The following is a 54,671-nucleotide window of genomic DNA, read 5'->3' as shown; positions in this document are numbered from 1 at the left end:
TCGATATCCACCTCGGTAAGGTAGAGCCGGCTGGCGAAGGGCAGCGCCTGGGCGTAGATCTCGGCGCCGCCCATCACCATGATCTCCTCGACGCCGTCGATGGTGGCCTGCTGGTCGGCAAGCGTCAGCGCGGCGGCGAGATCGTGGCAGATCCGAACGCCCTCGGCGTGGAAGTCGGGATCGCGAGTGACCACGATATTGAGGCGCCCCGGCAGCGGCCGGCCGATGGACTGGTAGGTCTTGCGCCCCATCACCAGCGGCTTGGCCTGGGTCATCCGCTTGAAGAACTTGAGGTCCTCGGGCAGGTACCAAGGCAGCTGGTTGTCCACGCCGATCACGCCATTTCGGTCCATGGCGGCGATCATCGCGATGGGGATCAGGGTCTCGTCGGTCATGGCGCTGGCCTCACTCATACGGCCACCTGGGCCTTGATATGCGGATGGGGGTCGTAGTCCTCGATGGCGATGTGCTCGAAGCGAAACGCGAAGAGATCGTCCACCGCGGGGTCGAGCACCAGGCGCGGCGCCGCGCGCGGAGTGCGCGCGAGCTGCTGCTCGGCCTGCTCGAGGTGGTTCAGGTAGAGGTGTGCATCGCCCAGGGTATGCACGAAGTCGCCCGGCTCGAGGCCCGCGACCTGGGCGATCATCTGCGTCAGCAGCGCGTAGCTGGCGATGTTGAACGGCACGCCGAGGAAGATATCGGCGCTGCGCTGGTAGAGCTGGCAGGAGAGTCGCCCGTCGGCCACGTAGAACTGGAAGAGGCAGTGGCACGGTGGCAGCGCCATCTCGTCGACCAGTGCCGGGTTCCAGGCCGAGACGATCAGCCGACGCGAGCGCGGGTTGATGCGAATCTGCTCGAGCAGCGTCTCGATCTGGTCGACGTGCCCGCCTCGCGGGTCGGGCCAACTGCGCCACTGGTAGCCGTAGACCGGGCCCAGGTCGCCGTTCTCGTCGGCCCACTCGTCCCAGATGCGCACCCCGTTCTCCCGGAGGTAGGCGATATTGGTATCGCCGGCCAGGAACCACAGCAGCTCGTGGATGATCGAGCGCAGGTGCAGCTTCTTGGTAGTGACCAGCGGAAAGCCACGCGCGAGATCGAAGCGCATCTGGTGGCCAAACACCGAGCGGGTGCCGACGCCGGTGCGATCGTCACGCTGCGTGCCGTGGTCGAGCACCTGGCGCATCAGGTCGAGGTAGGGCTGTTCGAGGGCGGGAGGAGCGTTGGCGGTCACGGGCATCGTCGACGGCTGAGAAATGGACCCATATTCTACATGGCCGGACCAAGGGCGCCCATCCCGGCGGGCGCCCTCCCCCCTCCACTCAGGGTTTCGCATCCACCGGCTGGCGGCGCGACCAGGCGATCAGCGCGAGGCCGGCGGCGATCATCGGCAGGGTCAACAGCATGCCCATGGTCACCCAGCCCAGGGCGATGAAGCCGAGCTGGGGGTCGGGCAGGCGCACGAACTCCACCAGGAAGCGGAACACGCCGTAGAGCAGCAGGAAAAGCCCGGAGACCAGCCCGCGGCGACGCGGCAGCGCCGAGACCCACCACAGCACCGCGAACAGCACCGCCCCTTCGAGCAGCGCCTCGTAGAGCGACGAGGGATGACGCGGCTCGGGCCCCATGCGGGGAAAGGGCATGCCCCAGGGCAGATCCGTGAGGCGCCCGGGCAGCTCATGGTTGATGAAGTTGCCGATGCGCCCGGCGCCCAGGCCGATGGGCACCAGGGGGGCCACGAAATCGGTCAGGGTGAAGAAGGCCAGGCGCTTCTTGCGGGCGAACCAGAGGGCCGCGAGGAGCACGCCGATCAGGCCGCCGTGGAAGCTCATCCCGCCGTCCCAGACGCGGAAGATCCACAGCGGGTCCGAAAGCCACTGGGACAGGCCGTAGAAGAGCGCATAGCCCAGGCGCCCGCCCACCACCACGCCGATGGCGGCGTAGAACAACAGATCGCCGACGTCGTCCCGGGTCAGGCCGATACACTCGGCCCGACGACGCCCGAGGAACCAGGCGGCCACGAAGCCGACCACGTACATCAGGCCGTACCAGTGGACCTGAAAGGGCCCGAAGGCGATGGCCACGGGATCGATGTCGGGATAGCGCAACATGGGATGTCCTTGAAACGAGACTTTCAAAAGATGGCGTGAAGCGATCAGAGCAGAAACTTGATCCCCACCACCGCCAGCAGGGCGGCGAAGGAGAGGCGCAGCAGCCGAGCCGGCAGACGATGGGCCAGCCACACCCCGAGGCGCGCGAAGGGCACGCTGGCCAGCACGATGCCAAACAGCGCAGGCAGCATCACGAAGCCGACGGCTCCCGAGGGCAAGAGCGGGTTGCCCCACCCAACCACCACGAAGGTGGCAGCGCCGAACAGCGCGATGGGCAGGCCGCAGGCCGACGAGGTCCCCGCGGCCTGGGTCATGGTGGCGCCGCAGCGAGACAGCCAGGGCACGCTGAGGGTGCCCCCGCCGATGCCGAACAGCGCCGAGATGCCGCCGATCACCGCGCCCGCCAGCCCCATGGTGATGCGCCCCGGCTGGGCGTCGCCGGCCGTCGGGCCGCGCCCCAGCGCCATCTTCAGGGCGACCAGGATCACGAAGACGCCGAACAGGGTGCCCAGGCGGCCGCCGGAGAGGCTGCCGGCCACGAAGACCCCGGCGATGGCACCCAGCACCAGCCCTGGCAACAGCGCCAGGAACCAGTCGCGACGGATGCTGCCACGACGGTGATGCCCCCAGGCCGATGAGGCGCCGGTCACCACGATGGTGGCGAGCGAGGTGCCCACCGCCAGATGCATCGCCACCTCGGGGGCCACGCCCTGCAGCTCGAAGGCCACGATCAGGGCCGGCACGATGATCAAGCCACCGCCCACGCCGTAGAGGCCGGCCAGTGTGCCGGCCGCGGCGCCCAGCGCCAGGTAGGCCAAGAGAGTCGCGATGAGGCTCATGAGGGGTCGGGCTCCGGCAGGACCAGCCACTGGCGTACCATATCGACCAGCGCCTGGGGGCGGTAGGGCTTGGCGAGGAAGTCATCCATGCCGGCCTCGTGGAAACGGCGACGGTCCTCGTCGCTGGCGTTGGCGGTCAACGCCACCAGCACGCTGCGCCGGCATGAGGCCAGTCCGGCCTCACGCTCGCGCCAGCGTCGGCTGGTCTCCACCCCGTCCATGCCGGGCATGAAGATATCCATCAGCACCAGGTCGAAGGCGTCCTCCTCGAGCCGCGCCAGGGCCTGCTCACCGCTGGTGGCCGTGGCGACCTCGAGCCCCTGACGCTCCAGCACCTGTCGGGCCAGGGTAAGGTTCACCGGGCCGTCATCGACGATCAGCACCCGTCCACTCCCGGAGAGCCCGGGCGTCGAGGGCAGCGCAGGCGTGTCGGAGGACTCGCCGAGGTTCTCGAGCAGCAGCATGGCATCGGCGAGCCGCTCGCGCAGCGCCAGCAGCGCGCCACGGTCATGCTCGCCGCCACGCTGGCGCAGGGTCTCGCTCTCCAGCACCTCGGTGAGCGAGGTCATCAGGGGGCCCAGCGACTGGCGCAAGTGGCAGAGATAACCGGACTTGAGGCGTGACTCTTCCCGGGCGCGGTCGCGGCCGGCCTCCAGGCGCTCGACCTGGCCCTTGAAGACCTCGAGGTCATCGACCAGGCGCCGCTCGGTGGCGTGGCTCTGGCCGAGGTCGGTGCGCCAGCCTTCCACCAGGTCCTCGCAGGCGCTCGACAGGGCCCGGAGGCGCTGCGAGAGCGGCAGGTCCTGGCGCTGGGGCCGGTGATGGCATGCCAGATAGGCCTCGACGCCGGCCAGGGCCTCGTTCACCTCGCGCTGGATCCCGCGCATGCGCTGGCGCAGCAGCGTCAGGAACACCGCCACGTTGAGACAGCTGCCCAGCAGCAGCGCCACCGGCAGCCAGAAGGCGGTATTCCAGGAGGCGTGGGCCGGCACCATCCACCACAGCAGGAGGCCGACCAGCAGGCAGAGCACCACCAGGGCGACCTGGACCAGCAGCAACGGCCAGAAGATCGGCCACACCAGACGCGACCATAAGCGGTCCAAGCGGATATCGTCCTGCATTCTCATCCCTGTGCACGCACGATGAGCGAAAGAGTGTACGCGGCCGGGCCCGACCTGTCATGACGCCGCCTTCCCCCCGCGCCGGCGGCCGGCTAAGCTGGCCCGATGTGCCTGATTGCCTTTGACCATCGCCCCGGCAGCGCCTGCCCGCTGCGCCTGATCGCCAACCGCGACGAGTTCCATGCCCGCCCGACGGCGCCGCTGGGCACCTGGGAAAAGGCCCCCGCGATCGTCGGGGGCCGCGACCTGGAGGCCGGCGGCAGCTGGCTGGCCGTTCACCGCCGCGGTCGCTTCGCCGCCGTGACCAACGTCCGAGACCCTCGCCTCACGGTGCCGCCGGGCTCACCGAGCCGCGGCGCGCTCGTGCGCGAGTCCCTGGAGCGCGACGACCTGACGGCCTGGCTCGAGCGGCTGGCGGGCGGCGAGGCCCGCGCCTATGCCGGCTTCAACCTGCTGGTGGGCGACGGGGAGACGTTGTGGCACCTGCACCGCGGACTCGACGCCTTGTGCCTGCGGCGCGTGCCGCCCGGCCTGCACGGCCTCTCCAACGCCAGCCTGGATACGCCCTGGCCCAAGCTGATCGCCGCCCGTCAGGGGCTCGGCCGCGGCATTCGCCACGGCCGCTTTCCACAGGATGCCCTGGCCGTGCTCGGCGATGACCAGCCCGCCGATGACGACGCGCTGCCGGAGACCGGCGTGGGGCTCGAGCGCGAGCGTCAGCTGTCGTCGTGCTTCATCGTCGGCCGCGATTACGGCACGCGGGCCACCACCTGGCTGAGCTGGCGCGACGACGGGAGCATCGAGATCGGTGAACGGCGCTTCGGGCCGGAGGGAGTCCGGCTGGGCGAGAACGTGGAGCGGCTCTCGACAGACCGGCCGTAGCTTTCCGGCTCGCCGAACCCTCGGGCCGGAGAGCCGTGCGGCCACCCACGAGAATGGCAACGCCCCCGCTCTTCGAGCCGCCCTCGCGCGGCCGGGCGATTCTGGCGCAATGCGCTCGGCCTCTGGGAGTGCGCTCAGTCCTTGGGCGGCAGCAGGTGCGCCAGCTGCCATTCGCCCAGGCGAGCCTCCAGGTGCTGGCGAACGGCACGGGGAGAATCGAGACGCAGGGTGTCATCGACCAGCTCCCTGGCACTCGCGAGGCTCACCCGGCGAATCGCCGCCCTGACCCGGGGCAGGCTCGGCGCGTTCATCGACAGGGTCGTGAACCCCATGCCCATCAACAGCAGCGCCCCGGCGGGATCGCCGGCCATCTCGCCACACACCGAGGTGGGCATGGCCAGGCGCCGGGTATCCTCGCCCAGCCGCGCCATGGCCGCCAGCACGGCGGGATGGCAGGCATCGTAGAGGTCGGCGACGCGCGGATTGTTACGGTCCACGGCCAGCAGGTACTGGGTCAGGTCGTTGCTGCCCACCGAGAAGAAGTCGACGCGGCTGGCCAGGGCATCGAGCTGGTAGAGGGTCGCCGGCACCTCCAGCATCACGCCCACCTTGGGCCGATTCACCGCCACGCCCTCCTCGCCGAGTTCGACGATGGCGCGATCGAGCAGGCGCAGCGCGTCGTCGACCTCGTCGACGTTGGTGACCATGGGCAGCAGCACCTGCAGGTTGTCGAGCCCCTGGGAGGCACGCAGCATGGCCCTCAGCTGCACCATCAGCACCTCGGGATGGTCGAGGGTGACCCGGATGCCGCGCCAGCCGAGGAAGGGATTGGCCTCCTCGATGGGGAAGTAGGGCAGATCCTTGTCGCCGCCGATATCGAGGGTGCGCATCACCACCGGCAGCGGCGCGAAGCTCTCGAGCTGGTCGCGATAGAGACGCGTCTGTTCCTGCTCGCCCGGAAAGCGCTCGGTGATCATGAAGGGCACTTCGGTGCGATAGAGCCCCACCCCGCCGATCCGCGACTTGAGCGACGCCACGGCATCCACCGCCAGGCCGGTGTTGACCATCAGCGGCATGTCGTGGCCGTCCGGGGTGCGACTGGGCAGGTCCTGCTCGTGCTCCAGCACCGCCATCAGCGCCCGTTCCTCGTCGATCAGGCTCTGGTAGTGGCTCTCGAGCTCCGCCGAGGGGTGCACGAAGAGCCGGCCACGATGGCCATCCAGCACCACCCGGTTGCCGCCGAGGCGCGGCAGCGGCAGATCAACCATGCCCAGCACCGTAGGAATGCCCATGGCCCGGGCGACGATGGCCACGTGGGAGGTGCTGGAGCCACGCACCGAAACAAGCCCGGCGAGCTTGTCGCGGGGCACCTCGCCGAGCATCGCCACGCTGATCTCGTCGCCCACCAGGATGGTGCTCTCGGGGTAGACCTCCGGGGTCTGGGGCGTCTCCTCCTGCAGGTGGGCCAGCACGCGACGCCCCAGGTCGCGGACGTCCGCCGCCCGCTCGCGGAGATAGTTGTCGTCCACCCGTTCCAGGTACTGGACGTGGCGACGCACCACGTCGGCCAGCGCGCCGGGGGCCCACTGCCCCTCGCGGATGCGCTTCTCGACCTCCTGGGAGAGCGCCGCCTCGCCGAGCATCTGCTGGTAGACGTCGAACAGCGCGAGTTCCTGGGCGGAGATGCGGCTCGCCAGGCGCTCGCCGGCGGCGCGAATCTCGTCGCGGACCCGGCCGATGGCCTCCTTGAGGCGGGCGATCTCGTACTCGACGTCGGTGGGGATCAGGTCAGGCACGCTGTCGAGGTCGGCCGGCGCGGCGATGACCACCGCCTCGCCGATGGCCATGCCGGGCGAGGCCGCCACACCGGTGAAGCGGGCCTGCCCGCCGGGGATGCTCGGCCGATTGAGCCCGCCGGTCGCCAGGGCATGGGCCAGCACGCCGGCCAGCTGGGCGGCCATGGTGACCAGGAAGGCCTCGTCCTCCTCGTCGAAGCGGCGCTTCTCGGACTGCTGCACCACCAGTACGCCGAGCATGCGGCGCTGATGGATGATCGGCACGCCGAGAAAGCTCGAGTAGCGCTCCTCGCCGGTGGCCTCGAAGTAGCGGAACTGCGGATGGGCCTGGGCATCCTCCAGGTTGAGCGGCTCCTCGCGCTTGGCCACCAGGCCCACCAGGCCCTCTCCCACCTGCAGGCTCACGCGCCCCACCGCCTGGGCGCGCAGGCCGATGGTCTCCATCAGCACCAGGCGATCGATGGCGGGGTCGAAGAGGTAGAAGGAGCAGACGTCGGTGCGCATCGCCTTGCGGATGCGTCGCACCATGGTGGCCAGCGCCGCGTCCAGGTTGCGGGCCCCGTTGACCTCCTGAATGATGCGTCGTAATACCTCGAGCATGGGCGTCTTTTTTTCCATTGTGGTTGTCTCTCGCCTCGCTGAGGGAATGGCCGTCAGGCCATCGGCTCATCCATGACCGAGGGCCAGCCGCTGTGCCCGGGGGGACAGCTCGCGCAGGGCGCGGCGATAGACCTCACGCTTGAAGGGCACCACCTGCCCCAGGGGGTACCAGTAGCTGACCCAGCGCCAGCCATCGAACTCCGGCTTGCCGGACAGGTCCATGCAGATCCGGCTCTCCTGACAGCGAATCCGAAGCAAAAACCACTTCTGTTTCTGGCCGATGCAAACCGGCCTCGAGTGGGTACGCACCATGCGTCGCGGCAGGCGATAGCGTAGCCAGCCCCGGGTGCAGGCAAGGATCTCGACGTCCTCGGCGGTGAGGCCGATCTCCTCGTGGAGCTCACGAAAAAGTGCCTGTTGCGGAGTCTCGTTAGCCTTGATGCCTCCCTGGGGAAACTGCCACGCGTTTTGCCCTACCCGACGCGCCCAAAGCAGCTGCCCCATCTCGTTGGCGATGATGATGCCAACATTGGGGCGAAAGCCGTCAGCGTCGATCACGGACTTCACCTTATAGTTTCAGTATTGGAGCCATTCTTCCACAAGGCCACAAAGCGCATCAATACAAGCCGTCACCAAGCGGCCAACCAGCCCGGGCCCTGTGCTCGAAGCGCGCCATCGCTTCTGCCATAATCGATAGCCTTGCCGTGACCGCACCGCGCGCGTCCATTCATATCAACAACACCCGAGGGGAACGCAGTGAGCCTGGCCATCTTCGACCTGGACAACACGCTGCTGTCGATCGACAGCGACCATGCCTGGGGCGAGTTCCTGCTGGAACAGGGCGCCGTCGACCCGGTCGCCTACCGCGAGGCCAACGACCGCTTCATGGCCGACTACAAGGCGGGCACCTTGGACATGCAGGCCTTCCTCGAGGTGGCCCTGCAGCCGCTGGCGGCGCATAGTCCCGAGCAGCTCGCCGCCTGGCACCAGCAGTTCATGGCGAGCAAGATCGAGCCGCACATCCTCTCCCGGGGCGAGGAGCTGGTGGCCCGCCACCGCTCGCGCGGCGACACCCTGATGATCATCACCGCCACCAACCGTTTCATCACCGGCCCCATCGCCGAGCGCCTGGGCATCGACGAGCTGATCGCCGTGGAACCCGAGGTGGTCGACGGCCGCTATACCGGGCGCGCCCTCGGCATCCCCAGCTACCGCGAGGGCAAGGTCCAGCGGCTCGAGGCCTGGCTCGCCGACCGCGACCTGACGCTGGACGACAGCTGGTTCTACAGCGACTCCCACAACGACCTGGCGCTGCTCGAGGAGGTCGAGCACCCGGTGGCCGTGGACCCCGACCCGAGCCTTCGCGAGGTGGCCGAGGCCCGCGGCTGGAAGATCATCAGTCTGCGCGATTGAGCCGACGACGGGCGGGCGGCCGCCGTGCCCGCCCACTTCTGCCCAGACGCAAAAAACCCCGCCGGCCGGCGGGGTTTTTCGTGTCGCGATCGTGTCGCGATCGTGTCGCGATCGTGTCGCGATAGAGGCGACGTTTAGCCGAGCAGGTGCTCGACGGCGGCGCGCTCTTCGCGCAGCTCGTTCTCGGTCGCCTGCATGCGGCCGCGGCTGAACTCGTCGATTTCCAGGCCCTGAACGATCTCGTACTGACCGTTCTTGCAGACCACCGGGTAGGAGTACATGATGCCCGGCTCGACGCCGTAGCTGCCGTCGGCGGGAATGCCCATGCTGACCACTTCGTCGGTGCCCAGCGCCCAGTCACGCATGTGATCGATGGCGGCGGAGGCGGCGGACGCCGCGGAGGAGGCCCCGCGCGCCTTGATGATGGCGGCGCCGCGCTGCTGCACGGTGGGGATGAAGTCGTTCTCGTACCACTCGCGATCGACCAGCTCGAGGGCCGGCTTGCCGTCGACCTTGCAGTGGGCCAGGTCCGGGTACTGGGTCGCGCTGTGGTTGCCCCACACCACCATGGACTCGACGTCGGTGACGTGCTTGTTGGCCTTCTGGGCCAGCTGGGTCTTGGCGCGGTTGTGGTCCAGGCGCATCATCGCGGTGAACTGACCCGCATCCAGGTCCGGCGCATTGCAGGAGGCGATCAGGGCGTTGGTGTTGGCCGGGTTACCGACCACCAGCACCCGCACGTCGCGGCTGGCGTGATCGTTCAGCGCCTTGCCCTGCACGGAGAAGATCGCAGCGTTGGCCTCGAGCAGGTCCTTGCGCTCCATGCCCGGACCGCGCGGACGCGCGCCGACCAGCAGGGCGAAATCGGCATCCTTGAAGGCAACGTTGGCGTCGTCGGTGGCCACGATCTCCTGCACCAGCGGGAAGGCGCAGTCGTTGAGCTCCATCACCACGCCGTTGAGGGCGTCCATGGCCGGGGTGATCTCCAGCAGCTGCAGGATGACCGGCTGGTCCTTGCCGAGCATGTCGCCGGAGGCGATGCGGAAGGCGAGGGAGTAGCTGATCTGGCCGGCAGCACCGGTGATGGCAATACGGACGGGGTCTTTCATGGTGGCTCCTTGGGTTGTCAACGCGCGGGTTGTCGCCGTGAGGATAAGCCCGGTGGACCGGCTGCCCACCCTGGCCGGAATGCGAACCGCCAAGATGTTATGCCTGCACTGCACAAAACTCAATTCGACCTGCGACTAGGCCCGCCGGGAGAGCCTTCCCGCCGAACACGACGAGACCCCACGGGACACGACATCCCATGGGGTCTCTCGGCGCTACGTGCTGCCGCCACGCACCGACAACGCCGTCGAGGCGTCAGGCCCGGGAGTCGGCCTCGGCGCGGGTGGCATCGGGCGAGTGGGCCGCGTGCAGCCGGGCGATCAGCCGATCCTCGAGCTCGAAGCGCTCGCCGAGCCCCTTGGTGAGGCGATCGATCCAGGCCGGCAGCCGGGCGAGGTGCTGTTCGCAGCGCGCCGAGGAGGCGTAGTCCTCGTCGAAGGCGAGCACCAGCTCGGTGGACATCTCGAGCCGCTCCATCAGCTGGTCGGCCAGCGCCAGGGCGGGCTCGTCGTCGAAGGCGCGGGCCTCCTCGCGCAGCTGCGGATAGATCTCGAAGTGGCCAGCGCTGATATAGTCCATCAAAAGCTCGCTGAAGGCATCGATATGGGCCTTGGAGACGGCCTCCAGCTCGGCATCGCAGGACGCCTTGAGGTCGACGAAGTGGACCAGCAGCGCACGGCGCGCCTCGAGCCAACGATCGATCAGCTGGTGGACACCACCCCAGCGTTCCTGGGCATTCGTGCAATCTTCCAGCATGGGCTCCTCCCTCGCTCGATGGCCGGCCGCGACAGCGCGCTCGACCTGCGAGACAACAGACTCGCGCCTGCCGATGACGGTGTCAATCCTGCCGCGCCGGTCGAGGCGAACCTCATGGCTCGCCCCGACGGCCCGCCGGCGCAGCAGCGCCGTGGTAGAGCGATAGCGGAGCGTGGAGAGGCCGCCGGCACATTCGTAGTACGGTATCGAAACAAGCAACAGCGTAGCGAGATAACGACACCCCGGCGGGATGTTGCCGGCATCGGCGCAGCGAGGTCGCGGTGCTGACTCGTCCGGCATGAACCCATCAGGACACCAGAGGGCATTTCCATGAACAAGCTGACCCGCGCCGGCCTCGGCCTGCTGATGACGACCGCCGTGGCCACGGCCCAGGCCGAGGAAGTCCGGATCGGCATGATCACCACGCTGTCCGGCGGCGGCTCGCATCTCGGCGTCGACGTGCGCGATGGCTTCATGCTCGCCATCGACCAGGCGGCGCGCGACGACATCGAGGTGCTGATCCAGGACGACGCCCGTCGCCCGGACCTCGCCAAGACGCTCTCCAACGAGTTCATGCAGCGCGATGACGTCGACATCATGACCGGCATCATCTGGTCCAACCTGGCCATGGCCGTGGTGCCCTCGGTGGTGCGACAGGGCACCTTCTACCTCTCGCCCAATGCCGGACCCTCGGCGCTGGCCGGTCGCCTGTGCCACGAGAACTACTTCAACGTGGCCTACCAGAACGACAACCTGCATGGCGCCATGGGCGCCTACATGCGCGAGCAGGGCTTCGAACGCCCGCTGCTGATGGCCCCCAACTACCCCGCCGGCACCGATGCCCTGGCCGGCTTCAAGCACCTCTTTGATGACGAGGTGGTCGACGAGCTCTATACCCAGCTCGGCCAGACCGACTACGCCGCCGAGATCGCCCAGATCCGTGCCAGCGATGCCGACAGCCTGTTCTTCTTCCTGCCCGGCGGCATGGGCATCTCCTTCATGAAGCAGTGGCAGAACTCGGGCGTCGAGATGCCGGTGTTCGGCGCGGCCTTCTCCTTCGACGAGATCATCATCCAGGCGGTCGGCCAGGCGGCGATCGGCGCCTTGAACACCTCGGAGTGGGCCTATGACCTGGACAACGCGGCCAACCGGGCCTTCGTCGAGGCCTTCCGGGAGGCCCATGAGCGCACCCCGACCCTTTATGCGGCCCAGGGCTACGACACGGCACGCCTGATCCTGAGCGCCCTGGACGAGGCGCACCCGGACGACTCGGACGCCTTCCGCGAGGCCCTGCGCGCAGCCGACTTCGCCTCGGTGCGGGGCGACTTTCGCTTCGGCCCCAACCAGCACCCGATCCAGGACATCTACGTCCGCGAGGTGGTCGAGGGCGCGGACGGCCAGCCCACCAACCGCCTGGTCGGCCTCGCCATCGAGGACATCCAGGACGTCTACGCCGAGCAGTGCCGGATGTGATCCCGCCCCCGGGCCGTTCGCGGCCCGGCTCCCCCGCTTCCCGACCCCGGACCCCATGACGTGAGCGCGACCCTGCTGATCGAGCAACTCATCAACGGCCTGCAGCTCGGCACCATGCTGTTCCTGATGGCCAGCGGCCTGACGCTGGTGTTCGGCGTCATGGGCCTGATCAACCTGGCCCACGGCTCCTTCTACATGGTCGGGGCCTACGTGACCGCCCTCACCACCGCCTCGACCGGCTCCTTCCTGCTGGGCCTGGCCGCCGGCAGCCTCGCGGCCGCCGCCGCGGGGGCCCTGGTGGAAGTACTGGTGATACGACGCCTCTACCAGCGTTCGCACCTGGACCAGGTGCTCGCCACCTTCGCGCTGATCCTGATCTTCTCCGAGGGCACGCGCTGGCTGTTCGGCTCCTCGCCGCTCTGGCTCAGCCCGCCCGACTGGCTCTCGGGCTCGGTGGCCCTGCCCGGCGGCGCCCGCTATCCGGTCTATCGGCTGATGATCATCGCCGTGGGCGTGCTCATCGCCGCCGGCCTCTACCTGCTGATCTCGCACACGCGGCTGGGCATGCGCATCCGCGCCGGCGAGAGCGATCGCGAGATGATCGGCGCCCTGGGCATCGATATCCGGCGGCTCTACACCCTGGTGTTCGCCCTGGGGGCCGCCCTGGCAGGGCTCGCCGGCTCCCTGGTGGGCGCGCTGCAGTCGGTGCAGGTCGGCATGGGCGAGCCGGTGCTGATCCTCGCCTTCGTGGTGATCGTGATCGGCGGCATCGGCTCGATCAAGGGCGCCCTGCTGGGGGCGATCCTGGTCGGCGTGGTGGATACCCTGGGGCGCATCTTCCTGCCGGCCCTGTTCGGCCACTTCATGAGTCCCTCGGAGGCCGCCGGGGTGGGCACCGCCCTCGCCGCCATGCTGATCTACATCCTCATGGCCGTCATCCTCGCCTTCAAGCCGCAGGGACTCTTCGCCGCCCATGACTGAGCACTCTCACGACACCGCCGCCGGATCCGGAGTTGTCCCGCGGCTCGGTCGCCAGGGCCTGGTCCACCTCGGCCTGCTGGCGCTGACCCTGCTCGCCCCGCTGGTGGCCCACCTGCTGGGCGAGGCCTACTACGTCAACCTGGCCACCCGCATCGTCCTGGTGGCGATGGCGGGCGTGGGGCTGAACCTGGCGCTGGGCCATGGCGGCATGATCAGCTTCGGGCATGCCGCCTACTTCGGCGTGGGCGGCTACGTGGCGGGCATCAGCGCCTATCACGCCTTCGACGGCAGCCTGCTGATGGGCCTGCCCGGCAGCGACGACATGCTGGTGATCTGGCCTGTCGCGCTCACCGCCTGCGGTCTTCTGGCGCTCGCCATCGGCGCCGTCTCGCTGCGCACCTCCGGGGTCTACTTCATCATGATCACCCTGGCCTTCGCCCAGATGGTCTACTACTTCGCCAACTCCTGGCCGAGCTACGGCGGCCAGGACGGCCTGCCGATCTACCTGCGCAACGGCCTGCCGCTGATCGACAGCCAGGATCCGCTGAGCTTCTTCCTGGTCTGCTTCGCCCTGCTGCTCGCCGCCATGGCGATCACCTCGCGGCTGATGGGGGCGCGCTTCGGTGCCGCCCTGACCATGGCGCGGCTCAACGAGACGCGCCTGGCTACCGCCGGCATCTCGCCCTACCCCATCCGCCTCATGGCCTTCGTCATCTCGGCCATGATCACCGGGCTCGCCGGCGCCCTCTATGCCGACCTCAACGGCTTCGTCAGTCCCGCCATGCTCAGCTGGCATTTCTCCGGCGAGCTGATGGTGATCGTCATCCTCGGCGGCGTCGGGCGCCTCTTCGGGCCCCTGGCCGGGGCCATCGTCTACGTGCTGATGGAGACCCTGCTGGGCGGGCTGACCGAATACTGGCTGTTCTTCCTCGGCCTGGTGCTGCTCGGCGTGGTGCTGTTCGCCCGGCAGGGCGTGATCGGCTGGCTCGCCGGGGGGACGCCTCATGGCTGAGGCGGTGCTTGCGATCGAGGGCCTGCACAAGCGATTCGGCGCCCTCGCGGCCACCCAAGACGTCTCGCTGACGCTGCGCGCCGGCGAGATCCATGCCCTGATCGGCCCCAACGGGGCCGGCAAGTCGACGCTGATCGCCCAGATCGCCGGCAGCCTCAAGCCCGACGCGGGGCGCATCCACCTCGCGGGGCGCGACATCACCGGCCTCGGCGTCGCCGCGCGGGCCCGCCTCGGCCTGGGTCGCAGCTTCCAGGTCTCGTCGCTGGCCGAGCCGCTCAGCGCGCTTGGCAACGTGATGATCGGCGCCCAGGCGCGGGCGGGCCACAGCTTCCGCTTCTGGCGGCCGGTCGCCCGCGATGCGCGCCTGCTGGTCCCCGCCCGCAAGGCGCTCGAGCGGGTGCACCTCGGCCACCGCGCCGACACCCCGGTGGCGGCGCTCTCCCACGGCGAGCGCCGCCAGGTAGAGGTGGCCTGCGCGCTGGTGCTCGAGCCCCGCGCGCTGCTGCTCGACGAGCCGATGGCCGGCCTCGGGCCGGAGGGCTCGGCGCGGCTCACCGAGCTGCTCGAGACCCTGAAGCGCGAGGTGCCCATCCTGCTGATCGAGCACGACATGGATGCGGTCTTCCGGCTGGCGGACCGGCTCTCCGTGCTCGTCGACGGCCGCGTCATCGCCCACGGCGACGGTGCGGCCATCCGCCGCGACCCGCGCGTGCAGGCGGCCTACCTGGGAGACTGAGATGCTCACCATCACCGACCTCGAGACCTTCTACGGGCCCTCCCAGGCGCTGTTCGGCGTCAGCCTCCGCGTCGAGGCCGGCGAGATGGTGGCGCTGATGGGCCGCAACGGCATGGGCAAGACCACCACCCTGCGCTCGCTCTTCGGCCTGACCCCGGCGCGACGGGGGCGCATCGAGTTCGACGGGCGGGACCTGAAAAGGCTACCGGCCTTTCGCATCGCCCGGCGCGGCCTGGGGCTGGTGCCCGAGGGGCGCCGCTGCTTTCCCAACCTCTCGGTGCGCGAGAACCTGGTCGCCACCGCCCGGCCGGGGCCCTGGAGCCAGGCACGCGTCGAGGCGCTCTTCCCGCGGCTGGCCGAGCGACGCTCGCAGATGGCCGACACCCTGTCCGGCGGCGAGCAGCAGATGCTTGCCATCGGCCGGGCGCTGATGACCAACCCCCGCCTGCTGGTGCTCGACGAGGCCACCGAGGGCCTGGCCCCGGTCATTCGCCAGGAGATCTGGTCGGCGCTGCGCCGGCTCAAGGCCGAGGGCCAGTCGATCCTGATCGTCGACAAGTCGCTCGGCGAGCTGCTGCCGGTGGCCGACCGCTGCACCATCCTGGAGAAGGGCCACACGGCCTGGACGGGGCGACCCGCGGCGCTGGACGAGGCGCTGCGCGCGCGCTACCTGGGGGTCTAGTTGAAGGTCTAGTGAGGGATCTCACTGGGGGCTAGCCCGGGGGCCGCGCATCGGGCGTGGCCCTCAGCGGTGGAAGGCGACGATCTCGTCGACGAAGCGCCCGCCGGGGCGATAGTGGTCGAGTAGCGAGAAGTGATCGTCACCGGGGAGCAGTTCACTGGTCACCTGACGCCCCTGCTGTCTCAGGTGCTCGGCCTGGGCCTGCATCTGGCCGGCGAACGCCTCGGACTCCTCGCCCCCGGCGACCAGCCGCACCCGGGCCGGCACCCGACAGGGCTGACGCAGGGGGCTATAGTCCTGGACGTCGCGACCGGTGAGCTGGAGCTTGGGCTGCAGCCACGACCAGGGAAAGGGCGCCAGGTCGTATAGGCCACTGATCGAGAGGGCGCCGCGGATCAGCGCATCGGGCAGGCCATACGCTTCCTGCCAGCGGGTGGCGAGCAGCATGGCACAGAGGTGTCCGCCCGCGGAGTGGCCGGAGACGCTGAGCCGGCTCGGGTCCACGCCCAGCGAGGCGCCGTGGCGATGCATCCAGGCCACCGCCGCGCGGCTCTGGCGGACGATCTCGCCGAAGCGCACCTCTGGGCAGAGCGCGTAGTTGACCACCGCCACGGTGATGCCCGCGGCCACCAGGCCATCGGCGACGAAGCCGAACTCGGCGTGGCTCAGTGCGCGCCAGTAGCCGCCATGGAAGAACAGGTGCACCGGGCCGCCCTCGACGCCGCTTTCGAAGACGTCCATCCGCTCGGCCAGCGTCGGCCCGTAGGCCACGTCGGGAATCAGGCGCAGGCGTTCGCGAGAACGGGCGCTGCGCGCCCGCCAGTCGGCGATCAGGGCCGCGCCATCGCGGCCCCGCATGGGGTCATAGGCCCGGTCGATCTCCTCCTGGGTGGCCAGGTGGGAATAGCCCACGGTGCTCGCCTAGCCCGACCAGTGGTAGCCGGAACGGGGCCGGTTGGCCAGCAGCAGCAGGCCCAGCGGGGCCAGCGCCAGGATCAGGAAACCGATCAGGGTCCAGCCGGGCAGCGAGAGGCCGAGCAGGCGAAAGCTGATCTCGGCGCACTCCCCGGAGCCGGAGAGCACCCGGGAGAGCACCTGCTGCCAGGGCAGGATCTCCATCATGTAGTCGAGCCCCGGGCCGCAGCTCGGCACCTGATCCGCCGGCAGCGACTGCAGCCACAGGTGGCGCCCCGCCACGGCGATGCCACCGCCCACGGCGCCAAGCGACAGCAGGCCGTAGAGCGCGGCCCACAGCCGCCCGACGGGGTTATGCACCGCGGCTACCAGGAACACCGCAGCGGCGGCCAGCACCGCCACCCGCTGGAGGATGCACAGCGGACAGGGCTCCAGGCCGACGAGGTGCTCGAGCACCAGGGCCACGCCCATCATCAGCACGCAGAAGGCGAGCCCGGCGAGGCTCCAGGCGCGCACGTCCAGGCCTCGCAGATCGTCGATCATGAACGCTCCTCCGTCGACAGCGGGGTGATGCTCCGGACCTCCCGGGCGCGCTCGAAGTAGCGGGCCAGGAAGGTGTCGAAGGTCTCCTCGTCGGCGGCCTCGAGGTCCGCCTGCTGGTCGCGGGAGCTCGCCACCAGGTCGTCGAACAGCGCCTCCCGGGCCGGGTCCATGGGGGTGTCGCGAAAGCCCTCGGCCTGCTCCCGAGCGAGGCCGAGCATCGCCTCGAGGAAGGACTCGCCGGTCGACTCGAGCCGATCGAGCAGCCGCCCGGAGGGCGTCAGGGCCGGATCCTCCAGACGCGGCGTCAGCGCGGCCAGGGCCTCGCCGTGGGGCGCGCCCTCCTCCAGCCGGTCGAGCAGCTCGGCCACCGGGGCCATCTCGGCGAGGATCTCGCCGCCCCAGTCGGCGATGGAGCGATGCCGGCCATCCTGCAGCAGGCGCAGCGCCGGGTCCCGGCCGCGCTCGACCACCAGGCGACGATTGTCGTCCAGCCGATCGCACTCGTCGTCGGGGATCCACGGGCTCTCGCTGAGCAGGCACCACATCAGGAAGGTGTCGAGGAAGCGTATCTGGGTCTCGTCGACGCCCAGCGGCAAGAAGGGATTGAGATCCAGGCAGCGCACCTCGATGTACTCGACGCCGCGGGCCTCCAGCGCCTGGCTGGGGGTCTCGTCGTGACGCGCCACCCGCTTGGGGCGGATATCGCTGTAGTACTCGTTCTCGATCTGCAGGATGTTGGCGTTGAGCTGGCGCCACTCGCCCGCCTCGTTCACGCCCAGCCGGCGATAGTCCTGCCAGGGGGTGGCGATGGCATGACGCAGGGTGTTGACGTAGTTGGAGAGCGAGTTGAAGCAGATCTTGAGCTGCTCCTGGACCTTGTTCTGATAGCCCAGGTCCGACATGCGCAGGCTGGTGGCATGGCGCGACACCAGGGTGCTGTCGCCATGAGGCGCGAGCTTCTCGGGCACCCGGCTGTCGGGGAGGAAGCTGCGATCGAGCGCCGGCGAGGCGCCGAACAGGTAGAGCAGCAGCCAGCTGTGACGACGGAAGTTGCGGATCAGGCCGAAGTAGCGCGCCGAGCGGTAGTCCTCGAGCGGCGTGTCGGTGTCGCCCTCGAGCTCGCGCAGCAGCTGCCAGAGATCGTCGGGCAGCGAGACGTTGTAGTGCACCCCGGCGATGGACTGCATGATCCGCCCGTAGCGCAGATCCAGCCCCTTGCGATAGACGGTCTTCATCACGCCGATGTTGGAGTCGCCGAAGTCGGCGATGGGCACGCTGTCGTTGCCGTCGAGCCGCGCCGGCATGCTGGCCGGCCAGATCAGCTCACCGCCCAGGTGGCGGTAGCTGAAACGGTGCAGGTCGGCGAGGAAGGCCATGGCATCGCCCGGACGACAGTAGACCGGCGTGATGTACTCCAGCAGCGCCTCGGAGTAGTCGGTGGTGATGTGAGGATGGGTCAGCTTGGACCCCAGGGCGGCCGGATGCGGCGTGGCGGCGATGCGCCCCTCGCCGTCGACGCGCAGCCCCTCCTTCTCGATGCCGCGACGCAGTCGGCCGACGCGACCCTGGTCGGCCAGCCCCTTGAGTCGATCGACGCGGGCGATAAGCGATTCGGACAAGTTGGTCACCATATGGAAAAGGCGGGCGCCCGGGCGCCCGACAAGCATCAGATTAGGGCGCCGCCGGTTGAGGCTTCAAGGGCTTCAAGGGAAGCGGCGCGTCGGGCAAGGCGGCGCGTCACGCTCAGCGACCCTTCTTGGCCTTCAAGAGCGCCGCACCCAGAGCGCCCATCTGGCCGCCCTGCTCCGGCGCCTTGTCGCGCCCCCCCTTGCCGCGCGCCTCGCCGCCGCTGCGGCGGGCCTTGGCGGCGGGCCGGTCATCGCCCTGGGCCTCTTCCGGCTGATCGCTCAGCCGCATGGTCAGGCCGATGCGCGAGCGAGGAAGGTCCACGCTCATCACCTTGACCCGGACAATATCGCCGGCCTTGACCACGCTGCGCGGATCCTCGACGAAGCGCTCGGAAAGCGCCGAGATGTGCACCAGGCCATCCTGGTGCACGCCGATGTCGACGAAGGCGCCGAAGTGGGTGACGTTGGTCACGCTGCCCTCGAGGATCATGCCCGGCTCGAGGTCCTTGAGGGTCTCGACGCCCTCGCGGAACTCGGCCGCCTTGAACTCAGGGCGCGGGTCGCGGCCCGGCTTGTCGAGCTCGGCGAGGATGTCGCTGACGGTGGGCACGCCGAAGCGCTCGTCGGCGAAGTCGGCCAGCTTGAGCGACTTGAGGGTGGCGCTGTCGCCGATCAGCCCGGCCAGCTCGCGACCGCTGCGCTTCGCGATGCGCTCCACCAGCGGATAGGCTTCGGGGTGCACGGCGCTGGCGTCCAGCGGGTTGTCGCCGTTCATGATGCGCAAGAAGCCCGCGCACTGCTCGAAGGTCTTGGGCCCCAGGCGGCTGACATCGAGCAGTGCGCGGCGGCTGGTGAAGGCGCCCTCGGCGTTGCGCCGGGCGACGATGTTGTCGGCCAGCGCCGCGTTGAGGCCGGCGACCCGGGAGAGCAAGGCGCTCGAGGCGGTGTTGAGATCCACCCCCACGGCGTTGACGCAGTCCTCGATCACCGCCTCCAGGCTCTTGGAGAGCTGCAGCTGGGAGACGTCGTGCTGATACTGGCCCACGCCGATGGACTTGGGCTCGATCTTGACCAGCTCGGCCAGCGGGTCCTGCAGGCGCCGGGCGATGGAGACCGCGCCACGGATGCTGACATCGAGGTCCGGGAACTCCCGGGAGGCGTATTCCGAGGCGGAGTAGACCGAGGCGCCCGCCTCGCTGACCATCACCTTGGCGAGCCGGTGCGTCTCGGCCATGGCCTTGACCAGCTCGCCGGCCAGGCGATCGGTCTCGCGGCTGGCGGTGCCGTTGCCCACGGCGATCAGCGCCACGTCGTGCTTCTTGACGAGCCGCGCCAGCTCGGCCAGCGAGGCCGCCCAGGCGTTGCGGGGCGCATGGGGATAGATGGTGGCGTGCTCGAGGAACTGGCCGGTGGCGTCGACCACCGCCACCTTGCAGCCGGTGCGCAGACCGGGATCGATGGCCAGCGTCGCCTTCTGGCCCGCCGGGGCGGCCAGCAGCAGGTCCTTGAGATTGGCGGCGAAGACCTCGATGGCCTCCAGCTCGGCGCGCTCGCGCAGCCGCCCCATCAGCTCGGTCTCGAGGTGGGTGTAGAGCTTGACCCGCCAGGTCCAGCGCACCACCTCGGCGAGCCAGCGATCGGCGGGACGATCCTGGTTGCTGATCTCGAAGTGCTTGGCGATGGCCACCTGGGCCGGATGGATCGGCGCCTCGTCCTCGCCCGGCAGGCGCAGGGTCAGCGCCAGCACGCCCTCGTTGCGGCCGCGGAACATCGCCAGGGCGCGATGCGACGGCACCTTGGCGAGCGTCTCGTCGTGCTCGAAGTAGTCGGAGAACTTGGCGCCCTCCTGCTCCTTGCCGGCGATCAGCCGAGCCGAGAGCTCGCCCTCGCTCCACAGCCGCTCGCGCAGGCGCCCCACCAGTTCGGGGTCCTCGGCGAAGCGCTCCATGAGGATCTGCTTGGCGCCATCCAGGGCCGCCTTGGCGTCCTCCACGGCGGGGATGTCACCCTCCGCGGCACGCAGATAGCGGGCCGCCTCGGCCTCGGGAGCCAGGCTCGGGTCGGCCAGCAGCGCCTCGGCCAGCGGCTCGAGCCCCGCCTCGCGGGCGATCTGCGCCTTGGTGCGCCGCTTCTTCTTGTAGGGAAGGTAGAGGTCTTCCAGGCGCTGCTTGGTGTCGGCGGCGCGGATGCTGGCGGCCAGGGCGTCGGTCAGCTTGCCCTGCTCGTCGATGGCAGCGAGCACCGCACCGCGGCGCTCCTCGAGCTCGCGCAGGTAGGCGAGCCGCTCGTGGAGCTGGCGCAGCTGGATGTCATCCAGCCCGCCGGTGACCTCCTTGCGGTAGCGGGCGATGAAGGGCACGGTGGCCCCGCCATCCAGCAGCTCCACCGTGGCCGAGACCTGCGGCGGACGAACGGCGAGTTCCTCGGCGAGGCGGGCGATGATCTTGTCGTGTGCGTCCATGAAATCCTTGGCAATCAAACGTCCAGACGATCACGACAAGGTATCACACTCGGGGTTCAGACGGGGACGAATCGCAGCGCCAGGCCGTTGTTGCACCAGCGCAGGCCGGTCGGCTCGGGGCCGTCCTCGAAGATGTGCCCCTGGTGACCACCGCAGCGGGCGCAGTGGTATTCGGTGCGCGGGAAGACCAGGAAGTAGTCGACGCTGGTCAGCAGGTGGCCCTCGACGTGCTCGAAGAAGCTCGGCCAGCCAGTGCCGGAGTCGTACTTCATGTCGCTGGTGAAGAGCAGCAGCTCGCAGCCCGCGCAGCGGAACTCGCCTGCGCGGGTCTCCTCGTCCAGCGGGCTCGAGAAGGCCGGCTCGGTGCCCGCCTCGCGCAGGATCTCGAACTGGGCGTCGGTGAGCCGCTCGCGCCACTCGGCCTCGGAGAGCTCCAGCACCTCGATGTCGTCGGCGCGCGCGAGGTCGGGCTTGGGCCGCGCCAGAACCAGGCCCGGGGCCAGGGTCGACAGTCCGCCGAGTCCCAGCAGACCCAGGACGTTGCGTCGTTTCATGGTCACTCTCCCATCAACGGGGTGTGGTCTGTGTCGTGCTCTTCCCCGGTTTCCTTACACCGAAAAAGAGGGGGAAGCCTTGGCTTCCCCCTCTCGGACAGGTCTCGGGCGTTGGGGTTCTCCCCGACCCGCCTCAGATCAGGCGGGGGCCGGCCTTGACGATGGCGTCGTTGACGCCGTCGAACTTCTTGAAGTTGTCGACGAACTTGGCGACCAGCTCGCCCAGGTGGCGATCGTAGGCGGCCTGGTCTTCCCAGGTCTCACGCGGGTCGAGCAGGCTGGAGTCGACGCCCGGCACGGCGGTGGGCACGGCCAGGTTCAGGCCGTCCACCATGCGGGTCTCAACGTCGCGCAGCACGCCGGATTGGATGGCGCTGATGATGGCGCGGGTGGTCGGGATGGAGAAGCGCGAGCCGCCCTCGCCGTAGGCACCGCCGGTCCAGCCGGTGTTGACCAGGTAGACCTGGGCATCCTGCTCGGCCACGCGGCGGATCAGCAGATCGGCGTACTCGCGTGCCGGACGCGGGAAGAACGGCGCGCCGAAGCAGGTGGAGAAGGTCGCCTCGAGGCCGGCCGAGGAGCCGACCTCGGTGGAGCCGACCTTGGCGGTGTAGCCTGAGAGGAAGTGGTAGGCCGCGGCTTCCTTGGAGAGCACGGAGACCGGCGGCAGCACGCCGCTCATGTCGCAGGTCAGGAAGACGATGGCGTTGGGCTCGTCGGCGCGGTTCTCGGCCACGCGCTTCTCGACGTGCTCCAGCGGGTAGGCGGCGCGGGAGTTCTGGGTCAGGCTGTCGTCGGCGTAGTTCGGCTGGCGACGGTCGTCGAGGACCACGTTCTCCAGCACGGTGCCGAACTTGATGGCGTTCCAGATGATCGGCTCGTTCTTCTCGGACAGATCGATGCACTTGGCGTAGCAGCCGCCCTCGAAGTTGAAGACCGTGCCCGGGCCCCAGCCGTGCTCGTCATCGCCGATCAGGAAACGCGCCGGGTCGGCGGACAGGGTGGTCTTGCCGGTGCCGGAGAGGCCGAAGAACAGCGTGGTGTTGCCGTCCTCGCCCACGTTGGCGGAGCAGTGCATCGGCAGCACGTCGGCGGCCGGCAGCAGGAAGTTCAGCACCGAGAACATCGCCTTCTTCATCTCGCCGGCGTAGCGCATGCCGGCGATCAGCACCTTCTTCTGGGCGAAGTTGAGGATCACGCAGCCCTCGGAGTTGGTGCCGTCCCGGGCCGGGTCGCACACGAAGAAGGGCGCGTTGAGGATGGTCCACTCGTCCTTGGCCGAGGGGTTGAAGGCCTCGGGGCGCACGAACATGGTGCGGCCGAACAGGTTATGCCAGGCGGTCTCGGTGGTGACGCGCACCGGCAGGTGGTGGACCGGGTCGCTGCCCACGTGCAGCTCGGAGACATAGGACTCGCCGCTTTCCAGGTACTCCTCGACGCGGGTCCAGAGCGCGTCGAAGCGATCCGCCGGGAAGGGACGGTTGACGCTGCCCCAGTCGATCTGGCCGCTGGTGCTCGGCTCGTCGACGATGTAGCGGTCCTTGGGGGAGCGACCGGTGCGCGCGCCGGTGTTCACCACCAGGGCACCGTTGGCGGCCAGGCGACCTTCCCCACTGGCCACCGCCCGCTCGATCAGCTCGGCGCTGCAGAGGTTGACGTGGGAAGTGGCGGCTTGCTGGGGGGCGGCTTGAGTCGTGGTCATGTCGTTTCCTGGGCCTTGCGGCCGCTTCTCTCTCGTGTGCCGGGCGTCGGTGACGCAACGTGGGTCGTGCCAGATCGCCGCGTGCGGGGTGTGCCCGTCTGTTCGTTGGCGATCGAACCAGAAAATCGGCGCCATTATGGCAAAAAGCCGGCCGCCGGGAAACGCCGTTCTTGGGCGGAGTTCTTGTAGTTTTACTACTACATCGGCGCCGTTCACTACCGCCCACTCCAACTGCATATGCTGCTCTGCAGCACGGAGGGCGCCGACGGGCGCCCGTTCAGTGAAGCGTCGGCGGCGGCCCCTGGGGATCGTCCAGCATCGCCTCGATCTCGGCGGCAGTAAACGGGTAGCGGGTGTGGCAGAAGTGGCACTGGGTCTCGATGCCGCCCTGCTCGGCCAGCACCTCGCGAAGCTCCTGCGCCCCCAGCCCCAGCAGGGCGCCGGCGATGCGCTCGCGAGAGCAGGTGCAGCCGAAGTAGAGCGCCTTGGGATCGAAGACCCGCACCTCCTCCTCATGATAGAGCCGACGCAGCACCTCGAGCGGCTCGAGACCCAGCAGTTCTTCGTCCTTCAGCGTCTCGGCCAGGTGCACGGTGCGCTCCCAGGCGTCGTCGTCCTGGTTGAGCGACTCGTCGGGCAGGCGCTGCAGCAGGAGCCCGCCGGCCCGCTGGCCGTCGGCGCTGAGCCACAGCCGGGTGGGCAGCTGCTCGGACTGGGCGAAGTAGGCGCCCAGGCAGCCCGCCAGGCTGTCGTGCTCCAGGGCCACGATGCCCTGGTAGCGGTGGCCGTCGGTGGGGTCGAGGGTGATCATGATCTGCCCCTCACCCACCAGGTCACGGAAGCCGGCGGCGTCGCCGGGAATCGCGGCCTCCTCATCCAGGCGGGCGATGGCGCGCAGCTCGCCGCCGGGATTGGATTCGGCCATCAGCAGGGAGAGGGCCCCCTGGCCGCGCACCTCGATGCTCAGGGTGCCGTCGAGCTTGACGGTGTCGGTGAGCAGCGCCACCGCACAGAGCAGCTCGCCCAGCAGATGGTTCACCGCAGCGGGATACTCGTGACGCTCGAGCACCTCGGCATAGGCGCGCTCGAGGGTGACGATCTCGCCGCGCACGTTGGTACGCTCGAAGAGAAAACGCTGGATCTGGTCGTTCATGTCGTCTGAAACCTGAAGGGTAAATAGCAAGGGCGGTCGGGTGAAAGACCGGTGCGGCCGGGCCCTGGGGTGCCAAAATCGAGGTGCCGAAACCGAGGCACCAAGATCAGGGTGCCGAGTTCAGGGCGCAGCGCTCATGGAGAGCGCAGGCCCCGGCGCGGCGGCTCACTCGCCGGAGCGTTCCTGGAAGCGCTTGATCTCACGACGCTGCTTCTTGTCGGGTCGCTTGAGCGGGTGCTGCATGGCCTGATTGGTCAGGCGCCGAGCCTCGGCCTCGCGCTCGCGGCGGGCCACGCTCTCGGCGGTCTCGCGGTAGAGCGCACGCGCCTCGGGGGCCCCGCGCCGCTGGCCGGAGAGGTCCACCACCTCGACCTCCAGGGTGTCCCAGCCCTGGGGAACGCGGATCAGCGCGCCGACCTCGACGCCCTTGCTGGTCTTGGCCCGGGCAGCGTTGTACTGGACCTTGCCGCCCTCGATGGCCTTCTTGGCGAGCGCCCGGGTCTTGAAGAAGCGCGCCGCCCAGAGCCACTTGTCGAGCCGCACGCTATCCATGGCGCTCTCCATAGCCTGCTTCAGGGCGATCTCCCGGGACGGGCGGACGCTCCTCGGGCAGCAGGCTGGCGAAGCGATCCAGGGCGATGAACTCCTCGAGCTCCTTCTCGGGTCGTCGGCTGTCGGGCTGCTGGATGCCCAGCAGGTGGCGGATGCCGAACTCGCGGGCGCTCTCGAGCACCGCGGCGTTGTCGTCGATGAACAGCGTCCGCTCCGGATCGAAGGGTTCCAGCTCCTGGAGGGCGAACCAGAAGGCCTGCTCCTCCTTCGGCACGCCGACATCCGCCGAGGAGACGATGGCGTCGAGGTACTCCTCGAGCCCGGTCAGCGGCAGCTTGAGCGCCAGGCTCTCGCGGTCGGCGTTGGTGGCCAGCACGACGCGCGGGTGGGCCGCCTTCAGCCACTGCAGGAAATCCAGAGCGTCGCTGCGCAGGCCGATCAGGTGCTGCACCTCGCGCTTGAGGGCGACCACGTCGACCCCCAGCTCGCGGCTCCAGTAGGCCAGGCTGTACCAGTTGAGGGTGCCCTGCTCACGGATGATCCGCGCGCGAATCTCCTCCTGGGTCGATTCGTCCAGGCGGTGCAGCTCGACGTAGCGCCGCGGCAGGTGCTCGAGCCAGAAGTGGCTGTCGAAGTGCAGGTCCAGCAGGGTGCCGTCCATGTCCAGCAGGACGGTATCGATGGCGCGCCAGTCGATCATCGCTACTCCGGGAGTGAGTCGGGGGCGGTTGAGACGTAGTATTGTATCGAATCGCCAGGCATGACGCATATCGACGCCCGCCCTTCGGGCCTTGGATATCGCGCGTCAGCGCCGATGCCACACGCTCCCGCCATACGGAGTCTTGCCATGTCAGACCCGCACGATAGCTCACGCCACTGGCCCACCCGGCCGCACATCCTCGACCGGCGCAGCGTGGCGCGCAGTCGCCTGTTCCACGTGGAGGAGCTTGACCTGCGCTTCGCCAACGGCGCCGAGCGCACCTTCGAGCGGCTGATCAGTACCGGTCAGGGCGTGGGTGCCGTGATGATCGTGGCCATGCCGGACCCGGAACACGTGCTGCTGATCCGCGAGTACGCCGCCGGCTTCGAGGACTACGTGCTGACGCTGCCCAAGGGGCTGGTCGATCCCGGCGAGGATCTCGTCACCGCGGCCAACCGCGAGCTGATGGAGGAGTGCGGCTTCGGCGCGCATCGCATCGAGCCGCTGGTGGAGCTGTCGCTGGCCCCCAACTACATGCGCCACCGCATGCAGGTGCTGCTCGCCACCGACCTCTACCCGAAGCGCCTGCCCGGCGACGAGCCGGAGCCGCTGATCGTCGAAACCCACGCCATCGACGAGCTCTCGGGGCTGCTGGCGAGGGAGGACTTCCACGAGGCTCGCGCCATCGCGGCGCTCTACATCGCCAGGGACAAGCTGCGCAGCGAAGCCCCCGACGACACCGGACTCTGGTGAGCCCGGCCGGCCTCATGGCGACACCGCCCGGTCGCGTCGATCAGGGCGGCGGACACCTGGCGGTGGGAACGGCGAATGTTACCTAGTGTGCAGCCGGCGCAGCTTGCTGCCGCTCTCCTTGAGCTTCACCCAGCGGCCCTGGCGATAGCTGTCAAGCCCCGTCTCCAGCAGGACCATCACCTCCAGGGCCGATTCGCCGGTCACAAGCGGCGGCGTGCCCTCGAGCAGCGTGCGGGCGATGCCGGCATAGTAGGTGCCGTAGTCCCCCGGCACGGCCGGCGCCTCACGACTCGCCAGGGCCACCGTCTCGCGCTCGCCGCCGCCCTCCTCTCCCGCTTCATCGAGGGTGAGGGTGCCGGGTGAGGGGTCCACGCCCCAAGCAGGCGTCGGCGGCTGACCCGCCTTGAGCCAGCCCTCCTGGGGGTCCAGGCCGTACTTGACAAAGCTGCCGCGGGTGCCATGCACCCGGAAGCGCGGCGTCGGCTCGGCCACCAGGGAGCTGGCCTGCAGGGTCACCCGCAGGTGGTCGTACTCCAGCAGGGCCAGGAAGTCGTCGTCCACCTCGGCCCCCTCGCGGGCGGTGGCAAGCTCCAGCAGGATCGCCCGGGGCATGCCGAAGAGCTCACGGACCTGATCGAGCAGGTGCGGTCCCAGGTCGTACCAGATGCCGCTGCCCGGCTTGTGGCGGTCGCGCCAGCGATCGGTGACCCGGGGGCGGAAGCGATCGAAGCGCGACTCCAGGGCCACCACCCGTCCCAGGGTCCCCTCGTCGAGCAGCGCCTTGAGGGTCAGGAAGTCGCTGTCCCAGCGGCGATTGTGGAAGACGCTCAGCAGGCGATCCGCCCCATCGGCCTGCGCCTTGAGCAGGCGCGCCTCGGAGGCGGTGACGCTGAAGGGCTGGTCGATCACCACGTGCTTGCCGGCGTTGAGGGCCGCCTTGGCCAGCGGGAAGTGGGTCTCGTTGGGGGTGGCGATCACCACCAGGTCGATGTCACGGCGCGCCAGCAGCTGGGCAAGCTTGGGCAGCACCTCGACCGTCGGATGATCGGCCTGGACCCGCTCGGGATGCGCGCTGACCACGATGCTGAGCTCCAGACCCGGCGCCGCCTGGATGAGCGGCGCATGAAAGGTGCGTCCGGCCATGCCGTAACCCACCAGACCGACGCTTACCGTCTGTGTCTTCATCGTGCTGGCTTCCCTGCTGGTGATACGGCCCCCGGCGCCGGCCGGGGGCCGCATGCGGGCTTTGCTGTTTCCAGCCTAGTCCTTCCAGCTTAGTCCAGCTTGGTCAGATCGCGCACCGCCCCCTTGTCGGCGGAGGTCGCCAGCAGCGCATAGGCCTTGAGGGCGGCCGAGACCTTGCGATCGCGCTGGAGGCTCGGCTTCCAGGCGTCGTGGCCGCGGGCCTCCTGTGCCTCGCGACGCAGCTCGAGCTGTTCGTCGGAGAGCAGCACGTCGATGGTGCGGTTGGGGATGTCGATGCGGATGCGATCGCCGCTCTCCACCAGGCCGATGGCGCCGCCCGCGGCCGCCTCCGGCGAGACGTGGCCGATGGAGAGCCCCGAGGTGCCGCCGGAGAAGCGCCCATCGGTGAGCAGCGCGCACGCCTTGCCGAGCCCCTTGGACTTCAGGTAGCTGGTCGGATAGAGCATCTCCTGCATGCCCGGGCCGCCCTTGGGTCCCTCGTAGCGGATCACCACCACGTCGCCCTCGCTGACCCGGTCGGCGAGAATGTCCGCCACCGCCTGGTCCTGGGACTCCACCACGTGAGCGCGGCCCTCGAAGACCAGGATGGCGTCGTCGACACCGGCGGTCTTCACCACGCAGCCGTCGACGGCGATGTTGCCCTTGAGCACGGCGAGGCCGCCCTGCAGGGAGAAGGCGTGCGCGAGATCGCGAATGCAGCCGGTGGCGCGATCGCCGTCGAGGCTCGGCCAGCGCGCACTCTGGGAGAAGGCGGTCTGGGTCGGAATGCCGCCGGGGCCGGCGCGGAAGAACTCCACCACCTCGGGACTCGGCGAGCGCATGATGTCCCACTCCTCGAGCGCCGCCGCCAGGCTGTCGCCGTAAACGGTGGGCACCCGGGTATCGAGCACGCCGGCGCGGTCGAGCTCGCCGAGGATCGCCATGATGCCGCCGGCCCGATGCACGTCCTCGATGTGGTACTTCTGGGTGTTGGGCGCCACCTTGCACAGCTGCGGGACTTCGCGGGACAACCGATCGATATCGGTCATGGTGAAGTCGACCTCGGCCTCCTGGGCGGCGGCCAGCAGGTGCAGGATGGTGTTGGTGGAGCCGCCCATGGCGATGTCCAGGGTCATGGCGTTGCGAAACGCCGCCTTGGAGCCGATGGCGCGGGGCAGCAGGTGCGCCTCGTCACCCTCGTAATAGCGCTTGGCCAGCTCGACGATGCGATGCCCGGCGTTCTCGAACAGCCGGCGACGGTCGGCGTGGGTGGCGAGCACCGTGCCGTTGCCGGGCAGCGCCAGGCCCAGCGCCTCGGTCAGGCAGTTCATCGAGTTGGCGGTGAACATGCCAGAGCAGCTGCCGCAGGTCGGGCAGGCGCTGCGCTCGACCTCGTTGAGGGTCGCCTCATCCACGCTGTCGTCGGCGGCCATCACCATGGCATCGACCAGGTCGAGGCCGTGGTCCAGCAGCTTGGTCTTGCCTGCCTCCATGGGCCCGCCGGAGACGAAGATCACCGGCACGTTGAGGCGCATGGCGGCCATCAGCATCCCGGGGGTGATCTTGTCGCAGTTGGAGATGCACACCAGGGCGTCGGCGCAGTGGGCGTTGACCATGTACTCGACGCTGTCGGCGATCAGGTCGCGACTCGGCAGCGAATAGAGCATGCCGTCGTGGCCCATGGCAATGCCGTCGTCCACGGCGATGGTGTTGAACTCCTTGGCCACCCCGCCGGCCTTCTCGATCTCCCGGGCCACCAGCTGGCCCATGTCCTTCAGGTGCACGTGGCCGGGCACGAACTGGGTGAAGGAGTTGGCCACGGCGATGATCGGCTTGTGGAAGTCCTCGTCCTTCATGCCGGTGGCGCGCCACAGGGCGCGGGCGCCGGCCATGTTGCGACCGGCGGTGGTGGTGCGGGAGCGGTACTCGGGCATGGTGTCCTCTTCTTCTCTCGTGCATGCCGCCCTCGCCTCCTCGGCGTGCGAGGAGCCCGGGGCGGTTCTCGTGTGTCCAGACAATGGATTTTGTCACGCGCCCGGCGCTCAGGCCAGCGCCTCAGGAGCCTCGGGCCTGCGCCGAGGCGTCGACCCGCAGCCGGCCGGAGTCGAGCCGCCCGGAGTCGAGCCGGGCGCACCGATCGGCCAGCGCCTCGATGTCGTCGCGATCGTGGCTGACCAGCAGCACCGCGGCGCCCGCCGCCTTCTGGCGGCGCACCAGGTCCCAGAGCCCCGACCGGGTCACCTCATCGAGCCCCGAGAAGGGCTCATCGAGCAGCAGGATCGGGGAGGCGCGCAGCAGGGCCCGCAGCAGCGCCACGCGCTGGCGCTGGCCGCCGGAGAGCTCCGCCGGCAGGCGGTCGTGCAGTCCCGCGAGCCCCACCTCGGCCAGTCCCGCCTGCACCCTTGCGCGCTGCTCTCGGGTGAGGCGCATGTCCGGTGCCAGCCCCAGCCCGACGTTGAGCCACACCGGCAGCTGGTCGAAGAGGTTGTGCTCCTGGAAGACGGTGGTGATGCCGCGCTCCCAGGGCGGGCGCGCCAGCAGGTCCTGGCCGTGCCAGGTCAGGCTGCCGCTGGCCGGCTCGAGAAAGCCCGCCAGCAGCCCGAGCAGAGTGCTCTTGCCGGCCCCGGAGGGCCCCGCCACCGACAGGCACTCGCCGGGGGCGAGCCGAAAGCTGAAGGAGAAGTCCGGCGTCTCGCCGGGCTCAAAGCGATCGTAGTGGAAGATCAGGTCACGGCACTCGAGCATGACGCTCCTCGCGGGCGAAACGGTTCCAGGGATAGCGGGGCGGGCGGCGGGTCAAGAGTCCCAGCAGCACGAACACCAGCACCACCAGCGCCAGCAGCAGCAGCGCCGTGGCGGCGGCGCCCTGCCAGCGATAGCCGCCGAGCTGCTGATAGAGCAGCATCGGCAGGGTCGGCGCCGAGGGGCTGCCGAACAGGGCGATCACGCTGAAGTCGCCGAGCGACAGGGTCATGGCGTAGGCCAGCGCCAGGGCGAGGGGGCGACGCAGCCGCGGCCAGACCAGCCAGCGCAGCCGCACGCGCCCGCGGATGCCGAACTGGTCGGCCAGGCGCTCCTCGGGGGCGGAGAGTCCGGGCAGCGCCCCGCGCACCACCTGCATGGCGAAGGGCAGCGCCATGAAGGCATTGACCAGCACCACCAGGCCATAGCCCTGCCAGCCGCTGCCGAGCGTCGGGCGCAACAGCAAGAAGAGCCCGGTGCCGAGCACCAGGGCGGGGATCACCAGGATCAGCTGGCCGCCGCCCTCCATCAGCAGCGCCGCCGCGCCGTGACGTCGCGCCTTGAGCCAGCGACTGCCCGCGAGCAGGGACAGCGCGAGGGTCAGCGCCCCGGCCGCCGCGCCGAGCGCCATGACCAGGCTGCGCGCCGCCGCGGCCCACAGGCTCGCCTGGCGGGGCAGCTCCGGCAGCCCGGCGAGCCCCGCCAGCACCACGGCGGCGAGGGGCGGCAGCAGCAGCGCCGCCAGTGCGGTGAGCCAGACCGCATCGGTGAGCCGCGAGAGGCCCAGGGCATCGCGGCGGCGCCAGCGGCCGCCGGTGGGCAGCGCGACGCTGCCCACCACCAGCGAGGGCGCCCCGCCCCGGGAGAGCGCCAGCAGCCACAGCGACAGGCAGATGGTCAGCTGGGTCAGGGCCAGAAGTGCCGCCAGCGCCAGGTCATGATCGAACTTCAGCGCCTGATAGAGCGCCACCTCCAGGGTCGAGGAGCGCGGGCCGCCGCCCAGGGTCATGACGATGGCGAAGCTGGTGAAGCAGAGCGTGAAGATCAGCGCCGCCAGCCGCGGCAGCAGCGGCGCGAGGCGCGGCCACTCGAGCGTGCGCCAGATCGTCGCCCGGGTCAGGCCCAGCTGGGAGGCGAGCCGCCAGTGCGCCGCGGGCGCGGTCTCCAGCGCCTGCAGCATCAGCCGGGCCGCGAGCGGCAGGTTGTAGAAGACATGGGCCAGCACGATGCCCGAGAGGCCGTAGAGATAGCCCGACTCCGACCCGACGAGCCCCTCCCAGAGCGGTGCCGCCCAGCCGCGCCGGCCGTGCACGGCCACCAGGCCGAACAGGCCGATCAGCGTGGGCAGCACCAGCGAGAGCTCCATGGCCCGCAGCAGCAGGCCGCGCCCCGGGAAGCGCGGGCGCCGCGCCAGGGCCAGCGCCACCGGCACGGCGAGCCCCACCGCCAGCAGGGTCGAGAGGGTCGCCTGCCAGAGGGTGAAGCGCAGCACCGCGGCGAGCCACGGCTCCTGCCAGAGGGCCGCGGGATGCACGCCCCGGGCCTGCCACAAGAGCGCGCCGAGGCTGCCGAGCCCGAGCCCCGCCACCGCCGCCAGGGCGGCGAGACCGAGCCCCGGCGGCCAGCGCGAGCGGCTGGCCCAGCGCAGGGGAGTGGTCGCGCCGCTCACCGGACGCTGGCGTTGAGCCACTCGCGGATCCACTCGCGGCGATGCGCGCGGACCTCTTCGGGCGAGAAGGTGAGGCTCTCGGGCTCGATCAGCCGGTCGAAGACCTCGGGCCGCTCATCGCCCAGGTCGATGGCCGGGTTCATGACGTTGCCCAGCGGAATGTGACGCTGGAAGTCCGGCGTCAGGATGAAGGCGAGGAACTCCCGGGCCAGCTCGGGCTGGCCGGTATTGGCCAGCATCGCGGCGGTCTCGACCTGCAGGTAGTGGCCCTCCTCGAACACGGCGGCCTGGTAGCGGTCGGTCTCCTCCACCGCCATGTGGTAGGCCGGCGAGGTGGCATAGGAGAGCACCATGGGCGCCTCGCCGTTCATGAACAGCGAGAAGTAGGCCTGGCTCCAGCCGTTGGTGACGGCGAGCACCCGCTCGTTGAGCCGCGCCCAGACCTCGGGGGCCCGGTCGCCGTAGAGCTTCTTGATCCACAGCATCAGCCCCTGGCCGGTGACGCTGGTGCGCGGATCCTGGAGGATCACCTTGACGTCCTCGGGGGCCTCGAGCAGCTCGGCGAAGCTGCCTGGCGGCGTCTCGAGCTGTTCGGAGTCGTAGACGAAGGCGAAGTGCCCCCAGTCGTAGGGCAGGAAGGTCTCGTCACTCCAGTCGATGGGGAGCGCCAGCGGCGCCAGGTCGGCCCCGTGGGGCGCCAGCAGGTCCAGCGCCCGCGCCTCGGCCATCAGGTTCATGTCCAGGCCCAGCACCAGATCCGCCCGGGTACCCTCGCCCTCCAGGCGCAGGCGCTGGAGGATGTCGACGCCGCCGGGCAGGGCCACGAACTCCAGGTCACAGTCGCCGCAGCGCGCCTCGAAGGCTGCCTCGATGCCGGGACCGGGGCCCCACTCCGAGACGAAGGAGTCGTAGGTGTAGACGGTCAGAGTCTGGTCGGCCTGGAGCGAGCCGGCGGCCAGCAGCGCCGCGAGCGAGGCGCCGGCGGCATGAACCTTGGAGGACATGGGCGTTCCTTGTTATTCGGGCGAGTTGTTGGGGCGACGGCGAATCGTTCGACAGATACAACGACGCACCCGCCATTATGCCATCGGCGGGTGCGCGCGGGAGGGCCGAGTTGGGGCCCTGCGTTAGCCGAAGACCACCCGGGCCACGTCGCGATAGCGCCCGGCGAAGTGCACCGTGAGCCCCTCCATGAGGTAGTCGGGCAGCTCGTCGTAGTCGCGGCGATTGGCCTCGGGCAGGATCAGCTCGAAGATGTCGCTGCGCCTAGCGGCGATCACCTTCTCGCGGATACCGCCCACCGGCAGCACCTGGCCGGTCAGGGTCAGCTCGCCGGTCATCGCCAGGGGCCTGTCGATGGCCTGATGCCGGGCCAGCGAGAGCAGCGCCGTGGCCATGGTCACCCCGGCCGAGGGGCCGTCCTTGGGCGTGGCCCCCTCCGGCACGTGCAGGTGCACGAAGGCCGAGTCGAAGAAGTCCGCATCGGCCCCGTAGTCGCCGAGGTGGCCCAGCACGTAGCTGTAGGCGATGTTGGCCGACTCCTTCATGACGTCGCCGAGCTGACCGGTGAGCTTGAAGCCGCGATCCAGGGCGTGCACCTTGCCGGCCTCCACGGAGAGCGTGGCCCCACCCATGGAGGTCCAGGCGAGCCCGGTGACCACGCCCTCACCCTTCATCACCTGCTCCTTGCGGAAGATCGGCGGGCCGAGATAGGTCTCGAGATTGTTGACCGAGACCCGGACCGACTGCTGGTCGCTCTCCAGCAGCTTGACCGCCGCCTTGCGCACGATGCGATGCAGCTGCTTCTCGAGCTGGCGCACCCCGGCCTCCCGGGCATAGCCCTCGATCACCTGGCGCAGCGCGGCATCGGTCAGGTTGATGCGCTTCTTGGGAATACGATCGCGCTTGAGCAGCTTGGGCCACAGGAAGTGCTTGGCGATGGCCACCTTCTCCTCGGCGATATAGCCCGAGAGGCGGATCTGCTCCATGCGGTCGAGCAGCGCCGGGGGAAGCGAGTCCAGGGTGTTGGCGGTGCAGACGAAAAGCACCTTGGAAAGATCCAGGCGCACGTCGAGGTAGTGGTCGAGGAAGTCGACGTTCTGCTCCGGGTCGAGCACCTCGAGCAGCGCCGAGGCCGGGTCGCCCTGGAAGGACTGGCCCATCTTGTCGATCTCGTCGAGCATGATCACCGGGTTCTCGACCTCGACCTCCTTGAGGGCCTGGACCAGCTTGCCGGGCATGGCGCCGATGTAGGTACGCCGATGACCCTTGATCTCGGCCTCGTCGCGCATGCCGCCCACCGAGAAGCGGTAAAACTCGCGACCCAGGGCGTCGGCGATGGAGCGCCCCACCGAGGTCTTGCCGACGCCCGGCGGGCCGACCAGCAGCAGGATCGAGCCGCCCACGTCGCCCTTGAAGGTGCCCTCGGCGAGGAACTCGACGATGCGCTCCTTGACGTCGTTCAAGCCGTCGTGGTCGCGGTCGAGGACCTTGCGGGCGTGGGCCAGGTCGAGCTGGTCCTGGCTGTTCACGCCCCAGGGCATGGCGGTGAGCCAGTCGAGGTAGTTGCGGGTGGTGCCGTACTCCGGCGAGCCGGTCTCCAGCACCGAGAGCTTGTCGAGTTCGTCGTCGATGCGCTCCATGACCCGCTCGGGCACCACGCATCCCTCGAGGCGCGCCCGGAAGGTGTCGACGTCGTTCTCGCGATCGTCCTTGGAGATGCCGAGCTCGCGCTGGATCACCTTGAGCTGCTCGCGCAGGAAGAACTCCCGCTGGCGCTCCTGCATCTGGGCGTTGACCTGCTCGCTGATCTCGCTCTGCAGCTGGGCGACGTCGATCTCCTTGCGCAGCAGCGGCAGCACCTTCTGCATGCGCTCCATCACCGGCAGGGTCGCCAGCACGTCCTGAAGCTCCGGCCCCTTGGCCGAGGTGATCGCCGCGGCGAAGTCGGTCAGCGGCCCCGGCTCATGGGGGCTGAAGCGATTCAGGTAGTGCTTGAGCTCCTCGCCGTAGAGCGGGTTGATCGGCAGCAGCTCCTTGATGCCGTTGATCAGCGCCATGGCGTAGGCGCGGGTCTCGTCCTCCTCGGCATCCACCGGCTCGCGGGGGTAGCTCACCTCCACCAGATAGGGCGGCTCCTTGGAGAGCCAGCGCGTGATGCGAAAGCGCCGCATGCCCTGGGCGATAAACTGGATCTGCTGATCCTCGCCCTGCAGCTTATGCACCCGCACCGCAGTGCCGATCGCGGGGAAGTCCTCGCCGCCCAGCTCCTCGACGCCGGTCTCGCCGACGAAGGCCAGGCCGACGGTGCGATGCGGCGTGTCGCCGACCCGGCGGATGGTCTCCTCCCAGCGCTCGCGGTTGATCACCAGCGGCTGGACCTGGGCGGGGAAGAAGGGCCGGTTGTGGATCGGCAGCAGGTAGATGCGCTCGGGCAGGGAGTCGCTGGCGGGCACCACCGCGTGGTGGCCCTCGACGCCGGATAGCTCGTCGTCGAAGGCGTCGTCGTCGCTGGCGTGGATCCAGTCCAGGCCATCCTGCATCTCGTGGTCGTCGCTCATGCGGTCCTCGTCCTGAGTCGTCGGGAAGGTCTCCCGGGGCTGCCTTGAGGGATGCGGGCAGCGGGGCCCGACTTCAAGTCATTGACGCCGTTCGAGGATCGGTGGCAGCGGCCGGCCGTTGATCCTGACCCGCCCGCGCACCACGTCGATCGCCAGGTCCTTGGTGCCCAGCGGCAGGCCGAGCCACAGCGCCACCACCGGGGGCACCTGATCCCAGGTCACGTCGCCGTAGAGCCGCGAGCGCCAGCGGGCCTGCTCCTCGGGCTCGTCCAGCGCGGCCAGGTCCAGCGCCTCGAGTGCGTCCGCGTCGAAGAACAGGGCGCCGTCGCCGCGGGCGTCCAGCCCCAGCATCGGGCTGTCGAGGTCGACGGCGTGGATGTCCAGCCGCGGCGAGTCCTCGAGCATGCCCAGCAGGTCGGGCTCCAGGCGCGCCAGCAGCGCACTGCCCTGGCGGTCGGTCTCGCCGCGGGCCGCCTCGTCGCGCAGCGTGGCCAGCACGCGGCGCAGCGCATCGGCGTTGATCCGTGAGAGCTCCACGGCGAGGCGGCCGGTGAGCAGCACCTCGTCGGCGGCCATCAGGCGATCGAGGGTCAGTTCGCTCTCGATGCGCAGCTCGGCCTCGTCGAGGGTGGTGCGGCTGTGCAGCACCAGCCCGCTGGCATCCAGCGCGAGGTCCGGCTGGCGCCAGGTCAGCCCTGCCACCTTGAGCAGATCCTGCTGGGTGAAGTGGTAGGCGTCCTCGGTGTAGGCGTAGCGGCTCTCCAGGGTGACCGGGCCGGTCTCAAGCGTGGTCGAACCATCGCTGAGTCGCCAGGGCGCGAGGTCGGCCTGCAGGCGCCAGTCCCCGTAGACGCCGCTGAAGGTGACCTCGCCACCGCGAAAGTCCAGCGCGCGCTCCTGCTGGCGGATGAGGAACGGCGAGAGCGTAAGGCGCCCTCGCAGGGTAGCGCCGAGGGTATGGTAGCGGGCCTGCCAGCGTGGCGGCGACGAGGACAGCAGATCGCCGAACAGCCGACGGTCGTCGGGACCGACATGGGGCTTGAGCGTGCCGTCGATGCGGGTATTGATCACCCCGTGACGCGCCTCGTAGGGCAGCGCCAGGTGCCAGGCCCGGCCGAAGCGGGGGGTCAGGTGGAGGGTACCGCTGGATTCGAGCCAGCCCCGCTCGACGTCACTGCGCTCGACCAGCAGGTCGCCCCGGGCGGCGAGATCCTCGAGGGCCCGGACCAGGTCACGCTCGAAGAGCAGGCTGGCGATGGCCTGGGCCAGCACCCAGAGCAGCGCCAGCCCCACCACCACCGGGACGATCAGTCGTTCCTTGCGCATCATGGCCTTCCTTGTCCGCGCCGTATCCGGGCCACCGCGGCGCGCGGCGAGGGAGGTGCCCTCGAGCGCGGCGACTCAGTGGAGCCAGAACCACAGGTGCATGGTACTCCATGCGTAGGCCGCGGCGAGGACATCGTCGATCATGATGCCGAAGCCGCCGGCGACCCGGCGATCCGCCCAGCGGATCGGCCAGGGCTTGAAGACGTCGAAGACGCGGAACACCGCGAACCCCCACAGCGCCGCCTCCCAGGAGAAGGGCACGGCAGCCATGGTCAGCCAGTAGCCGACGAACTCGTCCCAGACGATGCCGGAGTGATCGTGGACGCCCAGGTCGTGGGAGGTCTTGTCGCAGAGCCAGATGCCCCACAGGAAGGTCACCGCCACCAGGCCCAGGTACCAGCCCAGCGGCAGCTCGGACATCAGCCAGTAGAAGGGGATGGCGGCCAGGGTGCCGAAGGTGCCGGGGGCGAAGGGCACGGTGCCGCTGCCCAGGCCGAAGGCCAGGAAGTGGACCGGGCGTCGCCAGACGCTGGCGGGAGCCTGGTTCATGAGGCACCGCCTGTCGGAGCGCCGCCCGACGGAGCGCCGCCCGACTGGAAATGCTGCCAGCCCCGTTCGCCGCCGAGCGCCACCCCGCGAATGCCGGGCGCCTCGACCAGCCGGCCGATCTCGGTCAGCGCCAGGCCCCGCTCGGCCAGTCGCCCACGCGCCGTGGCGAGGTGCTCCGGCGGCAGGGCCACCAGCAGCTCGTAGTCGTCGCCGCCGTGCAGCGCCGCCTCCCGCGCGCCCTCTTCACCGAGCGCATCAAAGAGCCCCTCGGCCAGCGGCAGCGCCTCGGGGGTCAGCTCGGCCCCCACGCCGGAGCCCTCGAGCACGTGGCCCAGATCGGCCAGCAGGCCGTCGGAGACGTCGATGGCGGCGCTCGCCAGGCCACGCAGGGCGAGACCCGCGGCGAGGCGCGGCTGCGGATGCAGGTAGCGTGCGAGCAGCGGATGGGCGAGATCGCGCTCGCCGCCCTGCCACAGGGCCAGCCCGCCGGCGCCGCCGCCGAGCGTCCCGGTGACCGCCAGCACGTCGCCCGGCCGGGCGCCGTGGCGGGTCAGCGCCTGCTCGGGCGGCACCTCCCCCATCACCGTCACGCCGATGGCAAGCTCGCCGCGGGTGACGTCGCCGCCCACCAGGGCGGTACCGGTGGCGTCGCAGAGGGCATGGAAGCCGCGGGCGAAGTCGGCGAGCCAGGGGCCATCGTCCGCCGCCGGCAGGGTCAGCGACATCAGGCACCAGCGGGCGCGGGCGCCCATGGCGGCGAGATCGCTCAGGCTGACCGCCAGCGCCCGATGGCCGATTGCCGCGGCCGGGGCCGCCTCGGGGAAGTGGACCCCGGCGACCGAGGTATCGACGCTGACCGCCAGCCGCTCGCCCGGGGTCGGCGCCAGAAGCGTGCAGTCGTCGCCCACGCCCAGGCTCACGCCGGCCTCGGCACCGGGCGGGTCGGGCGTGAAGTAGCGGGTGATGAGTTCGAATTCGCTGTGCATCGGGGCGGGCCTTCAGCGGCGGCGAGCGGTGACCTCGGCGGACCGCAGCCGCCCGGCAAGCTTGTCGAGGATGCCGTTGACGTACTTGTGTCCGTCCGTGGCCCCGAAGGACTTGGCGAGCTCGACGCCCTCGGTGATCACCGCGCGGTACGGCACCTCCAGGCGCTTTGCGAGCTCGTAGGCGCCCAGGCGCAGGATCGCGAGTTCGATGGGATCGAGATCCTCGAGGCGGCGATCGAGCAGCGGCGCGATGGACGCATCGAGGGCCTGGCGGTCGCGGGCCACGTTGTGCAGCAGCTCATGGAAGAGCGCCAGGTCGGCGATCTCCATGACCTTGTGCCAGTTCTCATGATCCTCGAGGTCGTCATCGGCCACCTGGCTGCGAAACTCCGCCTCCACGGCGGTGATCGACTTGCCGGTCATCTGCCACTGGTAGAGGCCCTGGACGGCCAGCTCACGGGCCGCATGGCGCGACTGCTGTGCCTTCGAGGGCGCCCGCGTACGCTCGCCGCTCATGCCTCACCCCCGGCGGTATCGTCGCCGAAGCAGCGCAGCAGCGAGACCATCTCCATGGCCGCCATGGCCGCCTCGGCGCCCTTGTTGCCGGCCTTGGTGCCGGCCCGCTCGATGGCCTGCTCGATGGACTCGACGGTCAGCACGCCGTTGGCCACCGGGGTGTCGAACTCGAGCTGCAGGTTGCCCATGGCCGTGTTGCAGCCGCCGGCCACGTACTCGAAGTGGGGGGTGCCGCCGCGGATCACCGCGCCCAGGGCGAGCACCGCGTCGGGACGCGCCACCTGGAGCACGCGCTTGATCGCCAGCGGCAGCTCCCAGGCACCGGGCACGTGGACGATGTCGATGTTCTCGGCGTCCACGCCGTGGCGCACCAGGCTGTCCACGGCGCCCTCGACCAGGCTGTCCACCACGTGGTGGTTGAAGCGGCCGACCACGATCACGTAGCGGCCATCGACGTCGACGAAGCTGCCTTCGACTTGGGAAATCGGTTGCATGGTTCTATGTCCTGAAAGATCCGGTACGGAAGGGTCCGGGGGCATGGCCCGCGGGCCATGCCGTCATGATGAAGGCGGGCGCGGCGTCAGTCGTCGCGCGCCTCGCCGGGCGCGGGCTCGCCGGGCTCCAGGCGCTCCACCACCTCGAGGTCGAAGCCAGAGAGGGCGGAGAACTTCCAGGGCGAGCTCAACAGGCGCATCTTGCCGACGCCCAGGTGGCGCAGGATCTGCGAGCCGGTGCCGATGGTCAGGTAGTTGCCGGCGCCGTCGGAGTCGCTGGTGCGCGGCGGGCGACGCCGCTCGAGGAACACCTCGAGCAGGTCGTGCAGGTCCTGGCGCGGGCGGCCGTCGTCGAGCAGCACGAAGACGCCGTGTTCGGCGCCGGCCACCTCGGCCAGCGCCTGGTGGGCGGTCCAGCTCGCCCGCTCGCCCTTCTGCAGGGCCAGCAGGTCGCGCATCACGTTGGCCAGGTGCACGCGCACCGTGGTCGGGACCTCGGGATGCGGGTGCCCCTTGACCAGCGCCAGGTGGTGGGCGCCCTGGATGCTGTCGCGGAAGACGTGCAGGGTGAGCTCGCCGAAGGCGGTCTCGACCGGGCTCGACTCCACCGGCTGCACGGTCTGCTCGTTGTGGATGCGGTAGTGGATCAGGTCGGCGATGGTGCCCATCTTCAGGCCGTGCTCGACGGCGAAGCGCTCGAGCTCGGCGCGGCGCGCCATGCTGCCGTCCTCGTTCATCACCTCGCAGATCACGCCGCTCGGGTCGAGGCCGGCCAGGGCCGCGAGGTCGCAGGCCGCCTCGGTATGGCCGGCGCGGCGCAGCACGCCGCCGGGCTCGGCCATCAGCGGGAAGATGTGGCCGGGCTGGACGATGTCCTCCGCCTGGGCGTCGCGGGCCACGGCGGCCTGGACGGTACGCGCCCGGTCGGCGGCGGAGATCCCGGTGGTGACGCCCTCGGCGGCCTCGATGGAGAGGGTGAACTTGGTCCCGAAGCCGGAGCCGTTGTCGCGCACCATCAGCGGCAGCTGGAGACGCTCGCAGCGCTCGCGGGTCATCGGCAGGCAGATCAGCCCCCTGGCGTGGCGCGCCATGAAGTTGATGTGCTCGGCCTCGACCTTCTCGGCGGCCATGATGATGTCGCCTTCGTTCTCGCGATCCTCGTCATCCATCAGGATCACCATCTTGCCCTGACGAATGTCCTCGACCAGTTCTTCGATAGGGGCCAGGCCCCCGGATGAGGAGTGCACCATGGAGTCTCCATTGATTCAGCGTGGTGGCCGTCGCGGTCCCGCGACGATCGGGTCGCCCTCCGGCGTCGCCACCTCGAAACCGCGTCAGGGTACCGTGGCGCGTCGGTGGGCGCCAGTAGATAGCGGCCGTGGCGTATTACCGCTCACCGCTCGTCACGGGGCGAAGGTTGCTCAGGAAGCAGACATGGTCGGACGCGTGGGCCTTGCGGTGATGCGCCAGTCCTGGCCCACGGCGCGGATGTCGAGGATCTCGACCCCCTTCTGCTGGGCCATCAACGAGAGGCCGGGCAGCGCGAAGAGCGGACGCGCCTCGCCGCCGAGCAGGGTCGGCGCCACGAACAGCTGCATCTCGTCTATCAGGTTCGCCTCGAGCATGGCGCCGGCGAGCGTCGCCCCGGTCTCGAGCAGCACCTCGTTGGCCTGCTCCGCCTCGGCCAGGTGGTGCAGCAGGGCGTCGAGATCGACCCGACCGTCGGCGGCCGCCGGCATCACCACCACCTCGGCGCCGGCCTCCTCGAGCCGCGCGCGGCGCTCGGGCTCGTGATCGGCCAGGGTCGCCACCAGGGTGCGGCCCGGCTCGCGCAGGCAGGCCGCCGCCTGGGGCAGGCGCAGACGGGAGTCGACCACCACGCGCAGCGGCTGGCGGGCGGCGATCGCCTCGCCGTCGGGCAGCGCCAGCTGCTCGGCGCGCACGGTGAGGCGGGCGTTGTCGAAGATGATCGACTCCACCCCGGTGAGGATAGCGCTGGATCGCGCGCGCAGGCGCTGCACCTCGCGGCGCGCCTGGGGCCCGGTGATCCACTGGGACTCGCCGGAGCGCATGGCGGTGCGCCCGTCCAGGCTCATGGCCATCTTCAGGCGCACGAAGGGCCGACCGTGGGACATGCGCATCACGAAGCCGGAATTGAGCGCCAGCGCCTCGTCCTCCAGCACACCCACCGTCACCTCGATAGCGGCCTCGCGCAGCAGGGCGATGCCCCGGCCGGCGACCTGGGGATTGGGGTCCTGCATGGCGACGACGACCTGGGCCACTCCGGCCTCGACCAGCGCCCGGGCGCAGGGGCCGGTGCGGCCCTGATGGGAGCAAGGCTCCAGGGTCACGTAGGCGGTGGCGCCGCGGGCGGCCTCCCCCGCCGCGCGCAGGGCGTGGACCTCGGCGTGGGGCTCGCCGGCCCGCTCGTGCCAGCCCTCGCCGACCACCCGCTCCTCCTTGACCAGCACGCAGCCCACCCGGGGGTTAGGGTCGGTGGTGTAGCGGCCGCGCTCGGCGAGCTTCAGGGCGCGGGCCATCCAGGTCTCGGGCAGGGTCGCGGCGCTCATCCGCGTCCTCCGGCGGGGTCGTCGGGGAAGCCGGGCTCCTGGGCGAGGCGGTCGATCTCGGCGCGGAACTCGTCGATGTCCTGGAAGCGGCGGTAGACCGAGGCGAAGCGGATGTAGGCGACCTGGTCGAGGCGCTTGAGAGCCTGCATGACCTCCTCGCCGATGTCCCGGGCGTGGATCTCGCGCTCGCCGCGGGCCCGCAGGTGCTGGCGGATGCGCTCCACCGCCGCCTCGATCGACTCGGCGCTCACCGGGCGCTTCTCCAGGGCGCGCAGCATGCCGGCGCGCAGCTTGGCCTCGTCGAACACCTCGCGGATGCCGTCGGACTTGATCACCCGCGGCATCACCAGCTCGGCGGTCTCGTAGGTGGTGAAGCGCTCGCCGCAGGCCGCGCACTGCCGACGCCGCCGAACCTGATCACCCTCGGCCACCAGGCGGGAATCGGTCACGCGCGTATCGTTGGCGCCACAGAAGGGGCAATGCATAGGGGGTAACCCGACGTCGAAAAGAGGCTGTCGCGGCATTGTAACGGTTCACGGGCAGAGCGCCCAGCGGCGTGGCTGGCACGGCTGCTGCAAGGCACTGGTATCCCCAGGCCAACGGAGGCCACCATGTCCCAGCCCCGCTCGCTCGCCCGCCCCCTGGACGAGGCGGGCTTCATGGCCCGCGCCCGCGACCATCTCGGCGTCCTCTACGGGCCGCGCCGCGAGGAGGTACTGCGCCGCCTGCTGACGCTGCTCTCGCACCATCGCGGTGCCCTGCCCCCTCGGCGGTTCGAGGCCGCCGCGCCCTTATGGAGCGAGCGCGACCAGTGGCTGATCGGCTACGGCGACAGCCTGGTCGACGGCGACGCCCCGCCCCTGGCGGTGCTGCTGGCCTTTCTCGAGGCGCGCCTGCCCGAGACCTTCAGCGGCGTGCACGTGCTGCCCTTCTTCCCCTGGAGCAGCGACGACGGCTTCTCGGTGATCCACTACCGGGAAGTCGACCCGGCGCTGGGCGACTGGGCCGACATCCGCCGGCTGGCCGAGCGGGGCGACCTGATCGTCGACCTGGTGCTCAACCACGTCTCCCGGGAGTCGCTGTGGTTCGTCGACTACCTGAGCGGCAGCCTGCCGGGGCGCGACTACTTCATCGAGATGGCCCCGGACACCGACCTCTCCGCCGTCGTCCGGCCGCGCAGCAGCCCGCTGCTGGTGCCGGTGCCCACTCGTCGCGGCACCCGCCACCTGTGGGCGACCTTCTCCGAGGACCAGATCGATCTGAACTTCGCCAACCCCGACGTGTTGCTGGAGTTCATCGGCATCCTGCTCTTCTACCTGGAGCAGGGCGCGCGGGTCATCCGCCTGGACGCCATCGCCTTCCTGTGGAAGATCCCCGGTACCTCCTGCCTCCACCTGCCCGAGACCCACGAGGTAGTGCGGCTGCTGCGCGCCGTGGTCGACCACCTGGCGCCGGGCACGCTGCTGCTCACCGAGACCAACGTGCCCCACCGGGAGAACCTCAGCTACTTTGGTCTGCAACGCCTTTCAGGCGGAGGTCTGGATCGTCTCTCGGACGGGGAGAACGAGGCGCCGGCGACGCCGGACGAGGCCCACCTGGTCTACCAGTTCCCGCTGCCGCCGCTGCTGCTGCATACCCTGACCAGCGGCGAGGCGGCGACCCTGGCCGACTGGCTCGGGAGCCTGCCCGACCTGCCGCCGGGCTGCAGCTACGTCAACTTCACCGCCAGCCACGACGGCATCGGGGTGCGGCCGCTGGAGGGCTGGTTGCCGCACCACGAGGTCGAGGCCCTGCTGGAGCTGATGCACCGCTTCGGCGGCTTCGTCAGCATGCGTACCGATGCCGAGGGGCACGACGTGCCCTACGAGATCAACATCACCTGGTTCGAGGCCATGAAGGGGACCCGCCGCGGCGCCGATCCCTGGCAGGTGGAGCGCTTCCTGTGCAGCCAGCACCTGATGCTGGCCCTGCAGGGCATTCCGGCGCTCTATGTCCATTCGCTGACCGCCACCCTCAACGACCTGGAGGGGGTCGAGCGCACCGGCCGCCTGCGCGCGATCAACCGCCACCGCTGGCATGCCCCGGCGCTGGAGGAGCTGCTGGAGAGCCGCAACACGCAGACCCGAGAGGTGTTCCTGGCCCTGACGCGGCGCCTGGCGGTGCGCCGCCTAGAGCCCTGCTTCCACCCGGATGCGCGCCAGCGCGTGATCCCTTCCTCGCCAGCGCTGCTGGTGCTGGAGCGGGGGCCGCTCGACGACGGCCGGCGCCTGCTGGCGATCCACAACGTCACCGACCGCCGCCAGCCGCTCGCCCTCGAGGCCCTGGCCGAACCCGGCTGGCACGACCTGCTGGAGGACGCGCCCTGGACTGGAGAAGAGACCGGTGAAGAGCGCGGAGAAGAAAGCCTCGCCCCCTACCGCAACCTGTGGCTGGTGAATCCCGGATGATCGATGGCGATGATCAACGAGCGTGGTCAGTGGGCCTAGTGCGTGCCCTTCTCGTCTCCCTTCATCTCCATCGGCTGCACCCGCTGGACCGGCGCATCAACCGTCAGGGTCTCGCCGTTGTCAAGGGTCAGGGTCAGCGCGACGCGCTCGCCCTCGGCCGGGGTCGCGGCCAGCTCGAACATCATCAGGTGCCAGCCCCCCGGCGCCAGCCGCACGGTCTCGCCGGCCGGCAGCGGAATCGCCTCGACCCGGCGCATCTGCATCACGCCGTCGACCATCATATGGTGGTGAAGCTCGAGGTGGCCGGCCAGCGGCGAGGCACCTCCGACCAGCGCCAGGTCCGTCTCGCCCGGGTTGGTCAGCGTCATGAAGGCGGCGGTGGTGGCCGAGCCCGGCGGCACGGCGCGCACCTGGGCACCCTCGACGGCGATCGCGTCGGCCTGGGCGGCGGCGCCAAACAGCGGCAGGGAAAGCAGGGAAAGTATGAATAGCGGACGGGCAACGCGGCGCATGGCGAGGGACTCCAGCAGTCAGGAAACGGCAGTCGGGTTGGTCAACGCCCCTATCCTGCCACGGCGCCGCCGGCGAGCGGGATGCGACATCTCGCCCCGCCGGTTCCGGGATTAATCCATGGCTAATGCCCGCGTGGCAGGATGGGAACTTCGGGGCCCGGCGCGAGTCCCCTCGTCACCCCCAACGACATCCCCTCACGACATCATTCCACGACAGCGCTTTACAAGGACATCGCGATGCGAACCCTCTCCCTGACGGTCGGCCTGCTCTCGCTGACCGCCGCTACGACGCTTTCCGCCGACACCTCCTGGCCGGCCCCGATCCAGGCCTTGGTGGAGGAGGGCCTGGAGGTGCACGCCCGCTTCGAGGCGCCGGGAGGGCTCGATGGCTTCGCCGCCAGCCATCGCGGCCGCGAGATGGCCGTCTACCTCACCCCGGACGGCGAGCACGCGGTGGTCGGGACCCTGATCGATGCCCAGGGCAACGATCTCTCCGCCGCCCCGCTGGACGAGCACGTGCGCAGCGCCCAGGAGGCCGAGGTGTGGCAGGCGCTCGAGCAGAGCCATTGGATCGCCGATGGCGACCCGGACGCCGAGCGCATCCTCTACACCTTCACCGACCCCAACTGCCCCTACTGCGAGCGCTTCCACGCGCAGAGCCGCCCCTGGGTCGAGGCCGGCCGGGTCCAGCTGCGCCATATCATGGTGGGCATCCTGAAAAGCGACAGCCCCGCCAAGGCCGCCGCCCTGCTCGGCGCTGACGATCCCGCCCAGGCGCTGCAGGCGCACCAGCAGAGCGAGAGCGGCATCGAGGTCTCGGCACAGCCGCGCGAGATCGAGGAGCAGGTGCGGGCCAACAACCAGCGCTTCGAGGGCCTCGGCCTGATCGCCACCCCCACCACCTACTATCGCCGCGACGACGGCCGCCTGGAGCAGGTCCAGGGCGCCCCCGAGGAGGCGCGACTGATCGAGCTGATGGGCTCGCCGCGCCCCTGAAACTCGCTCTAGAAAGACGACGGGCCCCGCTGCCATGGCAGCGGGGCCCGTTGCATTGGCCCGGTGGCTGGGTTCAGCCGTCGAGGGGCCGCGGGTTCTCGCCGAAGTCGGCGTGGTCGCCCAGGCGCCGGCCGTCGATCTCGTCCCCGTAGTAGCCGTGATGGTTATGGAAGGTCGCGTCGGTCTCCTCCAGGGTCTCCAGGGTGCGGCGCCGCGGGTCCTGGGGCCGCTCATGGCCGTTGATGAACGCCGCCACGTCCCAGGCCTGCTGGTCGGAGAGGGAGTAGGGCTTGCCCAGCGGCATATTGGCCTTGATGAAGTTGGCCGCCGTGTTCACGCGGTGCATGCCGGCCCCCCAGTTGTAGGCGCCGTCGCCCCACAGCGGGGGAAAGACCTGGCGCTCGCCGACCCTCTGGCCCTGGCCCTCGTCGCCGTGGCAGACCGCGCACTGCGCGGCGTAGACCTCGGCGCCGCGGGCCCGGTCGGGCGCCTGCTCGGCCTCCTCGAGGGCGGGATAGCCGCGGCCGGGCAGCGACTCGTTGATCGGCGCGCCGGTCGACATCCAGTGCAGGTAGGTCTGCATGGCCACCAGCGGCTCGCTGCCGGTCGGCGGCGGCGTGCCGTTCATGGAGTAGGTGAAGCAGCCCTGGATCCGCTCGGCCAGGGTGTTCACCTTGTCGTTCTTGCCGCGGTAGGCCGGATAGACGCCGAAGGAGGCCCACATCGGCGCCGAGTTGGCCAGGCGGCCGGCGTCGAGGTGGCAGTTGGCGCAGTTCTGGTCGTTGAAGACGTACTCGCCGCGCAGCGCCTGGGTGTCGACGAACAGATCGCGCCCCTTGCGCACCATGTCGCCGTACTGGTTGTCGGGCAGGTCGCGCTCGTGGGGCGGCGTGAAGGTCACCTCGCCCTCGGGGGCCTGGGGCAGCGGGATCTGGTAGTCGCGCTCGACGCCCTCGTCCTGGGCCAGGGCGGCCGTCGAAAGGGCGAGGGTCGCGACCAGGGCCGTCGCCTTCAGCGGCTGGGATGTGCGCAGGCTCATGGGGCGTCCTCCTCGGATGACGGGGCGTCGGGCTCGGCGAGCGTCGCCGGCAGGGTGGCGTAGTAGTCGGCGATCATCGTGATCTGCGCCTCGTCGAGGCGCTCGGCGATGCCCGCCATCAGCCGGTTGGGGTCGTTGTGGCGCGCTCCGTCGCGCCAGGCCTCGAGCTGCGCCTCAAGATAACCGGCATGCTGGCCGGCCAGCGGCGGGAAGACCGCGCCCACGCCCTGGCCGTTGGGCCCGTGGCACTGGTTGCAGGCCGGGATCATGGCGTCCTCGGCCCAGTCGCCGCGATTGGCCAGCCACTCGGCGGCGTCCTCGGGATCGGCCGGTTGATACGCCGTGGGCAGCGTCGGCCAGGACGCCATCTCGGCGTAGTAGGCCGAGACGTCGGCGATCTGCTGGTCATCGAGCATGTTGGCGAACGGCATCATGGTGGCGCTCTCGCGGCGACCCGCCTTGATGTCGTGCAGCTGCTTGGCGATGTAGGCCGCCGGCAGTCCCGCCAGGCGCGGCCAGGACTCGCCGTTCGGATTGTCCATGCCCATGCCGTCGGCCTGGTGGCAGGCCACGCAGACGCCGGCCGCCTGCTGGCCGCGCTCGGCGTCGCCCTCCAGGGCCTGCGCCGACGCCTGAACCGACGCCAGGCCAAGCACCAGCCCGACGCCACTCGCGATCCGTATGATCGTCATCTAGGGTTCCCCTCGTCATTGTCGTTGATCCCTTGCAGGGACTCTGGTCGGGCCGGCGGCACCGGTCCCGTCGTCAGCGGCAGCGTCAGCCGCGCCTCGAGCCCGCCCCCCTCGGGACGGGCGAAGGCCAGCCGGCCGCCGAAGCGCTCGGCGATGGCGGCCACGATGGCAAGCCCCAGCCCGCTGCCCTGCTGGGGGCTCGCCCGCCAGAAGCGCCGGGGCAGCTGGTCGAGCTCGGCCTCCGCGACCCCGGGGCCGTGATCCCTGACGCCGAAGGTCAGCGTCCCGTCCAGCGCGTCGCGCCGCGCGGTGATCGCCACCGGGCTCCCCTCGGGCCCGTGGCGCAGGGCGTTGTCCACCAGGTTGCGCAGCGCCGTGATGGCGAGTTCCCGGGGCACCGCGAGCTCCCCCGCGGGCCAGGCGCTCGGGCGCGTGACGCGCGCCCGCTCGCTCGCCGCGGCGTCGCGCAGCGCCAGCTCCGCGACGTCCCCGGCGCAGCTGGCCTCGCCGTCCTCGAAGTGCACCCGCCCCTCGACCCGGGCCAGCATCAGCAGCTGGTCCAGGGTGCGGGAGAGCCGGGCCACGCCCTCCTCGGCGTGGTCCAGCGCCCGGCGCGCCGCCTCGCCCTCGACCCGTCGCGCCACCTGCAGGTGGGTCTTGATGGCCGTGAGCGGCGTGCGCAGCTCGTGGGCCGCGTCGTTGGTGAAGCGCTGCTCTCGGACGATGGCCTGCTGGATGCGTGCCAGCAGGGCGTTGAGCGCATCCACCAGCGGGCGGATCTCGTGGGGCACGCCGTGGGTCGCCACCGGCGCCAAGGCGTCCGGATGGCGCCGCGCCAGGGCGTCGCGCAGCCGCTCCAGGGGCTTGAGCCCGCGCACCACGCCGATCCACAGCGCCAACAGGCTGCCCGCCAGCGCCACCACGAAGGGCACCACCGCCACCTCCAGCACGTTGGCCATCAGCAGGTCGCGCTCATCCATGCGATCGGCGGTGGTGATGGTCAGGCCGTTGCGTTGGTAGGTGAACACCCGCCAGGTCACGCCACCCTCCTCGCGATAAGCGTGCCCGGGCTCGCTCGCCTTCAGGATCTCCTGCATGTCGGTATGGGTGCGGGCCAGGATCTCGCCGCGCGGCGAGTGCACCTGGCAGGCCAGCCCCTCGATGGGCGGGATCGAGAGCGCCCGCCGGTCGGCCTGCTCCCACACCTCCACCGGCAGTTGCGCCATCAGCCCCGAGACCATGCGCGCCGACTGGGCGAGGCGCTGGTCGAGGGTCGCCTCCACCTGCTGGTAGAGATCGCGCATCAGCCAGGCGGCGGCGAGCCCCCACAGCAACAGCAGCGTGGCCCCCAGGGTCAGCACCAGGCGCGTGCGCAGGCTCATGGGCGACCAGAGCCGGCACGGCGCGGCGACTCGACCGCCTCGGGCGGGCCGAGCCGGTACCCCAGCCCGCGCACCGTCTCGATCACCCGGCTGCCGAGCTTGCGGCGCAGGTGGTGGATGTGGACGTTGAGCGCGTTGCTCTCCACCTCCTCGTTCATGCCGTAGAGGCTGTCCTTCAACTGCTCGGCGCTGAGCACGCTACGCGGCGCCTGGAGGAAGGCCTCCAGCAGCACCAGCTCGCGGCGCGACAGCGCCACCGGCCATCCGGCCACCGTCACCTCCCGGGAAACGGGATCGAGGCACAGCGCGCCGTGCTCGACCAGGGCCCGGGCGCGTCCGGCGGCCCGGCGCAGCAGCGCCAGCAGGCGCGCCACCAGCTCGTCGAGGTCGAAGGGCTTGACCAGGTAGTCGTCGGCGCCGACGTGCAGCCCCTCGATGCGATCGCTCACCGCGTCGCGGGCGGTGAGGATCAGCACCGGGGTGTCGATGCCGGCCGCCCGCCACTCCTCGAGCAGCGTCATGCCGTCGCCGTCGGGCAGGCCGCGGTCGAGGATCACCACGTCGCTGGCCACCGTCTCCATGGCGGAGCGGGCCTCGCCAATGGAGCCCACGCTGTCGACGACGAAGTCGTAGACGCCGAGCCCGGCCTGAATGCCCGACGCCACCAGGGCGTCATCCTCGATGAGCAGTACGTGCATGGCAGGAAATCCTCGTGAACTGCGACATCTTGTCACCGGGCCATTAAGCGGGCGTTAAACCGCACCGCCCACGCCGCCCGGGCATGCCGTCCATTGGTCGATAGCGCGCCTCCCCCGGGGTGAGAGAGGCGCGGGAATGAGCAGCGGTCAGCCCCGGGCGGGAACCGCCTGGGCCGCAAACCAGCCGACCACCATCGCCACCAGCATGGCGGCAAGCGGCGCGGTGAGCCCGGCGAGGGAGGCGAAGGCCGGCCCCGGGCAGTAGCCGGAGAGCCCCCAGCCGATGCCGAACAGGGCGGCCCCGCCGAGCAGCCGTCCGTCCAGGTCGGTGCGGGTGGGCAGCTGGAAGCGCTCGCCCAGCAGCGGATGGGGGCGGCGCAGCACCAGCCGATAGCCGATGAAGTTGGTGATCACCGCCCCACCCAACACGAACATCAGGGTCGGGTCCCAGGCGCCGGCGACATCCAGGAAGCCGAGCACCCGGGCCGGGTCGGTCATCCCGGAGACGGCGAGGCCGAGGCCGAAGAGCAGCCCGGCGACGTAGCCCATGAGGGTCTTCTGGGTCTCGCGCCTCATGCGCCACCTCCGATCACGTGACGCACCACGAAGACGGTGACGATCGCCGCCGCCAGGAAGGTCAGGGTGGCCACCAGCGAGCGCCTCGAGAGCCGCGCCAGGCCGCAGACGCCGTGGCCGCTGGTGCAGCCGCTGCCGAGCCCGGTGCCGAGCCCCACCAGCAGGCCGGCGGCGAGCATCAGCGGCACGCCACCGGCGGGCGCGCCGATCACTTGGCCGGTCACGTCGACCCCGCCGCCGGCGACATTGCCCAGGCCGCCGCCAAGAAGCATCAGCGCGATCGGGCCGCTGACGAGCCCCAGCAGGAAGGCCAGCCGCCAGGCGCTATCGCCCCGGGGGCGCTGGGTGACCAGGGTGCCGATGATCCCGCTGATGCCGGCGATGCGGCCCAGGGTCGCCATCAGCCAGGTGGCCGAGAGGCCGATCAGGATCCCCCCGATCAGCCCCTGCAGGCTTGCCGTCCAATCCACGTGTCGTGCCCTCCCCTATGCGTGTGTCGATCGTTCACTTCTGCCGCTTGCAGGTGCTGATGCCCAGCAGGCGATAGGCCGGGCAGGTGTTGAGCAGGCCGGTGACCAGCGGCAGCAGGCCGATCCAGCCCCAGGCGCCGACCTGTCCGGTGATGGCCAGGCCGATCAGCACGGCGCCGATGACGATACGCGCGAGCTTGTCGATACCGCCGACATTGTGAGTCATGGTGCGTCTCCTCGGTGTGCGCGAAAACGCCCTTCAACAGGGGCATTTCCCGTGATGGGGCCGAGCCCCGGGTCGGATGGGCGTGGCGAGGCGGCGTCATGGAGCCCTGCCCCACCGCAGGCCGCCCGGGACGTCTCGGCCGCACGCTCGTCGTGGAGCGCCCGCCAGGCATCGAAGGTGCTCAGGAAGACGCGGCCGGTCAGCGCCCGGCAGAAGGCGGTGTGCTCCAGGCGGTCCATCACCGGCCCCTTGACCTCGGCCAGGTGCAGGGTAATGGCGGCGTCCTTGAGACGGGCATTGATCGCCTCCAGGCTCTCCAGGGCCGAGGCGTCGATGACGTTGACCGCCTGGCAGGCCAGCACGATATGGGCCACGCCCGGCTGGCGGGCGGCGATCGTCATCACGGTATCCTCGAGGAAGCGGGCGTTGGCGAAGTAGAGGCTCTCGTCGACCCGCAGGATTGCCAGCCGCTCGTCGGTCTCGACCGCGTGGCGCCGCACGTTGCGAAAGTGTTCGCTGCCGGGCACCCGCCCCACCACGGCGCTGTGCGGCCGGCTGGTGCGATAGAGGTGCAGGCCCAGCGACAGCCCCACGCCGACCAGGATGCCGCTCTCCACCCCGTGGACCAGGGTCAGCACCAGGGTCGCCAGCATGGCCACACCGTCGGCCCGGGAGTAGGCCCAGGTGCGCTGGATGGCGGGCAGGTCGATCAGGGTGCCCACCGCGACGATGATGGTGGCGGCGAGCGTCGCCTTGGGCAGGAAGGCCAGCGGGGCGGTCAGGGTGAGGGTCGCCACGGCGATGCCCAGGGCGGTGAAGGCGCCGGCGAGCGGCGTGGCGGCGCCGGCCTCGAAGTTAACCACCGAGCGCGAGAAGCCGCCGGAGACCGGCGAGCCGCCGCTCGTGCCCGCCCCGAGATTAGCGAGCCCCAGCGCGATCAGCTCCCGGTTGGGGTCGATGCGCTGGCGGCGCTTGGCGGCCAGGGTCTGGGCCACCGAGACCGACTCCACAAAGCCCACCAGGCTGATCAGCACCGCCGCCGGCGCGAGCGTCGACCAGAGCTCGGGCTCCAGGCTCGGCAGCGCCAGCGTCGGCAGGCCGCTCGGGACCTCGCCGACCAGGGCCACGCCCTGGTCGGCGAGCCCCAGTCCCCAGGCCAGCAGGGTGGTGACGATCACCGCCGAGACCGGCGCGGCCTTGGCCATCAGGTCCGCCGCGGTCGTCGACAGCCCCAGGCGGGTGAGCCAGCCCTTGAGCCTGCGCCGACAGATCAGCAGGTACGCCCAGACGCCCAGACCGATCGCCAGGGTGATGGCATTGGTCTCTTCGAGCCCCGCGATCAGCGCCGAGCCGATCTCCATCAGGTTATGGCCGGAGGCCTCCACGCCGAGCAGGTGGCGCAGCTGGCTGGCGGCGATCAGGATGCCCGAGGCGGTGACGAAGCCCGAGATCACCGGGTGGCTCAGGAAGTTGGCCAGAAACCCCAGGCGCAACAGGCCCATGCCCACCAGCACCAGTCCGGAGAGTGCGGCCAGCACCAGGGCGGCCCCGACGTACTCGGCGCTGCCGGGCGCCGCGATGCCGGCGAGCGCCGAGGCGGTCATCAATGAGGCCACCGCCACCGGCCCCACCGCCAGGGTGGCGCTGGTGCCGAAGAGGGCGTAGAGCACCAGCGGCAGCATGCTGGCGTAGAGCCCCACTTCCGGGGGTAGCCCCGCCAGCAGGGCGTAGGCCAGCGCCTGGGGCACCAGCATCAGCGTCACGATCACCGCGGCCAGCAGGTCACGCGCCAGGAGGTCACGCCGATAGCCGTGCAGCCAGCCGATCAGGGGAATCCATCGGGAAGGGATCATGGGCGTCTCATCATCGGTCGTGAACTCGGCTCAGTCGCGGCGCGCGGGGCGTCCGCCTGTCAGACCTTGATCAGCTCGCGGATGGGCTGCGGGTCGTGGCCGGCGGCGTGAGCCGCGGCCAGCAGGGCCCGAATGTCACAGCCGGCCTGGCGGCTGCGCGCCTGGGCCCAGAGATGCACGGCGCGCTTGCCGGTCTTGCAGAAGGCCAGGATCGGCGTGGGCAGCTCGTCCAGCGCCTCGCCGAAGGCCGCGATGTCCGCCTCGGCGTAGTCGCCCGGCGTCACCGGGATCGAGCGCCACTCGAGGCCAAGCTCGGCGGCCCGCTCCCGCAGGGGGCGGTCGTCGGGGTGATCCTCGGCCTCGCCTGGGCGACGGTTGCAGATCACCGAGCGAAAGCCGCGACGGGCGAGCTCGTCGAGGTCGGCGGGGGTCACGGCATCGGCGATGGCGAAGCCGGGTTCGAGTTCATGGATCTGCATGAGCACTCCTGTTGGGGATGGCGTGTGCGTGAGGCGTCAGTCGATGGGCCGACCTGAAATCAGAACTTGTTGATCGGCACCTTGAGATAGACCTGGCCGTTCTCCTCGGCCGGCGGCAGGTGGCCGGCGCGCATGTTGACCTGCACCGAAGGCAGGATCAGCTTCGGCATGCCCAGGGTGGCGTCACGCTCGGTACGCATGGTCACGAAGGCGTCCTCGCTGACGCCCTCGTGGATGTGCACGTTATGAGCCCGCTGCTCGGCCACGCTGGTCTCGTGCTGATATGTCTCGCGCTTCGGCGCCTTGTAGTCGTGGCAGAGGAAGAGGCGCGTCTCGTCCGGCAGGGCCAGCACCTTCTGGATCGAGCGGAAGAGGGTGCGCGCATCGCCGCCCGGGAAGTCGCAGCGGGCGGTGCCGTAGTCCGGCATGAAGAGGGTGTCGCCGACGAAGGCGGCATCGCCGATCACGTAGGTCAGGCAGGCCGGGGTGTGGCCCGGGGTGTGCAGCACCCGCGCCTCGAGCCCGCCGATGGCGAAGGTGTCGCCCTCCTCGAAGAGACGGTCGAACTGGCTGCCGTCGCGGGCGAACTCGGTGCCGGCGTTGAAGGCCTTGCCGAAGACCTCCTGCACCACGGTGATCTTGGCGCCGATGCCGGTCTGGCCGCCCAGCGCGTCGTTCAGGTAGGGCGCGGCGGAGAGGTGATCGGCGTGGACGTGGGTCTCGAGGACCCACTCGACCTCGAGGCCGTGCTCGCGCACGAAGGCGATGATCGCGTCGGCGGAGCGCACGTCGGTACGGCCGGCGGCGTAGTCGAAGTCGAGCACCGAATCGAGGATCGCACAGGCGCGGCTGTCGGGATCCCGCACCACGTAGCTGAAGGTGTTGGTGGGCTCGTCGAAGAAGGGGGTGACGCCTGGCCGGGATGCGCTGGACTGCTGGGACATGAGGGACGCCCTCCATCGAATGTCGCTGTCGAAGTGTGGGATCAGCGTAGCGCAATAACCGTTCTAAGGATAGACCGTTTTGCTATACATATTCGTCATGAAAGGCCTCCCGACGATACCGCGCCCGCCATCGGCTAGGCCCGTCGCCGCGGCGACGGGCCTCGTGGTGAAGCGCCTTGATCGGGCGCTCGCCCGACGGGCACGACCTCAGTCCCAGTCGGCACCGTCCAGGGCATCCAGCGGAAACGTGAGGCAGCGCTTGCCGTCGGCCTCGGGCGCCGGCAGGTGCCCGA

The 54,671-nt window shown here is 70.1% G+C and carries 53 protein-coding genes (1 of these 53 running past the window's edge); 10 read left to right on the top strand and 43 right to left on the bottom strand.

Translation table 11 applies throughout. From position 1 onward, the window contains the following. From ABE957_RS17080 to ABE957_RS17060, 5 genes are all read right to left on the bottom strand, one after another. Positions 1 to 395, bottom strand: partial view of a dihydrofolate reductase gene (locus tag ABE957_RS17080; RefSeq protein WP_432765429.1) — the 5' portion only. Its footprint begins 124 nt before the window's first position; only the first 395 of its 519 coding nucleotides appear in the window; its start codon is at positions 393 to 395; its stop codon lies beyond the left edge, outside the window. Between the two features lie 14 nt (positions 396 to 409). Beyond that, complete coding sequence (locus tag ABE957_RS17075) at positions 410 to 1,237, bottom strand: thymidylate synthase (protein ID WP_349759870.1); 828 nt, start codon at positions 1,235 to 1,237, stop codon at positions 410 to 412. Between the two features lie 82 nt (positions 1,238 to 1,319). Further along, positions 1,320 to 2,108, bottom strand: coding sequence for a prolipoprotein diacylglyceryl transferase (lgt, locus tag ABE957_RS17070; protein ID WP_349759869.1), 789 nt, complete (start codon positions 2,106 to 2,108; stop codon positions 1,320 to 1,322). Positions 2,109 to 2,152: 44 nt separating this feature from the next. Continuing rightward, the gene (locus ABE957_RS17065) at positions 2,153 to 2,947 is read right to left on the bottom strand and encodes a sulfite exporter TauE/SafE family protein (protein WP_349759868.1); all 795 of its coding nucleotides are present in this window, start codon (positions 2,945 to 2,947) and stop codon (positions 2,153 to 2,155) included. Continuing rightward, positions 2,944 to 4,050: a response regulator gene (locus tag ABE957_RS17060; RefSeq protein ID WP_349759867.1), complete on the bottom strand. Its 1,107-nt coding sequence runs from the start codon at positions 4,048 to 4,050 to the stop codon at positions 2,944 to 2,946. The genes ABE957_RS17065 and ABE957_RS17060 overlap by 4 nt, the downstream gene beginning before the upstream one ends. 123 nt (positions 4,051 to 4,173) lie before the next feature. Between ABE957_RS17060 and ABE957_RS17055 the strand changes: the two genes are divergently transcribed. Further along, a complete protein-coding gene (locus ABE957_RS17055; protein WP_349759866.1) occupies positions 4,174 to 4,950 on the top strand; it encodes an NRDE family protein in 777 nt (258 codons plus the stop codon). Between the two features lie 134 nt (positions 4,951 to 5,084). Here the strand turns inward: ABE957_RS17055 and ptsP are convergent, their stop codons facing one another. Beyond that, positions 5,085 to 7,346: a phosphoenolpyruvate--protein phosphotransferase gene (gene ptsP, locus ABE957_RS17050; protein WP_349759875.1), complete on the bottom strand. Its 2,262-nt coding sequence runs from the start codon at positions 7,344 to 7,346 to the stop codon at positions 5,085 to 5,087. A gap of 66 nt (positions 7,347 to 7,412) precedes the next feature. Continuing rightward, the gene (locus ABE957_RS17045) at positions 7,413 to 7,904 is read right to left on the bottom strand and encodes an RNA pyrophosphohydrolase (RefSeq protein ID WP_108445830.1); all 492 of its coding nucleotides are present in this window, start codon (positions 7,902 to 7,904) and stop codon (positions 7,413 to 7,415) included. 198 nt (positions 7,905 to 8,102) lie between these two features. Between ABE957_RS17045 and ABE957_RS17040 the strand changes: the two genes are divergently transcribed. Then, positions 8,103 to 8,759, top strand: a complete 657-nt coding sequence (locus ABE957_RS17040) for a histidinol-phosphatase (protein ID WP_349759865.1) — start codon at positions 8,103 to 8,105, stop codon at positions 8,757 to 8,759. A 134-nt stretch (positions 8,760 to 8,893) separates the two neighbouring features. Here ABE957_RS17040 and ABE957_RS17035 read toward each other — a convergent pair whose 3' ends face one another. Together ABE957_RS17035 and rsd are read right to left on the bottom strand one after the other, a co-directional pair. Next, positions 8,894 to 9,868 (bottom strand): malate dehydrogenase, encoded by a 975-nt coding sequence (locus tag ABE957_RS17035; RefSeq protein WP_349759864.1) that lies wholly within the window; start codon positions 9,866 to 9,868, stop codon positions 8,894 to 8,896. A 253-nt stretch (positions 9,869 to 10,121) separates the two neighbouring features. Continuing rightward, a complete protein-coding gene (gene rsd / locus ABE957_RS17030) occupies positions 10,122 to 10,622 on the bottom strand; it encodes a sigma D regulator (RefSeq protein WP_349759863.1) in 501 nt (166 codons plus the stop codon). A gap of 330 nt (positions 10,623 to 10,952) precedes the next feature. Between rsd and ABE957_RS17025 the strand changes: the two genes are divergently transcribed. From ABE957_RS17025 to ABE957_RS17005, 5 genes are read left to right on the top strand one after another with little or no spacing between them, the layout of a single operon-like run. Further along, complete coding sequence (locus ABE957_RS17025) at positions 10,953 to 12,095, top strand: ABC transporter substrate-binding protein (RefSeq protein WP_349759862.1); 1,143 nt, start codon at positions 10,953 to 10,955, stop codon at positions 12,093 to 12,095. 60 nt (positions 12,096 to 12,155) lie between these two features. After that, positions 12,156 to 13,076 carry a branched-chain amino acid ABC transporter permease gene (locus ABE957_RS17020; protein WP_349759861.1) on the top strand — a complete coding sequence of 307 codons (921 nt, stop codon included), beginning with the start codon at positions 12,156 to 12,158 and terminating at the stop codon, positions 13,074 to 13,076. After that, positions 13,069 to 14,088 carry a branched-chain amino acid ABC transporter permease gene (locus ABE957_RS17015; RefSeq protein ID WP_349759860.1) on the top strand — a complete coding sequence of 340 codons (1,020 nt, stop codon included), beginning with the start codon at positions 13,069 to 13,071 and terminating at the stop codon, positions 14,086 to 14,088. The genes ABE957_RS17020 and ABE957_RS17015 overlap by 8 nt, the downstream gene beginning before the upstream one ends. Next, a complete protein-coding gene (locus ABE957_RS17010) occupies positions 14,081 to 14,824 on the top strand; it encodes an ABC transporter ATP-binding protein (protein ID WP_349759859.1) in 744 nt (247 codons plus the stop codon). The genes ABE957_RS17015 and ABE957_RS17010 overlap by 8 nt, the downstream gene beginning before the upstream one ends. A gap of 1 nt (position 14,825) precedes the next feature. Then, positions 14,826 to 15,506 carry an ABC transporter ATP-binding protein gene (locus tag ABE957_RS17005; protein WP_349759858.1) on the top strand — a complete coding sequence of 227 codons (681 nt, stop codon included), beginning with the start codon at positions 14,826 to 14,828 and terminating at the stop codon, positions 15,504 to 15,506. A 63-nt stretch (positions 15,507 to 15,569) separates the two neighbouring features. Here ABE957_RS17005 and ABE957_RS17000 read toward each other — a convergent pair whose 3' ends face one another. From ABE957_RS17000 to yrfG, 9 genes are all read right to left on the bottom strand, one after another. Next, entirely contained in the window at positions 15,570 to 16,418 is an 849-nt protein-coding gene (locus ABE957_RS17000; RefSeq protein ID WP_349759857.1) for an alpha/beta hydrolase, read from the bottom strand. A gap of 9 nt (positions 16,419 to 16,427) precedes the next feature. After that, positions 16,428 to 16,964 carry a disulfide bond formation protein B gene (locus ABE957_RS16995; protein ID WP_349759856.1) on the bottom strand — a complete coding sequence of 179 codons (537 nt, stop codon included), beginning with the start codon at positions 16,962 to 16,964 and terminating at the stop codon, positions 16,428 to 16,430. Further along, positions 16,961 to 18,595, bottom strand: a complete 1,635-nt coding sequence (gshA, locus tag ABE957_RS16990) for a glutamate--cysteine ligase (protein WP_349759855.1) — start codon at positions 18,593 to 18,595, stop codon at positions 16,961 to 16,963. Before gshA ends, ABE957_RS16995 begins: the two co-directional genes overlap by 4 nt. Positions 18,596 to 18,707: 112 nt before the next feature. Beyond that, positions 18,708 to 21,053 (bottom strand): Tex family protein, encoded by a 2,346-nt coding sequence (locus ABE957_RS16985; RefSeq protein ID WP_349759854.1) that lies wholly within the window; start codon positions 21,051 to 21,053, stop codon positions 18,708 to 18,710. 56 nt (positions 21,054 to 21,109) lie between these two features. Further along, the gene (gene msrB / locus ABE957_RS16980) at positions 21,110 to 21,607 is read right to left on the bottom strand and encodes a peptide-methionine (R)-S-oxide reductase MsrB (RefSeq protein ID WP_349759853.1); all 498 of its coding nucleotides are present in this window, start codon (positions 21,605 to 21,607) and stop codon (positions 21,110 to 21,112) included. A gap of 133 nt (positions 21,608 to 21,740) precedes the next feature. Next, positions 21,741 to 23,309 (bottom strand): phosphoenolpyruvate carboxykinase, encoded by a 1,569-nt coding sequence (locus ABE957_RS16975; protein ID WP_349759852.1) that lies wholly within the window; start codon positions 23,307 to 23,309, stop codon positions 21,741 to 21,743. A 277-nt stretch (positions 23,310 to 23,586) separates the two neighbouring features. Next, complete coding sequence (gene hslO / locus ABE957_RS16970) at positions 23,587 to 24,462, bottom strand: Hsp33 family molecular chaperone HslO (RefSeq protein ID WP_349759851.1); 876 nt, start codon at positions 24,460 to 24,462, stop codon at positions 23,587 to 23,589. 165 nt (positions 24,463 to 24,627) lie between these two features. Continuing rightward, the gene (locus ABE957_RS16965) at positions 24,628 to 25,014 is read right to left on the bottom strand and encodes an RNA-binding S4 domain-containing protein (RefSeq protein ID WP_349759850.1); all 387 of its coding nucleotides are present in this window, start codon (positions 25,012 to 25,014) and stop codon (positions 24,628 to 24,630) included. Continuing rightward, the gene (yrfG, locus tag ABE957_RS16960) at positions 25,007 to 25,714 is read right to left on the bottom strand and encodes a GMP/IMP nucleotidase (protein ID WP_349759849.1); all 708 of its coding nucleotides are present in this window, start codon (positions 25,712 to 25,714) and stop codon (positions 25,007 to 25,009) included. The genes ABE957_RS16965 and yrfG overlap by 8 nt, the downstream gene beginning before the upstream one ends. Before the next feature lie 147 nt (positions 25,715 to 25,861). Here yrfG and nudE point away from each other — a divergent pair, with 147 nt between their 5' ends. Continuing rightward, complete coding sequence (nudE, locus tag ABE957_RS16955) at positions 25,862 to 26,467, top strand: ADP compounds hydrolase NudE (protein ID WP_349759848.1); 606 nt, start codon at positions 25,862 to 25,864, stop codon at positions 26,465 to 26,467. Between the two features lie 78 nt (positions 26,468 to 26,545). Here nudE and ABE957_RS16950 read toward each other — a convergent pair whose 3' ends face one another. The 14 genes from ABE957_RS16950 to nrdR all read right to left on the bottom strand — a co-directional run bounded on the left by ABE957_RS16950 (position 26,546) and on the right by nrdR (position 42,549). Further along, complete coding sequence (locus tag ABE957_RS16950; protein WP_349759847.1) at positions 26,546 to 27,652, bottom strand: oxidoreductase; 1,107 nt, start codon at positions 27,650 to 27,652, stop codon at positions 26,546 to 26,548. A gap of 89 nt (positions 27,653 to 27,741) precedes the next feature. Further along, entirely contained in the window at positions 27,742 to 29,586 is a 1,845-nt protein-coding gene (gene ilvD / locus ABE957_RS16945; protein ID WP_349759846.1) for a dihydroxy-acid dehydratase, read from the bottom strand. A gap of 121 nt (positions 29,587 to 29,707) precedes the next feature. Beyond that, positions 29,708 to 30,397, bottom strand: coding sequence for a thiamine ABC transporter ATP-binding protein (locus ABE957_RS16940; RefSeq protein ID WP_349759845.1), 690 nt, complete (start codon positions 30,395 to 30,397; stop codon positions 29,708 to 29,710). Then, positions 30,381 to 32,084 carry a thiamine/thiamine pyrophosphate ABC transporter permease gene (gene thiP, locus ABE957_RS16935; RefSeq protein WP_349759844.1) on the bottom strand — a complete coding sequence of 568 codons (1,704 nt, stop codon included), beginning with the start codon at positions 32,082 to 32,084 and terminating at the stop codon, positions 30,381 to 30,383. The genes ABE957_RS16940 and thiP overlap by 17 nt, the downstream gene beginning before the upstream one ends. Then, a complete protein-coding gene (gene thiB, locus ABE957_RS16930) occupies positions 32,060 to 33,067 on the bottom strand; it encodes a thiamine ABC transporter substrate binding subunit (protein WP_349759843.1) in 1,008 nt (335 codons plus the stop codon). The genes thiP and thiB overlap by 25 nt, the downstream gene beginning before the upstream one ends. Before the next feature lie 123 nt (positions 33,068 to 33,190). After that, positions 33,191 to 35,623 carry an endopeptidase La gene (gene lon / locus ABE957_RS16925; RefSeq protein WP_349759842.1) on the bottom strand — a complete coding sequence of 811 codons (2,433 nt, stop codon included), beginning with the start codon at positions 35,621 to 35,623 and terminating at the stop codon, positions 33,191 to 33,193. Positions 35,624 to 35,701: 78 nt separating this feature from the next. Beyond that, complete coding sequence (locus tag ABE957_RS16920) at positions 35,702 to 36,949, bottom strand: DUF945 family protein (protein WP_349759841.1); 1,248 nt, start codon at positions 36,947 to 36,949, stop codon at positions 35,702 to 35,704. Between the two features lie 75 nt (positions 36,950 to 37,024). Next, entirely contained in the window at positions 37,025 to 37,498 is a 474-nt protein-coding gene (locus ABE957_RS16915) for a phosphatidylglycerophosphatase A family protein (protein ID WP_089848422.1), read from the bottom strand. After that, positions 37,495 to 38,484 carry a thiamine-phosphate kinase gene (thiL, locus tag ABE957_RS16910; protein ID WP_349759840.1) on the bottom strand — a complete coding sequence of 330 codons (990 nt, stop codon included), beginning with the start codon at positions 38,482 to 38,484 and terminating at the stop codon, positions 37,495 to 37,497. Before thiL ends, ABE957_RS16915 begins: the two co-directional genes overlap by 4 nt. 12 nt (positions 38,485 to 38,496) lie before the next feature. After that, a complete protein-coding gene (gene nusB, locus ABE957_RS16905; RefSeq protein ID WP_349759839.1) occupies positions 38,497 to 39,000 on the bottom strand; it encodes a transcription antitermination factor NusB in 504 nt (167 codons plus the stop codon). Next, positions 38,997 to 39,494: a 6,7-dimethyl-8-ribityllumazine synthase gene (gene ribH / locus ABE957_RS16900; RefSeq protein ID WP_349759838.1), complete on the bottom strand. Its 498-nt coding sequence runs from the start codon at positions 39,492 to 39,494 to the stop codon at positions 38,997 to 38,999. The genes nusB and ribH overlap by 4 nt, the downstream gene beginning before the upstream one ends. Positions 39,495 to 39,580: 86 nt before the next feature. Next, a complete protein-coding gene (gene ribBA / locus ABE957_RS16895; RefSeq protein WP_349759837.1) occupies positions 39,581 to 40,744 on the bottom strand; it encodes a bifunctional 3,4-dihydroxy-2-butanone-4-phosphate synthase/GTP cyclohydrolase II in 1,164 nt (387 codons plus the stop codon). Between the two features lie 171 nt (positions 40,745 to 40,915). Beyond that, positions 40,916 to 42,064: a bifunctional diaminohydroxyphosphoribosylaminopyrimidine deaminase/5-amino-6-(5-phosphoribosylamino)uracil reductase RibD gene (gene ribD / locus ABE957_RS16890; protein WP_349759836.1), complete on the bottom strand. Its 1,149-nt coding sequence runs from the start codon at positions 42,062 to 42,064 to the stop codon at positions 40,916 to 40,918. Then, positions 42,061 to 42,549 carry a transcriptional regulator NrdR gene (gene nrdR / locus ABE957_RS16885; protein WP_349759835.1) on the bottom strand — a complete coding sequence of 163 codons (489 nt, stop codon included), beginning with the start codon at positions 42,547 to 42,549 and terminating at the stop codon, positions 42,061 to 42,063. Before nrdR ends, ribD begins: the two co-directional genes overlap by 4 nt. Positions 42,550 to 42,675: 126 nt before the next feature. Between nrdR and ABE957_RS16880 the strand changes: the two genes are divergently transcribed. Continuing rightward, positions 42,676 to 44,511 carry a sugar phosphorylase gene (locus ABE957_RS16880; RefSeq protein WP_349759834.1) on the top strand — a complete coding sequence of 612 codons (1,836 nt, stop codon included), beginning with the start codon at positions 42,676 to 42,678 and terminating at the stop codon, positions 44,509 to 44,511. 35 nt (positions 44,512 to 44,546) lie between these two features. On the opposite strand, the gene ABE957_RS16875 is transcribed toward ABE957_RS16880, so the two are convergent. Further along, positions 44,547 to 45,023 carry a copper chaperone PCu(A)C gene (locus ABE957_RS16875; protein ID WP_349759833.1) on the bottom strand — a complete coding sequence of 159 codons (477 nt, stop codon included), beginning with the start codon at positions 45,021 to 45,023 and terminating at the stop codon, positions 44,547 to 44,549. A 237-nt stretch (positions 45,024 to 45,260) separates the two neighbouring features. On the opposite strand from ABE957_RS16875, the gene dsbG reads away from it, so the two are divergent. Then, positions 45,261 to 46,019 (top strand): thiol:disulfide interchange protein DsbG, encoded by a 759-nt coding sequence (gene dsbG / locus ABE957_RS16870; RefSeq protein WP_349759832.1) that lies wholly within the window; start codon positions 45,261 to 45,263, stop codon positions 46,017 to 46,019. A gap of 73 nt (positions 46,020 to 46,092) precedes the next feature. Here the strand turns inward: dsbG and ABE957_RS16865 are convergent, their stop codons facing one another. The 10 genes from ABE957_RS16865 to ABE957_RS16820 all read right to left on the bottom strand — a co-directional run bounded on the left by ABE957_RS16865 (position 46,093) and on the right by ABE957_RS16820 (position 54,378). After that, on the bottom strand, positions 46,093 to 47,058 hold the full coding sequence (locus ABE957_RS16865) for a c-type cytochrome (protein WP_349759831.1): 966 nt from the start codon (positions 47,056 to 47,058) through the stop codon (positions 46,093 to 46,095). After that, complete coding sequence (locus ABE957_RS16860; RefSeq protein WP_349759830.1) at positions 47,055 to 47,750, bottom strand: c-type cytochrome; 696 nt, start codon at positions 47,748 to 47,750, stop codon at positions 47,055 to 47,057. The genes ABE957_RS16865 and ABE957_RS16860 overlap by 4 nt, the downstream gene beginning before the upstream one ends. Continuing rightward, entirely contained in the window at positions 47,747 to 49,132 is a 1,386-nt protein-coding gene (locus ABE957_RS16855) for an ATP-binding protein (protein WP_349759829.1), read from the bottom strand. The genes ABE957_RS16860 and ABE957_RS16855 overlap by 4 nt, the downstream gene beginning before the upstream one ends. After that, positions 49,129 to 49,830: a response regulator gene (locus tag ABE957_RS16850; RefSeq protein WP_349759828.1), complete on the bottom strand. Its 702-nt coding sequence runs from the start codon at positions 49,828 to 49,830 to the stop codon at positions 49,129 to 49,131. Before ABE957_RS16850 ends, ABE957_RS16855 begins: the two co-directional genes overlap by 4 nt. 147 nt (positions 49,831 to 49,977) lie before the next feature. Continuing rightward, entirely contained in the window at positions 49,978 to 50,406 is a 429-nt protein-coding gene (locus ABE957_RS16845) for a DUF6691 family protein (RefSeq protein ID WP_349759827.1), read from the bottom strand. Next, on the bottom strand, positions 50,403 to 50,876 hold the full coding sequence (locus ABE957_RS16840) for a YeeE/YedE family protein (RefSeq protein WP_349759826.1): 474 nt from the start codon (positions 50,874 to 50,876) through the stop codon (positions 50,403 to 50,405). The genes ABE957_RS16845 and ABE957_RS16840 overlap by 4 nt, the downstream gene beginning before the upstream one ends. 34 nt (positions 50,877 to 50,910) lie before the next feature. Then, the gene (locus ABE957_RS16835) at positions 50,911 to 51,102 is read right to left on the bottom strand and encodes a YgaP family membrane protein (protein WP_349759825.1); all 192 of its coding nucleotides are present in this window, start codon (positions 51,100 to 51,102) and stop codon (positions 50,911 to 50,913) included. Further along, the gene (locus ABE957_RS16830) at positions 51,099 to 52,955 is read right to left on the bottom strand and encodes a SulP family inorganic anion transporter (RefSeq protein WP_349759824.1); all 1,857 of its coding nucleotides are present in this window, start codon (positions 52,953 to 52,955) and stop codon (positions 51,099 to 51,101) included. The genes ABE957_RS16835 and ABE957_RS16830 overlap by 4 nt, the downstream gene beginning before the upstream one ends. Before the next feature lie 59 nt (positions 52,956 to 53,014). Beyond that, a complete protein-coding gene (locus tag ABE957_RS16825; protein WP_349759823.1) occupies positions 53,015 to 53,434 on the bottom strand; it encodes a protein tyrosine phosphatase family protein in 420 nt (139 codons plus the stop codon). A 59-nt stretch (positions 53,435 to 53,493) separates the two neighbouring features. Continuing rightward, positions 53,494 to 54,378, bottom strand: a complete 885-nt coding sequence (locus ABE957_RS16820) for an MBL fold metallo-hydrolase (protein WP_349759822.1) — start codon at positions 54,376 to 54,378, stop codon at positions 53,494 to 53,496. Positions 54,379 to 54,671: the final 293 nt, after the last annotated feature.

This window comes from Halomonas pelophila, assembly GCF_040196315.1.
Classification (GTDB): Bacteria; Pseudomonadota; Gammaproteobacteria; order Pseudomonadales; family Halomonadaceae; genus Halomonas; species Halomonas pelophila.
Note: the sequence above shows the minus strand (reverse complement) of the source record. Positions and strands in the feature narration are given on the sequence as shown.

What these genes read in the sequence shown, in the direction of transcription:
- ABE957_RS16920 (WP_349759841.1), bottom strand. Translation starts at nt 36,949, where the DNA reads ATGCGCAAGGAACGACTGATCGTCCCGGTGGTGGTGGGGCTGGCGCTG.
- yrfG (WP_349759849.1), bottom strand. Translation starts at nt 25,714, where the DNA reads ATGATCGACTGGCGCGCCATCGATACCGTCCTGCTGGACATGGACGGC.
- ABE957_RS17055 (WP_349759866.1), top strand. Translation starts at nt 4,174, where the DNA reads ATGTGCCTGATTGCCTTTGACCATCGCCCCGGCAGCGCCTGCCCGCTG.
- ABE957_RS17035 (WP_349759864.1), bottom strand. Translation starts at nt 9,868, where the DNA reads ATGAAAGACCCCGTCCGTATTGCCATCACCGGTGCTGCCGGCCAGATC.
- ABE957_RS16850 (WP_349759828.1), bottom strand. Translation starts at nt 49,830, where the DNA reads ATGCACGTACTGCTCATCGAGGATGACGCCCTGGTGGCGTCGGGCATT.
- msrB (WP_349759853.1), bottom strand. Translation starts at nt 21,607, where the DNA reads ATGAAACGACGCAACGTCCTGGGTCTGCTGGGACTCGGCGGACTGTCG.
- ABE957_RS16855 (WP_349759829.1), bottom strand. Translation starts at nt 49,132, where the DNA reads ATGAGCCTGCGCACGCGCCTGGTGCTGACCCTGGGGGCCACGCTGCTG.
- ABE957_RS16995 (WP_349759856.1), bottom strand. Translation starts at nt 16,964, where the DNA reads ATGATCGACGATCTGCGAGGCCTGGACGTGCGCGCCTGGAGCCTCGCC.
- ABE957_RS17010 (WP_349759859.1), top strand. Translation starts at nt 14,081, where the DNA reads ATGGCTGAGGCGGTGCTTGCGATCGAGGGCCTGCACAAGCGATTCGGC.
- dsbG (WP_349759832.1), top strand. Translation starts at nt 45,261, where the DNA reads ATGCGAACCCTCTCCCTGACGGTCGGCCTGCTCTCGCTGACCGCCGCT.
- nudE (WP_349759848.1), top strand. Translation starts at nt 25,862, where the DNA reads ATGTCAGACCCGCACGATAGCTCACGCCACTGGCCCACCCGGCCGCAC.
- ABE957_RS16860 (WP_349759830.1), bottom strand. Translation starts at nt 47,750, where the DNA reads ATGACGATCATACGGATCGCGAGTGGCGTCGGGCTGGTGCTTGGCCTG.
- ABE957_RS17075 (WP_349759870.1), bottom strand. Translation starts at nt 1,237, where the DNA reads ATGCCCGTGACCGCCAACGCTCCTCCCGCCCTCGAACAGCCCTACCTC.
- ABE957_RS16825 (WP_349759823.1), bottom strand. Translation starts at nt 53,434, where the DNA reads ATGCAGATCCATGAACTCGAACCCGGCTTCGCCATCGCCGATGCCGTG.
- lgt (WP_349759869.1), bottom strand. Translation starts at nt 2,108, where the DNA reads ATGTTGCGCTATCCCGACATCGATCCCGTGGCCATCGCCTTCGGGCCC.
- rsd (WP_349759863.1), bottom strand. Translation starts at nt 10,622, where the DNA reads ATGCTGGAAGATTGCACGAATGCCCAGGAACGCTGGGGTGGTGTCCAC.
- gshA (WP_349759855.1), bottom strand. Translation starts at nt 18,595, where the DNA reads ATGGTGACCAACTTGTCCGAATCGCTTATCGCCCGCGTCGATCGACTC.
- ABE957_RS16835 (WP_349759825.1), bottom strand. Translation starts at nt 51,102, where the DNA reads ATGACTCACAATGTCGGCGGTATCGACAAGCTCGCGCGTATCGTCATC.
- ribD (WP_349759836.1), bottom strand. Translation starts at nt 42,064, where the DNA reads ATGAGCGCCGCGACCCTGCCCGAGACCTGGATGGCCCGCGCCCTGAAG.
- thiB (WP_349759843.1), bottom strand. Translation starts at nt 33,067, where the DNA reads ATGTCCTCCAAGGTTCATGCCGCCGGCGCCTCGCTCGCGGCGCTGCTG.
- ABE957_RS16940 (WP_349759845.1), bottom strand. Translation starts at nt 30,397, where the DNA reads ATGCTCGAGTGCCGTGACCTGATCTTCCACTACGATCGCTTTGAGCCC.
- ABE957_RS16985 (WP_349759854.1), bottom strand. Translation starts at nt 21,053, where the DNA reads ATGGACGCACACGACAAGATCATCGCCCGCCTCGCCGAGGAACTCGCC.
- ABE957_RS16865 (WP_349759831.1), bottom strand. Translation starts at nt 47,058, where the DNA reads ATGAGCCTGCGCACATCCCAGCCGCTGAAGGCGACGGCCCTGGTCGCG.
- ABE957_RS16950 (WP_349759847.1), bottom strand. Translation starts at nt 27,652, where the DNA reads ATGAAGACACAGACGGTAAGCGTCGGTCTGGTGGGTTACGGCATGGCC.
- ribH (WP_349759838.1), bottom strand. Translation starts at nt 39,494, where the DNA reads ATGCAACCGATTTCCCAAGTCGAAGGCAGCTTCGTCGACGTCGATGGC.
- ABE957_RS17015 (WP_349759860.1), top strand. Translation starts at nt 13,069, where the DNA reads ATGACTGAGCACTCTCACGACACCGCCGCCGGATCCGGAGTTGTCCCG.
- ABE957_RS16830 (WP_349759824.1), bottom strand. Translation starts at nt 52,955, where the DNA reads ATGATCCCTTCCCGATGGATTCCCCTGATCGGCTGGCTGCACGGCTAT.
- ABE957_RS16975 (WP_349759852.1), bottom strand. Translation starts at nt 23,309, where the DNA reads ATGACCACGACTCAAGCCGCCCCCCAGCAAGCCGCCACTTCCCACGTC.
- ABE957_RS16875 (WP_349759833.1), bottom strand. Translation starts at nt 45,023, where the DNA reads ATGCGCCGCGTTGCCCGTCCGCTATTCATACTTTCCCTGCTTTCCCTG.
- ptsP (WP_349759875.1), bottom strand. Translation starts at nt 7,346, where the DNA reads ATGCTCGAGGTATTACGACGCATCATTCAGGAGGTCAACGGGGCCCGC.
- ribBA (WP_349759837.1), bottom strand. Translation starts at nt 40,744, where the DNA reads ATGGTGCACTCCTCATCCGGGGGCCTGGCCCCTATCGAAGAACTGGTC.
- ABE957_RS16820 (WP_349759822.1), bottom strand. Translation starts at nt 54,378, where the DNA reads ATGTCCCAGCAGTCCAGCGCATCCCGGCCAGGCGTCACCCCCTTCTTC.
- ABE957_RS17005 (WP_349759858.1), top strand. Translation starts at nt 14,826, where the DNA reads ATGCTCACCATCACCGACCTCGAGACCTTCTACGGGCCCTCCCAGGCG.
- ABE957_RS16845 (WP_349759827.1), bottom strand. Translation starts at nt 50,406, where the DNA reads ATGAGGCGCGAGACCCAGAAGACCCTCATGGGCTACGTCGCCGGGCTG.
- nusB (WP_349759839.1), bottom strand. Translation starts at nt 39,000, where the DNA reads ATGAGCGGCGAGCGTACGCGGGCGCCCTCGAAGGCACAGCAGTCGCGC.
- ABE957_RS16965 (WP_349759850.1), bottom strand. Translation starts at nt 25,014, where the DNA reads ATGGATAGCGTGCGGCTCGACAAGTGGCTCTGGGCGGCGCGCTTCTTC.
- ABE957_RS16880 (WP_349759834.1), top strand. Translation starts at nt 42,676, where the DNA reads ATGTCCCAGCCCCGCTCGCTCGCCCGCCCCCTGGACGAGGCGGGCTTC.
- ilvD (WP_349759846.1), bottom strand. Translation starts at nt 29,586, where the DNA reads ATGCCCGAGTACCGCTCCCGCACCACCACCGCCGGTCGCAACATGGCC.
- ABE957_RS17025 (WP_349759862.1), top strand. Translation starts at nt 10,953, where the DNA reads ATGAACAAGCTGACCCGCGCCGGCCTCGGCCTGCTGATGACGACCGCC.
- nrdR (WP_349759835.1), bottom strand. Translation starts at nt 42,549, where the DNA reads ATGCATTGCCCCTTCTGTGGCGCCAACGATACGCGCGTGACCGATTCC.
- ABE957_RS17065 (WP_349759868.1), bottom strand. Translation starts at nt 2,947, where the DNA reads ATGAGCCTCATCGCGACTCTCTTGGCCTACCTGGCGCTGGGCGCCGCG.
- hslO (WP_349759851.1), bottom strand. Translation starts at nt 24,462, where the DNA reads ATGAACGACCAGATCCAGCGTTTTCTCTTCGAGCGTACCAACGTGCGC.
- thiL (WP_349759840.1), bottom strand. Translation starts at nt 38,484, where the DNA reads ATGCACAGCGAATTCGAACTCATCACCCGCTACTTCACGCCCGACCCG.
- lon (WP_349759842.1), bottom strand. Translation starts at nt 35,623, where the DNA reads ATGAGCGACGACCACGAGATGCAGGATGGCCTGGACTGGATCCACGCC.
- ABE957_RS16915 (WP_089848422.1), bottom strand. Translation starts at nt 37,498, where the DNA reads ATGAACCAGGCTCCCGCCAGCGTCTGGCGACGCCCGGTCCACTTCCTG.